39 protein-coding genes are annotated in these 44,223 nt (G+C 61.4%); 32 read left to right on the forward strand and 7 right to left on the reverse strand.

Annotated elements, in window-relative coordinates; translation table 11 throughout:
• Positions 1–155 precede the first annotated feature (155 nt).
• Complete coding sequence (locus tag AC1VS5_RS03690; protein ID WP_481217726.1) at positions 156–1,850, forward strand: phospho-sugar mutase; 1,695 nt, start codon at positions 156–158, stop codon at positions 1,848–1,850.
• Between the two features lie 446 nt (positions 1,851–2,296).
• Here AC1VS5_RS03690 and AC1VS5_RS03695 read toward each other — a convergent pair whose 3' ends face one another.
• The gene (locus AC1VS5_RS03695; RefSeq protein ID WP_481217727.1) at positions 2,297–2,881 is read right to left on the reverse strand and encodes a hypothetical protein; all 585 of its coding nucleotides are present in this window, start codon (positions 2,879–2,881) and stop codon (positions 2,297–2,299) included.
• A 323-nt stretch (positions 2,882–3,204) separates the two neighbouring features.
• On the opposite strand from AC1VS5_RS03695, the gene AC1VS5_RS03700 reads away from it, so the two are divergent.
• Positions 3,205–3,627, forward strand: a complete 423-nt coding sequence (locus AC1VS5_RS03700; protein WP_022349772.1) for an Hsp20/alpha crystallin family protein — start codon at positions 3,205–3,207, stop codon at positions 3,625–3,627.
• A gap of 460 nt (positions 3,628–4,087) precedes the next feature.
• On the opposite strand, the gene AC1VS5_RS03705 is transcribed toward AC1VS5_RS03700, so the two are convergent.
• Positions 4,088–4,903, reverse strand: a complete 816-nt coding sequence (locus AC1VS5_RS03705) for an MBL fold metallo-hydrolase (RefSeq protein WP_481217728.1) — start codon at positions 4,901–4,903, stop codon at positions 4,088–4,090.
• 189 nt (positions 4,904–5,092) lie between these two features.
• Between AC1VS5_RS03705 and tilS the strand changes: the two genes are divergently transcribed.
• The 6 genes from tilS to AC1VS5_RS03735 all read left to right on the forward strand — a co-directional run bounded on the left by tilS (position 5,093) and on the right by AC1VS5_RS03735 (position 13,741).
• The gene (gene tilS, locus AC1VS5_RS03710; RefSeq protein ID WP_481217729.1) at positions 5,093–6,643 is read left to right on the forward strand and encodes a tRNA lysidine(34) synthetase TilS; all 1,551 of its coding nucleotides are present in this window, start codon (positions 5,093–5,095) and stop codon (positions 6,641–6,643) included.
• A 55-nt stretch (positions 6,644–6,698) separates the two neighbouring features.
• Entirely contained in the window at positions 6,699–7,256 is a 558-nt protein-coding gene (hpt, locus tag AC1VS5_RS03715; RefSeq protein ID WP_022349777.1) for a hypoxanthine phosphoribosyltransferase, read from the forward strand.
• Between the two features lies 1 nt (position 7,257).
• On the forward strand, positions 7,258–9,480 hold the full coding sequence (ftsH, locus tag AC1VS5_RS03720) for an ATP-dependent zinc metalloprotease FtsH (RefSeq protein WP_481217730.1): 2,223 nt from the start codon (positions 7,258–7,260) through the stop codon (positions 9,478–9,480).
• Between the two features lie 716 nt (positions 9,481–10,196).
• Complete coding sequence (locus AC1VS5_RS03725) at positions 10,197–11,396, forward strand: pyridoxal phosphate-dependent aminotransferase (protein ID WP_481217731.1); 1,200 nt, start codon at positions 10,197–10,199, stop codon at positions 11,394–11,396.
• 122 nt (positions 11,397–11,518) lie between these two features.
• Positions 11,519–12,349 carry a PHP domain-containing protein gene (locus AC1VS5_RS03730; protein WP_481217732.1) on the forward strand — a complete coding sequence of 277 codons (831 nt, stop codon included), beginning with the start codon at positions 11,519–11,521 and terminating at the stop codon, positions 12,347–12,349.
• A gap of 3 nt (positions 12,350–12,352) precedes the next feature.
• Complete coding sequence (locus tag AC1VS5_RS03735) at positions 12,353–13,741, forward strand: lipase family protein (protein WP_481217733.1); 1,389 nt, start codon at positions 12,353–12,355, stop codon at positions 13,739–13,741.
• 93 nt (positions 13,742–13,834) lie between these two features.
• Here AC1VS5_RS03735 and rlmD read toward each other — a convergent pair whose 3' ends face one another.
• Positions 13,835–15,136, reverse strand: a complete 1,302-nt coding sequence (gene rlmD, locus AC1VS5_RS03740; protein WP_481217734.1) for a 23S rRNA (uracil(1939)-C(5))-methyltransferase RlmD — start codon at positions 15,134–15,136, stop codon at positions 13,835–13,837.
• Between the two features lie 575 nt (positions 15,137–15,711).
• Between rlmD and AC1VS5_RS03745 the strand changes: the two genes are divergently transcribed.
• Positions 15,712–16,173, forward strand: a complete 462-nt coding sequence (locus AC1VS5_RS03745) for a hypothetical protein (protein ID WP_481217735.1) — start codon at positions 15,712–15,714, stop codon at positions 16,171–16,173.
• Between the two features lie 433 nt (positions 16,174–16,606).
• Here the strand turns inward: AC1VS5_RS03745 and AC1VS5_RS03750 are convergent, their stop codons facing one another.
• Together AC1VS5_RS03750 and AC1VS5_RS03755 are read right to left on the reverse strand one after the other, a co-directional pair.
• Positions 16,607–17,971, reverse strand: a complete 1,365-nt coding sequence (locus AC1VS5_RS03750) for a glycoside hydrolase family 1 protein (RefSeq protein ID WP_346680961.1) — start codon at positions 17,969–17,971, stop codon at positions 16,607–16,609.
• Positions 17,972–18,133: 162 nt separating this feature from the next.
• Positions 18,134–19,456 carry a PTS sugar transporter subunit IIC gene (locus AC1VS5_RS03755; RefSeq protein WP_481217736.1) on the reverse strand — a complete coding sequence of 441 codons (1,323 nt, stop codon included), beginning with the start codon at positions 19,454–19,456 and terminating at the stop codon, positions 18,134–18,136.
• Positions 19,457–19,710: 254 nt separating this feature from the next.
• On the opposite strand from AC1VS5_RS03755, the gene AC1VS5_RS03760 reads away from it, so the two are divergent.
• The 7 genes from AC1VS5_RS03760 (at position 19,711) to glpK (ending at position 26,841) form a co-directional block, all read left to right on the forward strand.
• Positions 19,711–20,466: a GntR family transcriptional regulator gene (locus AC1VS5_RS03760; RefSeq protein WP_481217737.1), complete on the forward strand. Its 756-nt coding sequence runs from the start codon at positions 19,711–19,713 to the stop codon at positions 20,464–20,466.
• A gap of 93 nt (positions 20,467–20,559) precedes the next feature.
• Positions 20,560–20,934, forward strand: a complete 375-nt coding sequence (locus tag AC1VS5_RS03765) for a PTS sugar transporter subunit IIB (protein ID WP_481217738.1) — start codon at positions 20,560–20,562, stop codon at positions 20,932–20,934.
• A 35-nt stretch (positions 20,935–20,969) separates the two neighbouring features.
• Positions 20,970–21,302: a PTS sugar transporter subunit IIA gene (locus AC1VS5_RS03770; protein ID WP_346680957.1), complete on the forward strand. Its 333-nt coding sequence runs from the start codon at positions 20,970–20,972 to the stop codon at positions 21,300–21,302.
• A 294-nt stretch (positions 21,303–21,596) separates the two neighbouring features.
• The gene (prfA, locus tag AC1VS5_RS03775) at positions 21,597–22,664 is read left to right on the forward strand and encodes a peptide chain release factor 1 (RefSeq protein WP_346680956.1); all 1,068 of its coding nucleotides are present in this window, start codon (positions 21,597–21,599) and stop codon (positions 22,662–22,664) included.
• 382 nt (positions 22,665–23,046) lie between these two features.
• Positions 23,047–24,228 carry a N5-glutamine methyltransferase family protein gene (locus AC1VS5_RS03780; protein ID WP_481217739.1) on the forward strand — a complete coding sequence of 394 codons (1,182 nt, stop codon included), beginning with the start codon at positions 23,047–23,049 and terminating at the stop codon, positions 24,226–24,228.
• 275 nt (positions 24,229–24,503) lie between these two features.
• Positions 24,504–25,292 carry an L-threonylcarbamoyladenylate synthase gene (locus AC1VS5_RS03785; protein WP_481217740.1) on the forward strand — a complete coding sequence of 263 codons (789 nt, stop codon included), beginning with the start codon at positions 24,504–24,506 and terminating at the stop codon, positions 25,290–25,292.
• Positions 25,293–25,299: 7 nt separating this feature from the next.
• Positions 25,300–26,841 carry a glycerol kinase GlpK gene (gene glpK / locus AC1VS5_RS03790; protein ID WP_481217741.1) on the forward strand — a complete coding sequence of 514 codons (1,542 nt, stop codon included), beginning with the start codon at positions 25,300–25,302 and terminating at the stop codon, positions 26,839–26,841.
• Positions 26,842–26,984: 143 nt separating this feature from the next.
• Here glpK and AC1VS5_RS03795 read toward each other — a convergent pair whose 3' ends face one another.
• Complete coding sequence (locus AC1VS5_RS03795; RefSeq protein ID WP_481217742.1) at positions 26,985–28,268, reverse strand: ATP-binding protein; 1,284 nt, start codon at positions 28,266–28,268, stop codon at positions 26,985–26,987.
• Between the two features lie 403 nt (positions 28,269–28,671).
• On the opposite strand from AC1VS5_RS03795, the gene rpiB reads away from it, so the two are divergent.
• From rpiB to AC1VS5_RS03860, 13 genes are all read left to right on the forward strand, one after another.
• Positions 28,672–29,121 carry a ribose 5-phosphate isomerase B gene (gene rpiB / locus AC1VS5_RS03800; RefSeq protein WP_481217743.1) on the forward strand — a complete coding sequence of 150 codons (450 nt, stop codon included), beginning with the start codon at positions 28,672–28,674 and terminating at the stop codon, positions 29,119–29,121.
• Between the two features lie 2 nt (positions 29,122–29,123).
• Positions 29,124–29,771: a uracil phosphoribosyltransferase gene (gene upp, locus AC1VS5_RS03805; RefSeq protein ID WP_303213692.1), complete on the forward strand. Its 648-nt coding sequence runs from the start codon at positions 29,124–29,126 to the stop codon at positions 29,769–29,771.
• Between the two features lie 335 nt (positions 29,772–30,106).
• Entirely contained in the window at positions 30,107–30,406 is a 300-nt protein-coding gene (locus tag AC1VS5_RS03810; RefSeq protein ID WP_417057345.1) for a hypothetical protein, read from the forward strand.
• 45 nt (positions 30,407–30,451) lie between these two features.
• Positions 30,452–31,249 (forward strand): F0F1 ATP synthase subunit A, encoded by a 798-nt coding sequence (gene atpB / locus AC1VS5_RS03815; RefSeq protein ID WP_417057346.1) that lies wholly within the window; start codon positions 30,452–30,454, stop codon positions 31,247–31,249.
• Between the two features lie 98 nt (positions 31,250–31,347).
• Positions 31,348–31,539, forward strand: coding sequence for an ATP synthase F0 subunit C (locus AC1VS5_RS03820; protein WP_019127352.1), 192 nt, complete (start codon positions 31,348–31,350; stop codon positions 31,537–31,539).
• Positions 31,540–31,572: 33 nt separating this feature from the next.
• On the forward strand, positions 31,573–32,172 hold the full coding sequence (gene atpF, locus AC1VS5_RS03825) for a F0F1 ATP synthase subunit B (RefSeq protein WP_087186978.1): 600 nt from the start codon (positions 31,573–31,575) through the stop codon (positions 32,170–32,172).
• Positions 32,173–32,182: 10 nt separating this feature from the next.
• The gene (gene atpH, locus AC1VS5_RS03830) at positions 32,183–32,662 is read left to right on the forward strand and encodes an ATP synthase F1 subunit delta (RefSeq protein WP_019127350.1); all 480 of its coding nucleotides are present in this window, start codon (positions 32,183–32,185) and stop codon (positions 32,660–32,662) included.
• A complete protein-coding gene (gene atpA / locus AC1VS5_RS03835) occupies positions 32,655–34,265 on the forward strand; it encodes a F0F1 ATP synthase subunit alpha (RefSeq protein ID WP_019127349.1) in 1,611 nt (536 codons plus the stop codon). Before atpH ends, atpA begins: the two co-directional genes overlap by 8 nt.
• A gap of 4 nt (positions 34,266–34,269) precedes the next feature.
• The gene (gene atpG / locus AC1VS5_RS03840; protein WP_481217744.1) at positions 34,270–35,178 is read left to right on the forward strand and encodes an ATP synthase F1 subunit gamma; all 909 of its coding nucleotides are present in this window, start codon (positions 34,270–34,272) and stop codon (positions 35,176–35,178) included.
• Positions 35,175–36,632: a F0F1 ATP synthase subunit beta gene (gene atpD, locus AC1VS5_RS03845; RefSeq protein ID WP_481217745.1), complete on the forward strand. Its 1,458-nt coding sequence runs from the start codon at positions 35,175–35,177 to the stop codon at positions 36,630–36,632. The genes atpG and atpD overlap by 4 nt, the downstream gene beginning before the upstream one ends.
• Positions 36,632–37,024, forward strand: coding sequence for an ATP synthase F1 subunit epsilon (atpC, locus tag AC1VS5_RS03850; protein WP_019127346.1), 393 nt, complete (start codon positions 36,632–36,634; stop codon positions 37,022–37,024). The genes atpD and atpC overlap by 1 nt, the downstream gene beginning before the upstream one ends.
• A gap of 85 nt (positions 37,025–37,109) precedes the next feature.
• Positions 37,110–38,393: a UDP-N-acetylglucosamine 1-carboxyvinyltransferase gene (murA, locus tag AC1VS5_RS03855; protein WP_481217746.1), complete on the forward strand. Its 1,284-nt coding sequence runs from the start codon at positions 37,110–37,112 to the stop codon at positions 38,391–38,393.
• A 12-nt stretch (positions 38,394–38,405) separates the two neighbouring features.
• Positions 38,406–39,632: an LCP family protein gene (locus AC1VS5_RS03860; protein ID WP_481217747.1), complete on the forward strand. Its 1,227-nt coding sequence runs from the start codon at positions 38,406–38,408 to the stop codon at positions 39,630–39,632.
• Positions 39,633–39,761: 129 nt separating this feature from the next.
• Here AC1VS5_RS03860 and pepT read toward each other — a convergent pair whose 3' ends face one another.
• Entirely contained in the window at positions 39,762–41,012 is a 1,251-nt protein-coding gene (gene pepT / locus AC1VS5_RS03865) for a peptidase T (RefSeq protein ID WP_481217748.1), read from the reverse strand.
• A gap of 126 nt (positions 41,013–41,138) precedes the next feature.
• Between pepT and AC1VS5_RS03870 the strand changes: the two genes are divergently transcribed.
• From AC1VS5_RS03870 to AC1VS5_RS03880, 3 genes are all read left to right on the forward strand, one after another.
• Positions 41,139–41,561 carry a metal-dependent transcriptional regulator gene (locus AC1VS5_RS03870; protein WP_019127342.1) on the forward strand — a complete coding sequence of 141 codons (423 nt, stop codon included), beginning with the start codon at positions 41,139–41,141 and terminating at the stop codon, positions 41,559–41,561.
• Positions 41,562–41,564: 3 nt separating this feature from the next.
• Positions 41,565–42,482, forward strand: a complete 918-nt coding sequence (locus AC1VS5_RS03875) for a homocysteine S-methyltransferase family protein (RefSeq protein ID WP_481217749.1) — start codon at positions 41,565–41,567, stop codon at positions 42,480–42,482.
• 136 nt (positions 42,483–42,618) lie between these two features.
• Positions 42,619–44,028 (forward strand): phosphohexomutase domain-containing protein, encoded by a 1,410-nt coding sequence (locus AC1VS5_RS03880; RefSeq protein WP_481217750.1) that lies wholly within the window; start codon positions 42,619–42,621, stop codon positions 44,026–44,028.
• Positions 44,029–44,223: the final 195 nt, after the last annotated feature.

The following is a 44,223-nucleotide window of genomic DNA, read 5'->3' on the forward strand; positions in this document are numbered from 1 at the left end:
CCTTCACCGTCCCCCGTTATAACCGAACGCTTACCGACAGATCGAGTTCGCCCTTCGCAACTTGCCGTATGATTCTCCTATATATGCGCTCCGGCGCACCCTTCCTGCTGCCGAAAACGGGTGGAAGGGGAGTTGCTTCGAAAGGAAGGCTACCTATGGCAGATGTACATGTACTCCTCGATGAGTGGATCGCCAATGTCACGGATGACGAGCTACTCACCGAGCTCAAGGCAATGAAGGAAGCGGGGGACGAAAACTCTATCACCGACGCGTTCTTCCAGGACCTCGAGTTCGGCACGGCAGGCCTGCGCGGCACGCTTGGCGCCGGCACGAACCGCATGAACATCTATACGGTCGGTCGTGCAACCCAGGGCTTTGCGGAGTATCTCGTCAAGAATTTCGAGAACCCCACGGTTGCCATCGCGCGCGACAGCCGCAACAACGGCGAGCTCTTCGTTAAGACCGCGGCCGCCATCTTTGCTGCCAATGGAGTAACCGCCAAGCTCTATCCCAAGATTTCGCCGGTGCCCACGCTCTCTTGGGCTGTGCGCGACCTTGCGTGCTCTGGCGGCGTGTGCGTGACGGCAAGTCACAACCCCGCCCAGTACAACGGCTACAAGGCCTACGGCCCCGATGGATGCCAGATTGCATCCGAGGTCGCCGATGCCATCTCTGCTGCCATCGCTGGTGTGGACATGTGGAACGGCATCAAGTCCATGGACTTTGATGAGGCCGTGGCTGCAGGCAAGATCGAGTGGATCGGCGACGATTGCCTCGAGCGCTACTACGACGCGGTGGTCGATAAGTCCGTTTGCAACCTTACCGAGGAAGAGTCGGCCTCCGCACCGCTCAAGCTCGTGTACACCCCGCTTAACGGCACGGGCCTTATTCCCGTTACGACGGTGCTCAACAAGGTGGGCATCACCGATATCACCGTGGTGCCGGAGCAGAAGGACCCGGATGGCGATTTCCCCACCTGCCCGTATCCCAACCCCGAGATTCGCCAGGCCATGCAGAAGGGCATCGACCTGTGCCAGGAGGTCCACCCCGACCTGCTGCTCGCAACCGACCCGGATGCCGACCGCGTGGGCGTAGCGTGCCAAGACGGCGACGACTACACGCTGCTCACTGGAAACGAGATGGGCGTGCTCCTGCTCGATTACATCTGCAAGATGCGCGCCGCGCGCGGCGAGGACCTTTCCCGCAAGGTTGCGGTGACTACGATCGTGTCTTCCGCCATGGTCGACGCCCTTGCCGATGAGTACGGCTTCGAGCTGCGCCGCTGCCTCACGGGCTTCAAGTACATCGGCGACATCATCACGAGTCTTTCGGATGCGGGCGAGGTCGACCGCTTCATCTTCGGCTTCGAGGAGAGCTACGGCTACCTCTCGGGCGACCATGTGCGCGACAAGGACGCCGTGAACGCCTCCATGCTCATCTGCCAGATGGCGCAGTACTACAAGCTGCAGGGGAAGAACCTCGTCGAGGCCATGCATGATCTCTACGAGAAGTATGGCTATTACCACAACAAGACCGTTTCGCTCTCTTACCCGGGTGCGGATGGCGCTGCCAAGATGGCCGGCATCATGGCCGAGCTCCGTGCCGAGGCTCCCGCCGAGATTGCTGACAGCAAGGTCGAGGCCGTGCTCGATTACAAGGATGGTGTGAACGGCCTCCCCAAGGCGAACGTTATCGAGTTCGATCTTGAGGGCGGCAACAAGGCCATCGTGCGCCCGAGCGGCACCGAGCCGAAGATCAAGCTCTACATCTTTGCCAAGGGCGCGGACGCCCATGCGGCCGACGCGCTTATCGCCGCGATCGAGGAATCGGGCCGCGAGCTGCTTTCGTAGGCACGGCGCATCCGCTTCGAATGTAACGGCACGTTGGTTCGAATGCGGCGCAACAGCGTGATAAGGGCACCTCGCCTTATTTGGCGGGGTGCCCTGTTTTGTGCACGCTTGGGGCGGATTCCTTCAGGTAGCGTTGCGTGTGGCGAGGTGGCGTTGCACGCGGTAAGCTGCCGTTCGTCTTTGCGGGCCTGCTCCCGCTCTTGGTGCGCTCCATGGCTCTAGGAAAACACTGATTATGGGGCACCGAATCAATCCGTCCCGTCAAGGTTTCAACTTTTGGGCGCTTCCTCGCGCAGCGGGCGGGTACAGGCGAGCAAGGCATGGGGAAAAGCCCAGCTCAGAGGGCCGGCACCCTCCCGGCAGCAGCGTGGCTACTCGGACCCTCTGCCCCGAAGTGCCCAAAAGTTGCAATCCCGGTAGCCCTCGAAGACAAATCCAGCGTCTTTCTAGCGGAAGAAGATAAGCCACACGAGAATGGCAACGACCACGATGAGCGCGACGACCAGCACCGCGCGCGTGCGCCTGCGGGCACGGTCTTGCCGCGCCGTGAAAATGGTCTTGCGACCCGATGGAGCCGAGAGGTAGCGGTCTGAATGGAGCACTTGCGGCTCCCCGTCGCCGGGCATCTTGTGGCGTGGATGGGCCGGACCTTGGGGCGCGCCGTTCTGGAGGCCGGTTGGTTGCAGGTACTGCGGGTCGGACGTTGCAACTCCCATATGCTTGCGGCCTGGGGCAGACGTGAAGTTCTGCTGGCGCGCCTCTCCGGCAAAACCAGCCGGCGCCTGGGTACCTTGGCTGCGATAACCTTGCCCCCTTTGGCCAACCGCCTCGTCCAGCCTCGCTCCCCCAGCGGGGTAGGAGCCCGATCGCCGGTACGCCTCGCGCTGGGCGCGCCTTTGGTAGGTTATGCCATCGTCGGTGATGGGGTCTTGGGTGATGTGGGGAACTGTTCGCTGGTAAGGGACGCGGGCGCGCTTCTCGTGGTGCTGATCTGAGGATGGCGCCGATTGGGTGCGGTTGTTCTCGTCCATGTTGTCCCTCGCGTGGCTGTGCGGTGATGGCCCTATTCTATAAGTTCTCTCAGCTAAGAACTGAAATGAGACTAAAAATGGGCGGTGTTTCACGCGAGGTGCAAAATCTGGTGAACTGTTTCGCCGCGATGTCGAGGTGGGCGCTCCGCCAAGGCACTATCCTAGCGACAAATCTAAGTCATATACACTAAGATTTGATGATACTGTGACGCTTAAAAAATCTGATTACGCCTGTTTAGGACCAGGAAGCTCGGGAATAACAAGAGTGTCCAAAGAAGACCCGGAGCAAAGATATCCGGGCAATCACAAAGGAGTGATTGATTATGGCAAGCATGGTTCCGTATCGTTCGGTGTTCGGTATTCGTCCCACGTCGCTCTTCGACGCGCTCGATGACATGATGGATTTCGCCCCGTCTTCCTCCACCCGCGCCTTCCCGATGGATGTCGAGGATAAGGGCGAGGGCTACGAGGTCAAGGCATACCTGGCCGGTGTGAACAAGGATGATATCGACGTCGAGCTCAATGAGGGCCGCCTCTCCATTTCCGTCAAGGTTGAGGAGAAGGAAGAGGACAAGGGTAAGAACTTCCTGCAGAAGGAGTTCACGTCCTTCAGCGCCACGCGTGGCATCTACCTTAAGGACGCCTCGAATGAAGGTCTGTCCGCTCGGTACGCCGACGGCGTGCTGACGGTGACAGTTCCGAAGATCGTTGAGAAGAAGAACGTCACGAAGGTCGCGATCGACTAACGCTTCTGGCGGGGCCGCTCGCTTCTTGATGCTGTTCTCGTCGCTGTGCGGCAGTGGAGAACGGCTTGGAAAATGAGCGGCCCCTTGCGCATGTTGTCGAGATGTAGGTTTTGAGGGTCCCTGGTGGGGAGCTGTTCAGTACGGCTTCCCACCAGGGATTTTTTATACAGACGACAAGCGTTGTCGGGCGACAGGCATTGTCTGGTGAAAGACAGTTATATAGGTGACGGGTGTTTTCGGGCGACATCCGGATGCGCTGGGTGTTTCGGGCAGGTTTTGGACGCTCGCTGCGTCTTCGGGCGACTTTTCGCCGTTTTGGACTGCTGGAGCGTACGAAAGCTGCCCGAAAACGAATGCGGTGTCCCGATTCAGCCCGAGAACGCGGCTGTAACGGCTCCAGCGTCCGGATCCCGCCCGAGAACGCGGCAACGAGCAGCAAGCTTCCGTCTGGCGAGAGTTATCAAATGCTGACCGGTCGGTTCTGGCCGGCGGCGCGGATATGCAGGTTGGGCAACGGGTCTGGCCGCCGCAACGTCGCGGATGATCCGAGCTCGTTGTCGAGTTCCGCGCCGAGTGCTTCAGCAAACGCGCGCACCGCGAGACTCGGTCGGTTGTTCTCCTGCGATATGTGCATGGCAACAAGCTGCTCGGTGTGTGGCCCAATAAGTGAGTGGGCAGCTTCGGCTGCCTGAGCGTTTGAGAGGTGGCCGCGTTCAGAGATGATGCGGTCCTGCAGGTACCGTGGGTAGGAGCCAGTTCTCAACATGGGGACGTCATGGTTGCTCTCAAGTGCCAAAATCCGCACGTCTCCGAGCGCCCGCAGCGCCGCCTCGGTCGCCGTGCCGGTATCGGTCATGATGCCAATGGAATCGTTGCGGCACGAAAAGCGCAGACCGATGGGATTGACCACATCATGCGAGGTAGAAAACGTCTGCACCTCGATCCCCGCTATATCGAGGCATGCTCCCGGCTCGAACAGCGTAAACGGAAGCCCTTCGAGCGTTGCGCGCGCTTGCGGGGTGCCTGAGCTTGCGAACAACGCGCCCGGGAAGCTCTTGCACCAAACGGGAAGGCCCTTCACGTGATCGGAATGCTCGTGCGTGACGATGAGGGCAACCACGCGGGATGCTTCGAGTTCAAGTTCTGCCATGCGCCGCAGGACCTCACGCCGCGAAAACCCGTTGTCGACCATGATGATCCCCTCGGGTCCCTCGATGAGCTCGCAGTTGCCTTTGGAGCCGCTGCCGAGAATATGTAAGCGCAAGGCGTGTGTCATGCTGTCGTCCAATAACCTCAGGTGGTACCCTGAAAACAGGGCTTGTGGTTCGTAGGAGCTGGGTGTTTGTGAGCTATGTGGTTCGTAGACACCGGGTGTTCGTGAACCACGCGAGAGTCTGTAACCCGGTCTAGGGTATCAGGTTTGAGCGACTATTTCTCTGCAGCGTATCGATCGGAGCCATTCTCTATGCCCACGGTATCACAGCGTTTCGTCTCACATCGCGCGGGCGCCGCGTCCGGCCGCGCGCTCGACCCCTCGGCACCCGTCGTGCTCATGGTGTCGGGCGGCGCGGATTCAACGGCGCTTCTGGTCATGGCGTGCACATCGAAGCTCGACATCATGGACGGTCGAGGCCCTGCGCGCATAGCTCGAGAGCGCATCCACGTGCTTCATGTAAACCATCATCTCCGTGGGGAGGCGTCCGACGCAGACGAGGAGCATGTTCGCGGCCTCTGCGAGCGCTATGGGGTTCCCCTCTGTGTGGAACACGCATCGTTCACCGAGCTCAACGGTCAAAATCTCGAAGCCGCCGCACGTGAGGTGCGCTATGCGGCCGCTCGGAGGTACGTCCGCGAGCTCTGCCAAGAGGCGGGGTGCCCTCGCACCGCGGCGCGCGTCGTGACCGCGCACACGGCGAGCGATCGAGCCGAGACGTTCTTCATGAACGCCATCAAGGGCGCGGGCCCCGCGGGGCTCTCGAGCATTCCGCGCCGCAGGAACATCATCGTGCGCCCGCTCATCGACCTCACACATGAGGAGCTTTGCCGGTATCTTGAAGTGGCGGGCATCGCTTGGCGGGAAGACGAGAGCAACCAAGACACATCGTATCTGCGCAATTTTGTACGCCACCGCGTGATTCCCGTGGCGCGCGAACGCAACGAGAGCCTTGCGCGGAACGTGGGGGCGGCGTGCGACATCTTGGGCGACGAAGATGCCTTCATGGCGCATCTCGCCGCTACGGCCCTTCGCTCGTGCACGCGCCGCCAGCAGGAAGGCCTTGTGGTGCTGGATGCCGCGCGCGTGGCCGCGGCAGAGGTTGCCATAGCTCGCCGCATGGTTCGTCTTGCGGTAAAACAGCTCGATGCTGAGGCACGGCTCGAGATGCGCCATGTTGAGAGTATCCTTCGCTGCGTCGCGGCGGGCGAGGGGTCCCTCACGCTGCCGGGCAATATCGACGCGCGCATCGAGTTCGGCACGCTCGCCCTGCGCACGGCATCTGCCCGCGAGCATCTAGTGGCGGGCTGGATCGCGGTGCCCGGCCGGATGCCCCTCGCGAACGGCGCGGTGCTCGAGGCGTCGCTCGAACGCATCCCTGCCGGAACCGACGCCGTCGCCCTCGCGCGCGAGGCGGCGGCCTCCTCGCCAGCTGGTGGTTCCGTGGCCTATGTTGATGCGGCGGCGCTGGGCTACGCTGAGCGCGACCTGGTGCGACTCAAGGAATCGGGAAGCTCCCTTCCGGCGGAGTCCCTCGGCGCGCGCCTCTGGGTCGATGCCCCCGCACCCGGTGATCTTCTCTGCCCGCTGGGCATGCATGGCCGCAGCAAGAAGCTGTCTGACCTTTTGGGTGAGGAACAGGTTCCCGTGGCGGAGCGCCCGCTCGTGCCGGTCGTGCGCACGGCTCCGGGGGGTTCCGTTGTGTGGGTTGGCGGAATTCGCCTCGATGACCGCTTTAAGTGCACGGCCGCCAGTAAAGTGCTGGTAAAATTGGTCATTCACCCCCAGGATCTCGCGTTATGAAAACTGGGTGTTGGGTAAGCTGCGTATCACGGCAACATGTGCAGGAGGTTTTTATATGATCGAGCAGGGCGCTATGCATCCGGATATCGAGCAGGTGCTGTTCACGGAAGAGGATATCGCGGCTATGGTCAAGCGCATGGGCGCAGAGATCTCCCACGACTACCAGGGTAAAGACCTGGTGCTTATCGCCGTCCTGCGTGGCGCCGTCGTCTTCATGGGCGACCTTATGCGCTCTATCGACGTACCGCTCGCCATCGACTTCATGGCCGTCTCAAGCTATGGCGATAAAGCCAAGAGCTCGGGCGTGGTGCGCATCGTTAAAGACCTGGACATGGATATCAAGGGGCGTGACGTGCTCATCGTGGAGGACATCCTGGACTCCGGCCTCACGCTCAAGTACCTCATGAAGAACCTGAGCAGCCGTAACCCCGCGTCCATCGAGGTGGCAACCTTCCTGTGGAAGGACGTGGAGGGCAAGCAGGCTGCAATCAACCCCAAGTACGTGGGCACCCATTGCCCGGATGCGTTCGTGGTGGGGTACGGCCTCGATTTTGCCGAGCGCTATCGCAACCTCCCCTATGTGGGGATTCTCAAGCCGGAGGTTTATTCGTAATATGACCCGTCGTGTTCTAAGCGCAACGATTGAGGATGAGCGAGCCTGCGGGCTCGCTCTCGCTGCTGATGGCGGTGGCTCAGGCAATCGCGATCAGCAGGATGACGCGCCCCGCCCCGAAGCGCCGGATTCGCCCGGCTCGTCGTTTGACGATCCGTTCCAGCTGGGGCTCGGGCGTTCTGGTGGGTCGGGCGACGGATCGGGCCGTCCCGGTGGCGGTCCCGGTAGGCGCGGGCCGTCCCGCGTGTCGTGGCTCTATATCCTGCTTGTGTGCGGTCTTCTCGCCTATGTCATCTTCAGCATGAACGGTGGCTTTGGTGCGCAGAGCCCCACCGACGAGCTCGCTACGAGCGAGTTCGTGACCGCGGTCGAAGAGGGGCGCGTTGCCAACGTGACCTACACCGTGGCCGATGGCAGCCTGGCCGGTGAGTACTGGACGCGTTCTGAGGACATTGGCAAGAACGCGGCGCTTAAGCACTTTACCTCTACCTACGTGGGCTCCGATGCGCTTGCCGACCTCATGGCCGGCCGCCCGAGCACCGTCTACATCGTCAACACCAACGATCCCAACGCGATCATGGACTTTCTCATCAGCGTGGTCCCAACGGTGATCTTGGTGCTCATCATGCTGTACTTCATGCGCCAGATGATGGGCGCCAACAGCAAGACCATGCAGTTTGGCAAGACGAACGCCAAGATGAACGAGGCTACTCGCCCCAAGGTCAAGTTCGCCGATGTGGCGGGTATCGACGAGGCGGTCGAGGAGCTCGAGGAGGTCCGCGACTTCCTGGCAGATCCCGAGCGCTACCGTAAGCTTGGCGCGAAGATCCCGCGCGGCGTCCTGCTCGTGGGCCCCCCGGGTACGGGCAAGACGTTGCTGGCCAAGGCCGTTGCCGGCGAGGCCGGGGTACCGTTCTTCAGCATCAGCGGTTCCGATTTCGTTGAGATGTTCGTTGGCGTGGGCGCAAGCCGCGTGCGCGACCTCTTCTCCAAGGCGAAGGAACAGGCTCCGAGCATCATCTTCATTGACGAGATCGATGCCGTTGGACGCCAGCGCGGAGCAGGCCTGGGCGGCGGGCATGACGAGCGCGAGCAAACGTTGAACCAGCTGCTCGTGGAGATGGACGGCTTCGAGGAGAACGAGAGCGTGATCCTCATCGCTGCGACCAACCGCCCGGATATTCTTGACCCGGCGTTGCTGCGCCCCGGCCGCTTCGATCGGCAGATTACCGTGGACCGCCCGGACGTGAAGGGCCGCGAGCAGATTCTTCGGGTGCACTCCGCCAACAAGCCGCTTGCAGACGACGTGCGCTTCGATAAGCTCGCCCAGCTCACCGTGGGATTCACCGGCGCCGACCTTGCGAACCTCATGAACGAGGCCGCGCTGCTTACCGCCCGCCGCCACCGCGGGCGCATCAGCATGGACGAGGTCGAGGAGTCTATGGAGCGCGTGATCGCTGGTCCCGAGCGCAAGGCCCGGGTCATGACCGAGACCGAGCGCACGACCATCGCGTTCCACGAGAGCGGCCATGCCCTTGTGGGGCACGTGCTCGAGCACTCCGACCCGGTCCACAAGATTACGATCATCCCGCGTGGCCAGGCACTTGGCTACACCATGCAGCTACCCACTGAGGACCATTTCCTCAAGACCAAGAACGAGATGCTTGACGAGCTCGCGGTGTTCCTGGGCGGTCGTGTGGCCGAAGAGCTCATGTGCGACGACATCACCTCCGGTGCGTCGAACGACCTCGAGCGCGCAACCAAGATGGCACGCGAGATGGTCACGCGCTTGGGTATGAGCGAGGCGCTCGGAACGCAGGTCTTTGGCGAAGCGCAGCATCAGGTCTTCCTGGGGCGCGATTACGCCGACCACCAGGATTACTCTGAGGAGACCGCGCGCCGTATCGATACCGAGGTGCAGCGCATCATGCGTGAGGCGCACGAGCGTGCGGAGAAGATTCTGCGCGAGCGCTCCGACCAGCTCAAGCTCATGGCCAACGTGCTCCTGGAGCGCGAGACCGTTGAGGGCGACGCCGTTGAGGCGCTGCTTGATAACACCTGGTATGAATTCCTGGCCAAGGAGCAGGCTGGCGGTAAGGATGACTCCAAGCCCGGCGATCGCCGCAAGCCGCGCATGAGCGATGAGGAGCTTGCGGAAGACGCCGCTCGCTTCGCCGCAGAGGCCGTCGCTGCCGATTCCCACTCGGAGGGGGATCAAGACTAAGCGATTTCCGCCCGATCAAGACGGATTTGACGGTAGATTGAATGGCATAAGACGCCCGCGCTCGACTCCGAGTGCGGGCGTTTTTCGTAAAGAGATTGATTTCTGGCTAACTTTGTCGATTTATTGCGCTCAGGCGCCTGGGCTTTCTGGCGGAGGGGCGCTGGGTCCTACATTTAGCTATAAAAACATGCGAAAAGAGTGAGTAACGGAGCGCGGATATGACCAACGAGGTCGCCTAGACGCAGAACAGTCGAAGCTCATCGCCAGAAATCGACAAAGTTAGCCAGAAACCCGGCATTCGTTGCGAAAACGCTTTCACCGTGCGGGCCGGCGCGGCTATTCCATCGAGTTGGTGAGCGAATATGCCGAGCGTTTGCACGGAGCACGGTGTTGAGCGAATATGTCGAGCGAATGCGCTGAGCGTTTGCGCGAACGGTTCCGCTGGGCGATTGCAAGGAGCGCTGCGCCGAGCGTTTGTGCGTAACGATTGCATGGAGCGTCTGCGCCCGCCGCGTCTTTGCCGTGTGCAACGCTCCATGGCTGTTGCACGAAGCTGCCCCGCACCATCTACCGGCGCCATCTGCCAGCAGCATTTGGCTGCTCGCATTGATCGGCACCGCGCTCTGGAGCGTTCTGGCTCCGAGGGCCGTGCATCTTGCCGTATCATGGACCACAAGACGGTGCGCGGCATGGCTGCGCCGATATGAGGAGCAATCATGATTAACGATACGATGTATGCTCGCGGTGCCGAGAGCTCGGTGATTCGCGAGATTTTCACGTACGCCAACGAGCGCAAGGCACAGATTGGCGCTGAGAATGTGTTCGATTTCAGCCTGGGTAACCCCAGCGTGCCCGCCCCCGACGAGGTGAGGCAGAGCATCGAGCGTTCGCTCAAGCTCTCGCCCGAGCAGGTGCACGGGTACACGCCCGCGCCGGGCGCACCCGAGGTTCGCACCGCCGTGGCGGAATCGCTCAACCGTCGTTTTGGGACGAACTACACCATGGCCGATGTGTTCATGACGGTCGGCGCCGCCGCCTCGGTGTCCTGCACGCTTGGAGCGGTCACGTGCCCCGGCGATGAGGTTATCGTCATCGCGCCGTATTTCCCGGAATACCGCGTGTGGATCGAAACGGCTGGTGCCGTCTGCATCGAGGTCTTAGCCGATCAGGAAACGTTCCAGGTCGACCCCGAGGCGGTCGCCGCCGCCATCACCGACCGTACCGCGGCGGTTATCATCGACTCACCCAATAACCCAACGGGCGCGGTCTATACCAGGGAGAACCTGGAGAAACTCGCGGATGTCCTCGAGCGCGCGAACGCGGAGCGCGAGGCACGCCTGGGCCATCCTCAGCCCATCGTACTCATTTCAGACGAGCCCTACCGCGAGATCACCTATGGCGCCGAGGTTCCCTGGGTGCCGTCGCTCTACGAGCACACGGTTGTGTGCTATTCGTACAGCAAATCGCTCTCGCTTCCTGGAGAGCGCGTGGGCTGGGTGCTCGTGCCGCAGGTGAGCGAGGGCGCGCGCCGGGTCATGACGGCCGTTGCCGGAACGGCCCGGTCGCTCGGGTTCGTATGCGCGCCGTCGCTCTTCCAGCGCGTGGTCATGGATTGTGTGGACGTTCCGTCGGATGTTGCGGCATACGCTCGCAATCGTGACCTGCTCACCCAGGCGCTCTCGCAGATGGGGTATACCTATGTGGAGCCAGGCGGTGCCTTCTACCTGTGGGTCCGTGCCCTTGAGCCCGATGCCGAGGCGTTCTGCGAACGCGCTCGGGCCTACGAGCTCTTGCCGGTGCCCTCCAACAGCTTCGGCGTTGAGGGATGGGTGCGCGTGGGGTATTGCGTGGCGCCCGAGGTTATCGAGCGTTCGCTTCCCGCATGGAAGCGTCTTGCTGAAGACTACGGCCTGTAGGCTTCGTCTTCGGCTGAGCGCATTGCCGCCGCGCGGCCCTGCGCCGGGCTTCTCGGTGTTCAACGGCTGCGGCGCGCCGGAATCGCGCTTGTTGCAGATGGTTCGCATTTAAGGAGCATCTCATGACATACGAGATCAAATCGGATATTCATACCCATACGATGTTCTCTCGGCATGCATATTCGACCATTGCGGAGAACGTCGCGGCGGCGCGCGCCGCAGGGCTCGAGCTCTTGGGGTCTGCCGATCATTTCAGCTGCATGCTCTTTCCCGAGCAGCATATCCGCAACTTCCAATACTTCGTGAATCAGACCGTGTGGCCGCGCATTTGGGACGGGGTCATGCTCCTACGCGCTGCGGAGGTCGATATCGTCTCGCTTGAGGGCGGGCTGTTCGGGCAAGATATCGCCTGTCCGGCAAGCATCACCGGCAGGCCGTACAAGCAGGACAAGAGCCTGTTCGAGCGTGTAACGAGCAATCTCGATTATCTCGTGGCGAGCGTTCACGATACGCGGTTCACCGAAGATGTCTCCGGGGCACAGACGACTGGCATGTACATTCGAGCGCTTGAGCAGCCGAAGGTGCTGGTACTGGGGCATACGGGGCGTTCCGGCGTGCCGTTCGATGTTGATGAGGTGCTCACCGTTGCGAAGGAGCGCCATAAGCTCATCGAGGTCAACGAGCACAGCCTCGAGGGCGATCACAAGGGCGACACGCACGATGCCTGCCGCCGCATAGCCGAGCGCTGCGCGGAGCTCGGCGTGGGCATATCGGTTTCCAGCGATGCTCACATCGCCTCGGATATCGGCAAATATCCCCAGGTGAGCGCCATGCTCGAGGAGATTCATTTCCCGAGGGAGCTCATCATGAACCGCGATCGCGCCTCGATGCTTACCGCACTTGCCGATGCGGGCATCTGCGACCTGCGGAATCTTCTTGCTCGCGAAGGGTAGATCATGGCGCTCGGGCGGTGTCATATGGTGTCTGCGGTACGGGCGGGGTTGAGCCGCCTACCGTTCGTGGTGCTGCTCGTGCTCGCCATCATGGCTCTGAGCTTTGTGTTCATGATGCTCTGTCGCTACGAGCAGAACCGCCGCAACGCCGGGGGAGCGGGTTCGCCGCAAAGCTCCGCGGTTGCCTATGGCGAGGAGCTTCCCGCGACGGGGCGCTTTACCAAGAGCATCACCTATACCTGCATCGACGCGCCCGGCCGCGAGACGGTGTCGCCCGTTGTCTGGGATGACAGCTGGTTCTTCGGCGACATGCGCACCTACAACCACGACCTCGCAAGGGCCTCGTCGGTTCTCGCTGCTCTGGCGTATTCCGAATCTTCTCATTACCAAGAAAGCTATCAAACGCCGCCATATATGGAGAATGCCCTGGCCGAGCTGGGCTTCGACGAGGTTTCCACAGCCTCGTACGAGTATCGTAGCGAGGTAATGGACCAGATGCTCAATCTGGTGACGCAGCGAGAGGATACCGTCGCCTACACTCTGGCGCGCAAGCGCGTAACGGGAGCCGATGGGTCCACCCGCTCGGTCATCCTTGTCTCGGTGCGTGGCAGCTATGGATCGGAATGGCTGAGCAACCTAAAAATCGAGGGCGTTTCTCCCGAAGGCGAGGCGGCCCTTTCCGAGGATCAAGAAACGCGGTACGACCACTCCGGGTATGTAGAGGCGGCGAGCGAGGTGAGCCAGGCGGTCGCTCCCTGGGTGCGCGAAAGCCATAGGCGCGGAGACCAGGTGACCCTGTTGCTCGTTGGGCACAGTCGCGGCGGGGCGATCGCGAACCTCGTTGCCGCCCAAGCGGACGACGAGCTTGCTGCGCTGGCAGAGGGCGCCCAGCCCCGGGATGGGCTCGAGCTGGCGGCGGGCGATGCGGTTGCAGGGTACACCTTCGCGTCGCCCGGATGTACCACGAGCGCCCACGCCCACGCCGCGCGCTACGGCAACATCTTCAATATCGCGAACCCGGCGGACCTTATGCCCGCGCTCCCTCTGGCGTCTTGGGGGTATGCACGCTACGGGGTCGACATGAACTTGCCTTCGATGGGCGAGGAGGGGTTCGATACCCAGTTTTCATCGATGAGCAGCGCCTACACCGAGCTTACCGGCGGGGAGGACCCCTATGACCCCGAGGCGGCTCAGGCCGTGCGGTCGGTGGTGAGCGAGGTTGGCGCCGAGGTTGGTTCGGTCGACGAGCTGGTTACCCCGGGAGGGATTGCCTCTGTTGCCCAGGCGTGCGCACGGCATATCGATCCCACGCGCATCTTGTGCGGACACTATCCGAGCGTCTACATCAGCTGGATGTATACCATCGAGGCGGACGATCTGACTTTAAGCTAAGCGGTCTACCTGCGCGGATGGGGCACCCGTTTAGGTGAGACGATTTATTGGTGATCCGTTTGAGCTTCTCGCCCCTCTTGGTCGCAAAGCGCGCTAGGAGCGTTCGAGAACCGCGACGGTTTCCGTGTGCTCGGTGTGCGGGAACATGTCGACCGGCGTAAGGCGGGTAAGGCGATAGCCCGCCGCGCCAAGCACTTCTAGGTCACGTACCTGGGTGATGGGGTTGCAGCTGATGTATATGATACGCCGAGGCCCCAAGGCGGCTGCCGCCTGCAAAAAGGCGAGAGTTGACCCTGCACGTGGCGGATCGAGCACCAGCACGTCAACATGTTCGTGTTCGCTCGCGGCACGGCGCAGGTACGCCGTGGCATCCTCGGCAATAAACGTCGAGGTGTCTGCAAGGCCATTGCGCTCAGCGTTGCGCTGCGCGTCGGCAATGCCCGCCGCATTGCGCTCCACGCCCACCAGGTGCACCGTTTTCCCTGCGTCGGCTGCTGCGCGCGCCGCGCACAGGCCAATGGTGCCGCTTCCGCAGTAGGCATCAAGCAGCACATCGCCCGTGGTAAGGTTCATGCCGTCAATGGCAAGCTGGTAGAGCACCTCGGTCTGCTGCGGATTAGTCTGGTAAAACGCAGTGGGCGAGATTTCAAACGTGCAGCTCAACAGCTTGTCCTGCATGTGGTCCGCGCCCCAGAGCGTGTGGGTCTCGGTGCCCAGCATGGCGTTGCCGGGTCGTCCGTTGATGTTTTGCGCCACGCCCACAATGCGTTGATCAAGCTGGGCGAGCTCCTGCGCGACCTCTTCAAGGTGGGGGATGTTGCGCTGGGCGGTAACGATGGTGAGCAGCGCCTCACGGGTGCGCCAGCCCATGCGCAACACGGCGTAGCGCAAAAGTCCCTGACGGGCATCTTCGTCGTAGGCACTGATGCCGTGGCGTTCGGCCACCCGTGCTGCGCCGTTGAGGATGTCGCGTGCGCCGTGCGCCTCGACTGCGCATGCGGCTGCAGCCACGATGCGGTGGGTGCCGCGTGCATAAAAGCCGCAGCGTACCGACCCGTGTGGGCCGGGAGCAAAGGGCGTTGCAGCCTTATAGCGAAACGCGCGCGGCGCGGGAGCTTTGCCGGTCTCGCCCGCGATGGCGCCCATACCGCGTACGGGGTCAACGCCGCAATCCCATCCCATGCGGTCAAAGAGGGGAGCAAAGAACTCTTCCATAGCCGCTTGCTTTCGTACCAGCTGCTTGCGGTAGGGCATGCCGAGCCACGCGCACCCGCCGCATGCATGCATGATGGGGCATGGTCCGGCAGCGGCTTTCTTGGCGCGCCGCGCCTGCGTGTTGCTTTGCTGCGATGGCGAGGTGTTGTTGCGATGTGCTGTTGAGCGCATGCGTGCCATGTCTCCTCCTCTGTTGATGCTGCGCTAAGTATAGGCGAGCGGGCAAAGCCGGGAAATGTTGCAATTGCGAGCTTCCCGCGTCGCGGGGTAAGAGGTAGATAAGGTGCTCGGGTGCGTGTCGGCTGGGAACGGCGTGTGCCCGGCCGCCGCTCGATGGCGGATGCCGCTCGGCGAAACGATGGGTGCTGTCTAAAAATCGTCGTTTCGCGCTTCTGTTTCCTGCGCGCGACTTACTATGTATGCAGGGGAAGGAGTGCCAAGCATGCCATTTGCGATCAATATGACACAAACGTGGACATCATTGCCGCGCGTTCGCAAATGCTTGCGGGGGGGGGGGACTCATAATTTCCCATTGAGCCGCAACGGCTTGGGGACGGTGTGGACACGGGGAGCCGTGCGTCGCAATTGTCCCAAAATAATTGCATTGTGTATGAGAACGTTGCTACTGTGCCGGCAGGTGCAGTTGCATGATGGCGCACTTGCGAGCGTCTATGGGGCCTTTCTGCAGATAAACGAATGTAAGAGCAGGAATGCTTGTGACAACGCATTAATTTACTCCTGAGGAACGCGCCTGCTTGGAATCGTTGCCGGCGGTCGCGGCGGTGCGATTTATTACGCGCCCGCATTTCGCGACCAGTGCATGGAACGGTATTATGCCGGCGAGTCGCCCGCAGCTATTTTTTCGCGAGGCAGGGCTCGATCCGTCCCTCATTGGCTATAAGCGCATCGAGCGGTCTATTGCGCGCTGGCGTCATCCTGGAAACTCCGCACCCGCGGGGGTGGAATCCTCGCATGTAGCGGCGGATCATCGCGCCGTGCGGCAGGAAAACCGTGTGCTCCGCAGTAAGGTGGCCGCGCTTGAAGGACTGGTGAAGCTCGCCAATGCGCGCAGCAACGCAGTGGTGCGCAAGGGCCGCCGGTTTGAGCTCATCGAGCGCGTGCGCGAAAGCGTGCCGGACTTTTCGGTTTCCGTTGCATGCAAAACGCTTGGCGTTTCAGAAGGTGGCTACTACCGTTGGCGCTCAACAAAAGAGTAGGCGAGCGGCCGCTCCAGCCTGTCCTTGCCACCATGCGCGCCGTGCCGGCGTCGTTCGTCTTGAGCGCCCTGGTTCCGTTTAGGGCCCCGCATATCCAAGTTCGGGCAGATTTCACGTTTATAACGCCTCGTCAGGGTGCTTATATACGTGAAATCTGCCCGAACGTTCAAGTCAAGCGATTGTGCGCACGTGAATTCCGCTCAAGCTTGCATGGCCGGTGGTGTCGCGAGAATGAAATTCGGTTGCGGGTGCGGTGTCAGCGGCATCTCGGACGTTCGATGCGGCTTGGGCTGGAGCCCCCGCATCGTAAGCGGCTCCAGCCCGTTTAACTTATCTGCACCGGTGCTAAATCATCTGAACATCAACCGACAAGCCATTCAAAAAACGATGATTGGCCGGTAGATGGGGATGGGCCCTCGCATCCCCATCTTATTCAGAGCTCCTCACCGTTGCTCTCAAACGCACGCTTGATCCACGCGTAGCTCTTCTTGGGATATCGCGCCAGGTGCTTCTCGCCCGCGCCGGCGTAGTCTACAAACACGTTGCCGTAGCGTTTTTCGGTGTCGCCGCTCGAGCTGGGGATATCAATCAGCCCCCAGCCCAGGTATCCAAGCACGTCAACGCCATCAAACGCCACGGCGTCTTTCATGGCTCGAATGTGGGCGCGGTGGTAGTCAATGCGGTAGTCGTCCTGAATCTCGGAGCCGTCGGCGGGCAGGCTCTCGCGCCAGCCAATGCCGTTTTCTAGTGAGAATACCGGCAGGCCCGTACGTTGGTGGATCTCTGTCAGCGAATAGCGAAAGCCCAGCGGGTCAATTTCCCAGTTCCACTCATTGGCCTTAAGGTGCTCGTTCCTAACCCCTCCCGCTTCGATGATTTTGGTTACCGGCACATTGCCCGCCTGTGCGCCCGAAACGCTTTGCGAGCGATAGTAGCTTAGCGAGGCAAAGTCATAGCGGGCGTTCGCAAGGTCGGCAAGCTCCTGTTCGGTCATATCAACGGACAGGTTATGCGCAGAAACGTAGCTCTTAAAATAGGCCGGATACGCGCCGTGCGTGCACACGTCGTAATACAGCCAATCGCTAAAGCGTTCGGCCTCGTGCGCGGCGTGAACGTCAACGGGGTCATTGGAGGCGGGGTAGACGGGGGTAAAGGCCGCCATGCAGCCAACCTTGCTCTCGGGATAGTGTTCGTGCAGGTAGCGTTCAACGCGCGCAAGGGCTACGAGCGAGTTGTGCAGAACCTGGAATATCTCGTTCTCGTCGTCTGCCGCCTCGGGGCGCAGGTCGCCGGCAATGAGCGGCCCCAATGTGGAGCCAAATGCGTTCTGCTCGTTAAAGGGAACCCACCACTTCACGCGCGGCGCCAGCGTATCGATAACCACCTTTGCATATTCTACAAAGGCATCTACAACCTCTTTGGAAGCAAAACCATGGTATTTTTCGGCAAGCTCAAGCGGCATGTCAAAGTGGTAGAGGCATACCATGGGCTCGATGCCCTGCGCCAACAGCTCGTCAACGGTGTCGCTGTAGTACTTGAGCCCCTCTTCGTTGATCTCGCCCACGCCGTGCGGCATAACACGCGACCATGAGGTCTGAAAGCGGTAGCAGTTCATACCCATGTCTTTCATCAGGGCGATGTCCTCGCGATAGCGATGGTAGCCGTCAACGGCTTCTTCCCACGCGCCATCAAAGTGCTCGTATACGCTGGGGCCCTTGCCGCCTTCGTGCTGGGCGCCGTCATACTGCATGCTCGATGTTGAGTTGCCCCACATAAAATCATCGCGAAGCGTTGCCATACGGCCTCCTTTCCGCCTGCTTGCAAGTGATGCAAGCGCGGCGCTGGTTCATAAGATATATAAAGGGGCGGGTGCCGCACCAATGGTTCGGCGCCCGCCGGGTGGGGTAGCGGGGTGGGGAGAGCTCCGCCGCTTAGGTGCGCATGTGCGCGTTGCCCGGGCTTATGCGTTCTCGCTTTGCTGCTCAAGCTCAAGCGCTTGGGCACGCTCAGAGATGCGTACAAACGGAATGTACAGCAGCGTGCCAATGACCACGATCACAACCTGCAGGATGACCGAGCGAACATCGCCGCCGGTGCTCAGGAAACCCGACACAAAGATCGGCGTATTCCAGGGGATATACACGGTGCAGTTCGATACCAGGCCAAGCACCTGGCACACGTAGTGCAGGGCAATGCCAATGGTCGGGGTAAGCAGGAATGGGATGAGCATCGGCAGGTTGTAGACGATGGGGTAGCCAAAGATCATGGGCTCGTTGATGTTAAAGATACCCGGCAGAGCCGACATAGAGCACACGGCCTTGCTCGCCTTGCTGCGGCCCACGATGTAGGTGGCCAGAATCAGGCAGAGGGTGCTGCCCGTACCGCCAACCATGCCAAAGAAGTTGAGGTCATCGATGGTGATGAGGTTGGGGATGGCAGTGCCGGCTGCGGCGGCCGCCATGTTTTCAGTAATGGCAACGGTCAGGATCGGCTCAAGCAACACGCCGTTGATGGTGGACTGGTGAATGCCAAAGAAGAACAGGAGGTTGCCCATGGCGTAAATAAAGAGCACCGCAGGCAGGCTCGTGCCCAGGTTGGCCAGCGGGCGCTGGACCAACATGGTGATAAGCGCGATCAGGCTGGTGTTGAACACCTGGGTAAGAATGGAGGCAACCACAGCAAAAACGGTGGCGGTGATAAGCATGGGAATCAGCACGCTAAACGACTTGCCAACCGCCGGCGGGATACCTTCGCCCAGGTTAACCTGCAACTTCTTAACGTTTGACAGGCGAATAAAGAGCTCGGTTGAAAGCATTCCGATAATGATGCCTGCAAAGAGGCCCTTCACACCCAGGTTGTCAAAAATCAGCGCGCTGGTAACTTCCGCCGTGTCGCCCGAGCCGTCGGCCAGGGCGGCGGTCACGCTCGCGGGCATCATGATGATGAGCGACGACAGCGCGATGACCACGCACGCGATGGGGTTGTCAAAGCGGCGGTTGTTGGCCAAGAAGTAGCCGGCAAGGCCGCAGATAATGACACCGCTGAAGTTGAGGGTACCGTTGCTAATGACCGACGACCAGAACGTAACCGCATCGAGCGCCGACCCGCTCAAAATAAGCGGTGCAACCGAGCTGCTGATCAGCGTTGCGATGCCCGCAAGAATGTAGAGCGGAACCATCGTGGCGAACGAATCGCGGAGGGTCCTCAAATGGATCTGGTTGCCGACCTTGGCTGAAACCATCGAAAACTTCTCAAGGAAGCTCGATGCCTTTGATTCGGCCATGCTCATCTCCTATCTCTTGTGTGGACAGCCATCGCAGGGCGTGTGCCTGTCCGGGCGCGCTGCTCCCCATCAGCGATGCTCTGCGATAGTTAAAAAAGACATGTCTAATTTTGTATAAAAACATGTTAAGAGCGCGCGCCATTCGCTCTTTTTCTGCAAACGGTCTGAATTTGCTGGTAAACGGCAGGGGTCTTGTAATTATGAAAAAGCGTTGTTGAGAAAACCGGACTGCTGCGCCACTATGTTTCTAGCAAATGGCGCAAGAAAAGCCCGTGTTGCAGGAGGGTGACATGCTGAAATACCAGGAGATCGTTGCCGATATTTGCCGGCGGATTGACGCGGGCGAATATGAAAACGACAGCAAGATACCCTCGGTCGCGGAGCTCTGCGCGCACTACGGAGTGAGTAAGATCACCGTTAACAAAGCATTGAATGATCTGGTGCAGATGGGTATTGTGACCAGGCGCCGTGGAGCGGGCACCTTTGTAAAGGCGGGTTCGCTGGGGCCGTCTGCCTACGCGTGGAGCGAGGCAACGCGCATTGACGGCACTACGGCGCATTATGCCGGGCAGGGCAAAACCGTAAACAGCCGCGTCATTGATTTTTCCGTCGTGGACTCCAATGCCGAGGTGCGTACGGGTCTGGGAATCGACGGGGGCTTTGTGTATCACATCTGCCGCGTGCGCCTGATTGACCATAAGCCGGTGGTGGTCGAATACACCTACATGCCGGTGGCGCTGTTCCCGGACATGACGCGCGAAGTGGTCGAGGGGTCCATTTACCATTACATTGAGAATACGCTGGGCATGCAAATCAACAGTGCTCACTCGGCAATTAGCGCGGTGCGCCCAACGGAGAACGAGCAGGAGTGGCTTGCCGTAGGGCCAGATGAACCGCTGCTTGAGGTTAAGCAGGTGGCGTATTTAAGCGATGGTCGTGCATTTGAGTATTCCACGGCGCGCCATACCGCGGACTTCGGGCCGGTGAATGCTGTGCGCTTCCGCCGGTAGCGTTTGTTGTTTACCGCCCACCGGCAATAAAGCACCGTTTAAATTAAACATGTCTAATAATTTAACTAGACATATAACATAAGGGAGACTCATATGAACTCTACCGTGGCCATGATGGCCGAGCGGCGAAACAATGAGGGTGCCCTCAGAAAGGATGGATCCATCATGAAGAAGATTATGCTGTGCTGCAACGCGGGTATGCCGACCAGCTTGCTCGTCCAGAAAATGCAGAAAGAGGCGGCAAGCCGTGGTGACGATATTGAGATCGAGGCTCGTCCTATGAACGAGGCTATGGAGCATGTGGCCGAGGCGAACATCATTTTGCTGGGCCCCCAGATTGGCTACGCCAAGGATGACTTTGTGAAGGCCGTGGACGGTAAGGTGCCCGTTGAGGTTATCCCCATGATGGATTATGGCCGCATGAACGCTGCCAAAATTCTTGACGATGCCGCCAAGCTCATGGCGTAGTGGCATAACGCGTGGGTATGGAGGGAGGATCGGCCGTGGATGACCTGAACGAGCTCCAGGGTATTTGCTTTGAGATTATCAGCTATGTGGGCACGGCAAAATCGTGCTATATCAACGCGGTGGCCAAAGCCAAAGAGGGCGATTTTGACGCTGCAGCCGATTTGATTGCCCAGGGTGACACCGCCTATAGCGGAGGCCACGGCGTGCACATGAAGTTGCTGCAGGCCGAGGCGGCAGGCGAGCGCGCTAGCGAAGCAGCGCCGCTCATTCTACTGCATGCCGAGGACCAGATGGCAGGGGCCGAGATGGCCAAGCTTATGGCCCAGAACTTCATTGACGTGTATCGCGAGCTGCGCGCGCTCAAATAAGGACGCCCGATCGGGCGGCGAGTGCTAAGCCGAAGCCCCTTCAAAATCCAGCCGGGCGGGAGGTTCCCGAGTGCGGGAGCATCCTGCCCGGCTGGGTTTTTGCGTTTCGGGTTTTGCAGGTTGCGTGTTCGGGCCTTGCTCGGGGCCGTGTGCCGGGTATGATATAGGGCCGGAGAAAGGATGCGCATGTATTTAAAGTTTGACATGTTCTAGCTGGCTTAACGCCCCGTCGCACCGCGGCACCACCATTCATGTCAAATGGGTGCCCCTCCGCCCACCCGCGAAAGGAACATCATGCGCGATAAGCTCGAAAAACTCATTGCCGCCTACGAAGAGCTCGAGAAGAAGCTCGCCGACCCTTCCGTTGCCTCCGACATCAAGGAGTACACGCGTCTCAACAAGGAATACGCGCATCAGACGCCCCTGGTAAACGCGGCGCGCGAGTACCTCTCGGCTCTCGATGACATCGAGGCCGCCAAGGAAATGCTGCATGACACCTCGGATGCGGACGAAAAGGCCATGTTGCAGGAGGACATCGCTGCCAACGAGGCCAAGCTTCCGCAGCTTGAGGAAGACATCAAGTTCATGCTCATCCCGGGCGACCCGAACGACGAGAAGAACACCATCGTGGAGATCCGCTCCGCTGCCGGCGGTGACGAGGCGGCCATTTTTGCGGGCGACCTCTTCAAGATGTACCAGCGCTTCTGCGAGTCGCAGGGCTGGAAGCTCGAGGTGCTCGATTCGAGCCCGAGCGACGCGGGCGGCTTCAAGTCGATCGAGTTCAAGGTTTCGGGCGATAAGGTCTACTCCGTCATGAAGTACGAGAGCGGCGTGCACCGCGTGCAGCGCGTTCCCAAGACCGAGAGCCAGGGCCGCATCCAGACTTCGACGGCGACGGTCGCGGTGCTTCCCGAGGCGGACGAGATCGACATCCATATCGACCAGTCCGACCTGCGCATCGATACGTATTGCGCGTCCGGCCCCGGCGGCCAGTGCGTGAATACCACGTATTCGGCCGTGCGCATCACCCACCTGCCCACCAATACCGTGGTGCAGTCGCAGGAGCAGCGCTCGCAGATTCAGAACCGCGAGGTCTGCATGCAGATGCTTCGCGCCCGCCTGTACGAGATGGAGCTCGAGAAGCAGCAGGCCGAGCTGGGTGCCGAGCGCCAGAGCCAGATTGGCCACGGCAACCGCTCGGAGAAGATCCGCACCTATAACCAGCCCCAGGACCGCGTGACCGATCACCGCATCGGCTTTAACAGCACCTACAACGCAGTGTTGCTGGGAGACGGGCTTTCCGGTGTGATCGAGGCGCTCGCCGCCGCCGATCGTGCGGAGAAGCTCGCCGAGGCGGTCTAATTCGTTTGATAGCGGGCTCGTCAGGGTATGGCGGGCCCGTTTTTCATGCCGGGGCATTCCCTTGCGCGGTGCGCCATGGTCGATGTGCTCCGGGCACACACGGCATGTTGCAGATTGAGGCTGTGGAGTTGTCGTGTTGAGCGACGGGGTTTGCGCGACGGAGCATTGCGCGCGTGGTGCATGATTCGCCTGCCAGAGCAGGGGCGTTTTTGCGGCGTTAAGGTTCAGCGGGTTTTAAGCCGGATTGTTACCGGCTTCTTGCAGGATGCGCGACAGACCCTCCCGATAGTCTTAGGGCATCGGGTCGCGGACCGCTCGATACCCGTGCGGGGGGGCGGCTTTGACGGATGTGCGTGCAAAGAGACGAGGATGGGAGCGAGCTATGCCTGAAGTGGAAGAGAAGGTCTGGACGGTCAGGGATTGCCTCGATTGGACCATGGGCTACCTCAAGCGGAGGGGACAGGATCATCCGAGGCTCTCGGCTGAATGGCTGCTATGTGCCGCGACGGGCTTGGAGCGCATCGATCTGTACACGCATTTCGACAGGCCGCTTTCCCCCGAAGAGCGAACGATTATGCGTACGGGGGTAAAGCGCCGCGCCGATGGCGAGCCGCTGCAGTACATCACCGGAGAGACGTCGTTTCGGGGCCACAGCATACTCTGCGCTCCCGAGGTGCTCATCCCGCGCCCGGAAACGGAGTTCTTGGTCGATCTGGTTTTGACCCACCTTGACGAGCGAGTGATTGGCCACCAGGAAATCGAGCGGCACCGCGTCGAGCTTCCCTGGAATGCATCTGTTGAGGCTGCCCGCCAGGCTGAGGTTGCTCGCCAGGGGGAAGCTGCCGCCGCGCGGGAGGCGGAGCGTGCAGGTGAAACGCTGTCCCAGTATGGCGATGGGCGCGAGACCGTCGCGGCGGTTGATGCCGGTGAGGCGGCTACGGGCAGCGCGGTTGCGGGAGAGGGCCCCGATTCTTCTGATGATTCTGCTTGCGAGGCGCATGAGGTTCAGGAGGGTGCAGAGCCTCCGGTCAGCGCGCGCGTGCTCGAAGTCGGGTGCGGAACGGGATGCGTCTCGCTCTCGCTCGCCCTGGAGCGCCGCGGGCGCGTTGCATGCGTGGCGACGGATATCAGCCGGCCGGCCATCGACCTTGCGCTCCGGAACCGGGAACGTTGCGGGCTCGCTCCGGATGCGGTGGATATTCGTTTCGGCGACCTGATTTACCCGGTTGAGGAATCCGAGCGCGGCACCTTCGACGTGCTCGTGTCGAACCCCCCGTACATTCCAACTGCTGTGATGGGCGGCCTTCCGCACGAGGTGAAAGACTACGAGCCGCATCTTGCACTCGATGGTGGGCCTGACGGCCTTGCCATATTCCGGAGGCTTCTCGATGCGGCGCCGTTTGTGCTCAAGCCGGGCGGATTGTTCGCCTGCGAGCTCTTTGAGGGCGCTGTGGAGGACGCCGCCGCATTGTGCCGTGGCGCGGGAATGGTTAACGTTCGTGCGATTGAAGACCTCACGCGCCGGCCGCGCTTCGTATTTGCGGAGATGCCGCCTCGTCTCTAGGGACAAGCGCAATACCGTGCGCCTGCGCCCGGTACCGTGGGAGGGATGCTGCTTCGCCCGTAGGAGCGAACGGCTTGGGTTGTAACATGTGGGGCCCCTGCCAGACTGCCCGGCGTGCCACACAGAGCCGACACACTTTGTTCCTTCTGTCGACCGGATTGCCCCGTTTGCGACCTTCTGGCGCGCTGCCGCCGTGATGTTCGCAAGGCCATGAGAGAATACAACGACGCCGCGCACGCGGAGGCCAATCCATCGGGGGAGACGTAGTCGAGGGCATGCAGAGGGTATTGAAGGTGTCGGGTACAACGCCGGAGCAGCATGATGAGGGCATCGTGCGCGCGGCACAGGTGCTGCGGGAGGGCGGGCTCGCGCTCATCCCTACCGAGACCGTGTACGGTCTTGGAGTGGCCGTAGCGCCGCTTGCCCAGGATTTAGTCGATGCCCTGAATGAACATGACGCATGCCGGAACGGCCAGGAAGGCCTCCCTTCGGAAGAGGACGAGCGACCGAGCGTGAACGGCGCTCCGGTTCCGCCGTCTGGCAGTGGGTATCGTCGCATCTTTTCCGTTAAGCACCGTGAGCTTACGCAAACGGTTCCCTGGCTCGTGGGCGGAGTTGATGCGCTCGATCGGTACGGCTATGGGGTCGATTCCATAACCCGATCGCTTGCGGAGGCCTTCTGGCCCGGGGCGCTCACCCTCATCGTGCATGCCCGTGAAAACGTGCCGGTATACATGCAGGCGGCGGATGGCACGGTCGCCCTGCGCTGTTCGGCGTCTCCTGTCGTCGCAGCCCTTATCAAGGCGTGCGGCTGTCCCCTTGCCACGACGAGCGCGAACACGCATGGTGCCCCTGCTCCCGTTACCTTCGGCGACGTGGAGCCATCGGTGCTCGATGGCGTTGATGTCGCGCTCGATGCGGGCGAGACGCCCTGCCGCGATGCATCGACCATCGTCTCCTGCATCGGCGGCGAGCCCGTCATCATTCGGCAGGGAGCCATCTCAAAGGAAGCCATCGCGCGCGTCGCTTCGGCCGCTCGGGCTTATAGCGCGCAAGAGAAGTAGGTTCATCATGGCGCTTTCACTCAAAGACCTCGGTCTTGTTGATCGGCAGTATTCAACAGGCAGCTCATACATCATGGCGATCGACAGCGGCACGACATCGGTGCGTGCCATGATCGTCGACGCATACGGGTGCATCGTGGCCCAAGCGTCTCGTTCGATTAAAACGACGTACCCGCATCCGGGATGGGTGGAGCAAGACCCAACCGAGATCCTTGCCTCGCAGATCGCCGTCATGATGGAAGTGCAGTTCAAGAGCGGCATCCACTCGGATGGCATCGAGGCGATCGGCATCACCAACCAGCGCGAAACCACGGTGGTCTGGGACCGGGATAGCGGACAGCCCATCTACAACGCCATCGGTTGGCAGTGCCGCCGCACCGCACCGCTCGCTCAGCGCCTCGTTGACGAAGGATACGAGGATATGATTCGCGCCAAGACCGGGCTCACCCCAGACGCCTACTTCTCGGCCACCAAGGTCGCGTGGATTCTGGACAACGTGAGCGGGGCACGAGAGCTTGCCGAATCCGGGCAGCTGCTCTTCGGCACCATCGACTCGTGGCTCATTTTCAACCTCACGGGCGGATTGGTGTTCGCGACGGATTACACGAACGCAAGCCGCACGATGCTCTTCAATATCCACACGCTCGATTGGGACGACGAGCTGCTCGAGCTCCTGAACATCCCGCGCCGCATGCTGCCCGAGGTTCGCTGGAGCTCGGGGGAGTTCGGTCGCGTCTCGACCGATATCATGACGCACCGGCCTCGCATTATGGGTGTCGCGGGCGACCAGCAGGCTTCGCTTTTCGGGCACTGCTGCTTCGAGCCGGGGCAGGCTAAGAACACCTACGGGACCGGGTGCTTCATGCTCATGAACACGGGCGACACCGTGGTGGAGTCTAAGAACGGGCTCGTGGCAACCATCGGCATCGCAGAGCAGGGCAAGGTGAGCTATGCCCTCGAAGGATCGATCTTCCATGCGGGTTCGGTAATCCAATGGCTGCGTGACAAGCTGCAGATCATCGGGAGTGCAAAGGAGACCGAGGGGATTGCGCTCTCGCGTCCCGATAACGGCGGCTGCTATCTGGTTCCTGCGTTCAGCGGCCTTGGTGCTCCCTGGTGGGACGCGGGTGCACGCGGGCTCATCTGCGGGCTCACCGGAGCCTCGGACCGTTCGTCGCTCGTTCGCGCCGCGTGCGAGTCCATGGCATACCAGAGCCACGATGTGCTTCGCGCCATGGAGGCCGATGCCGGCTCGCGCCTCGACAGCCTTTCGGTCGACGGCGGCGCTTCGCGGAACGAGTTCATCATGCAGTTCCAGGCGGACTTGCTGGGAATCCCCGTCGACCAAACGGAGTCGGTCGAGACGACCGCTCTCGGCGCTGCCTATCTTGCCGGCTTGGCGGTTGGTTACTGGGAGGATCACGAGGAACTGCGCCAGAACCACGACTACGCAAAGCGCTTCATGCCCCAGATGAACGAGGAAGACCGCGCCCGCAATCTTGCTGGCTGGCACGATGCCGTTGCCCGCGCCCGCAGCATGCGCGCGTAATAGAATCTAGCGCATAGATATCGCCGCGCTCGAAGGGTGGACTCCAAATCGTGCAATAGCTATTGCACGATTCCATAGGGCATATCATGAAGTTGTTCGATAAACGGAGCCAGGGCCCGAGTGAGTTGTGCCCGGTGCGCGCGTCATCGTCTGTTCTGGTGGGCACCCGTTAGCCAGGATGCGGCATGAACGATGCGTATTCCTTCCGGCGTGGTTTCCTCCGTGTAGTGGTCGAGGGTAATGAGCAGCCTGGGGAATGAATCGGTGAGCCTCTTAAGAGGTCGGAGCTCTCGCTCCCTTGTATGTTCATCGCCGATGTTGGCGCTTACCTGGATGTAGAGCCTTTCCGATGTGCTCGGATCTAACGCTATGAAGTCGATTTCGCTTGTCGGCCCGGTGCCCACAGAAATGCGGTATCCCCGCCGTAGGAGTTCGAGTGCCACCGCACATTCAAGGCGCTCACCAAGGTTTCTGCCAGAGAACGCGCTTGCAAGCCCAAGAAATCCCAAATCAACCGGGTAGTATTTACGCTGCGGGCGTAGAACATCCTTACCCTGAATGCCTGCCTGTTCTGCAGGGTAGACAAGAAACGCCTGCTCAAGAGCCTTAAGCATATTTGCTACTGCGGTCTCTGATGCGGAGTGACCGGCGCTTTTAAGCGCATTGGCAACGCTGCGAATCGAAAAAAGCGATCCCGCGTTCAGGAACGTGAATCGCGCGAGCCGGTCGAGACCCTCAAGGTCGCGAATGGAAAAACGCTGTGCAACATCTTTATACAGGATTGATTGATAGATACCGCGCAGCTCGCTTTCGACGGTGCGTGGATTGCGTTCGGCAAGGCTGAAGATGCCGGGCATGCCTCCAAAGAGCAGGTAGTCTGCTAGATGCTCATCGAGGCTTTTGGGCTGTTCTTCGGTCATGTTGCTTTGCGTGTCGTATGCTCGGGCAAACGCGCGATAATCGTTCAATGAGAGCGGAAACGCGTTAATCTCAACGTATCTACCGGTTAGGTATGTTGAAAGGTCGCTCGAGAGCAGGCGAGCATTGGACCCGGTCAGGTAGACGTCGGTGTTTGGGCGCGTATGGAGGCGTCGAACGACCTGCTCCCAACCATTAACATCTTGTATCTCGTCGAGGAGCACATACCAGTAAGAGCCGCTATCCAGTTCTTGGGAAGCCGTCGTGAGCTCTGAAAAGAGGTCTTCTGCCCGGTAATCAAGCGGAATATCGAATGCGTCGAAGCGTTTGTAGAAGATGTTGGCGCTTGGAACCCCCTGACGGCGCAGCTCGTCGGCAAACATGGCCATTGCCGTTGACTTGCCGCAGCGGCGTACACCGGTGATTACCTTTATATCGGGGGTGTTCTGATGCTCTGTTATTGCGTGGAGGAGCTGGGGCCGTTCGATATAGGTGCCTTGCTGCTGCATATCAAACCTCCAAACGCTTGGTATAACATGGATTTTAGCAAATAGTATCTAAAATACATGTTATAAAGCTCGTCTTATATGTATTGCCTATTCATATGTAGTGCCTATAGAGGGAAATGGACGTAGCGCTTTTAGGCTTCGAATCAGTACCTTTTTCGCGAGGAGCTGGGCTGAGAGTGCCTGCGCTGCAAGGAAGCCGCAGGTCACGCAAAGTTGGGTGCGCCGGTTCTTATGCAATCCGAGCATAAGGTACTGATTCGGGACGCGCGTTGCGGAAGGTGCGCGCAGGCTGCGTGAGGTGGTTATGGCTGTTGCGGGGCGCGCGCAGGTTGCAACGGGGCGAATGTAGTAAAGTGGTTGGGGCGCGAACACATCGCGCGAAACCATTGCGAAAGGAGCAGCAATGCGCGTAGCGATTGCATCCGACCACGGCGGCTTCGATCAGAAGGGCGCGCTCGCGGACTTCATGGTAACCGAGCTGTCCTGTGATGTTGTGGATTTCGGCCCCGATACGGGCGATTCCGTCGATTACCCGGACTATGCCGTTAAGGTTGCCCAGGCGGTCTCGTCGGGCGATGCAGATTTCGGCGTGCTCATTTGCGGCACGGGCATCGGCATGGCCGTCGCTGCAGATAAGGTGTCCGGCGTGCGCGCGTCGTCGATCACCTCCCCGGCGTTCGCCGAGCTCTTCCGCCAGCACAACAACGGCAACGTGGTGTGCCTCTCGGGACGGTTCGTTGATCTTGAGGTCAACAAGCAGATCGTGAAGACCTTCCTTACCACGGAGTTCGAAGGCGGACGCCATGAGCGCCGCGTCGAGAAGATCATGGCGCTCGACACCGAGGAGGCGTAACGATGTCCGTTTCCTACGACCCCGCGCGCGTCACCGTTGTCGATCATCCGCTCGTGCAGCACAAGCTCTCAATTCTTCGCGACGAGAAGACCGGCACCAAGCAGTTCCGCGACCTTGTCTCGGAGCTTGCCGTCTTCGAGGGCTATGAAGCCACGCGCGACCTTCCGCTCGAGGACGTGCAGGTAGCAACTCCCATTCGCGAGGCCACCTGCAAGCAGCTCGCGGGCCGCAAGCTCGCCATCGTGCCCATCCTGCGCGCTGGCCTCGGCATGGTCGATGGCCTGCTCGAGCTCATTCCCGCCGCGCGCGTGGGCCACATCGGCATGTATCGCGACGAGGTCACGCACGAGCCGCATGAGTACTACTGCAAGCTTCCCCAGGATGTTGACGAGCGCATCTGCCTGCTCGTCGACCCCATGCTCGCCACGGGCGGCTCGGCCACGGCGGCGCTCGAGTACCTGCGCAAGCAGGGCGTGAGCGACATCCGCCTGCTCTGCATCGTCGCTGCGCCCGAGGGCATCAAGGCGGTCCAGGATGCCGATCCGAACGTAAAGATCTTCGCCTGCGCCGTCGACGAGGGCCTCAACGAAAACGCCTACATCGTGCCCGGTTTGGGCGATGCCGGCGACCGCATCTTCGGCACGCTGTAGCATGCGGGCCTCCTCAAATCCAACGAGTGGTTGAGGGATGTTTGGGCAAGGGCGCTGCAGGCGGTGGGTCGTCTGCAGCGCCTTCGTCTTCAATTGATAAGATTCTTGCCGGCCAGACGCGCATGCGGCCGGCAACGGCTAGGAACACCGTGCGTAAAATGGTACTCTGAACAGGTGCGTTATCCGTTTTTCTAAGAGTTCGGCCGGGTGTATGTACCGGGACACCAAACCGCCACACTTCGCTTGAATTCTAGATGCGGGTATCTATAATAATCGCTCAACGCTCGTGCAACCGGCGCGCGCTTAGAGCGCAGTTGGTTGCAGGGAGGAGCGCGATGCTCGAGTTTGATTTTGCACATCATATCCCGAGCATTCTGGTAGGGGTGGTCGTGGGCCTTCTGGCGTTCGCTCCCCTGCTCGTCGCGCTCGTCCCGGTGCTGCGCAGGAAGCGCGAGGCGAACATGACCGTGGGGTTCATGGGAGTCTTCGCGTCGTTCCTCGTGCTGTTCCTGGGCGTTATCGTGACGTACCTTTTGGCACGTCCGGTGCTCGTCGGGTTCGCAGCCGGCGAGATTATCGGGTTCTTTTTGTGCTGGCTCGCGGTGGCCATCGCGCTGATGCTCAAGAAGGATTGATGCGGAATCCGGCCGTGGGGCCGGTAGATAGGGAAGGTGACATCCTTGGATGCGTTTTCCAAGCTGCCCGAGGCGATCAACGAACTCGTCTCAGAGTTCTCCTCGGCCCCTGTCGTCGGCGATCTAGGTGCGGGCATAACGCAATATTCGTTCTGGCTTCTCGTCTCGGCCATCGTGCTTCTGGTCGTGGTCTTCACGTTCGTGAAGAAGCAGACGCTTGTTCCCAAGGGCCTGTTCGTCAACGGCGTCGAGTATTTAGTTGAATATGTTGAAAACGATGTCGCCAAGGGCGTCGTGGGAAACGAATGGCGCAAGCACTTCCCGTTCCTTGCCACGATCTTCTTCTTCATCCTCATCAACAATTTCATCGGCCTCATCCCTGGCATGAAGCCGGGCACGGGCGCAATCGGCTGCACGGCGGCCCTCGCCCTCGTGACCTTTATCTACTTCGTGTATTTCGGCTGCAAGAAGCATGGTGTGATCGGGTATCTCAAGAGCCTTGCTCCGGCGGGAGTGGCCTTCCCCATGAACGTGTTCGTGTGGGTCATCGAGGTCTTCTCGCTGCTGCTCCGCCCCATCACGCTTGCCATTCGTCTGTTCTGCAATATGTTCGCCGGGCACATCGTCATGGGATCTTTTGCCATCATGGCGTCGCTCTTTGCCCAGCCGTTGCTCGAGCAGGTGAGCGCCATGAACGCGCTCGGCGCGCTTCCGAGCCTGGCCTGGGTTGCCATCTTGCTCATCATCTACGCGGTCGAGCTCATCGTTGCGTTCGTTCAGGCATATGTCTTTACCGTGCTCGCCGCCGTGTACATTCAGATCGCCGAGGCCGAGGGGCACTAGCTCTCGCGGCGTCGCATCAAGGTGACTCGGGCGGTCTTCGCCCTGTCAAGATAGTTTGGGTATCCTGCGCCGAGAAGGCGCACGTCAAAGGAGGAATCGTGGGAGTTATCGGTTACGGTCTCGGTGTTATCGGTGCTGGCCTGGCCATTGGCCTTGCAGCGTTCGGTGCGACGAGCGCCATGGCGCGCCAGCCCGAGGTCCAGGGTCGCGCGTTCACCGTCTTCATCCTGGCATCCGCGTTCACCGAGGCGCTTGGCCTCATCGGCTTCGTCGTCACGCTCATCTCCTAGGGGAGCCTCGTCGTGTTCCGTAAGGAGTCGATTATGAAATTGTTCAACCGATGCGCCGGTTCGGCGGCCGTAGTGGCGCTTGCCGCCCTCGTGGCTCCTGCCTCGGCGTTTGCTGAAGAGGCGGGCGGTGCCGACATCCTCATCCCCAAGATGGCGGAATTCGTGCCGGCGCTCATCGCCTTCATCATCATCTGGATCGCGCTCGCCAAGGTGGCGTGGCCCAAGGTTCTCGGCATGATGGACGAGCGTTCTCGCCGTATCGAGGAGAGCCTCGATGAGGCCGAGAAAACCAAGCAGAAGGCCCTTGAGGACCGCAAGGCCTCCGACGACTTGCTTACCGACGCCCGCCGCCAGGCAGCCGACATCGTGCTTGCTGCACGCCAGGATGCCGAGGCCGAGCGCCAGCGCATCATCGCTGCGGCCCACAAGGAGGCCGAGGGCATCATCGCCAAGGCGCACCGTACGGCCGAGGACGAGCGCCACGCGCTCTACGCCGAGGCTGCTGCCTCGATCGCGGACCTCTCGGTTTCCGTGGCGTCCAAGATCGTTGAGAAGGCCCTCGACGAGGATGGCGAGCAGCGTCGCCTCATCGAGAGCTACATCAAGGAAGCGGGTAGCCTGAATGCCAACTAGCCGCAGGGAGATGAAGGTCCTCGAGACGTATGCTCGGTCCCTGCTCGAAGCGGGCAAGACCGAGGGACGCGTCTTCGAGAACCTGCGCGATCTCGAGGTGCTTAGCTCGGCGAGCCCTGAGGTACTGGCCGTGTTGAGCGCGCTCGTGGAGCGCGGGCAGCTCGACCTGCTGCCCCAGGTGGCCGAGGCCTATCACGCCATGACCGAAGAGGATGATGACATCGTGGGCGTTACGGTGACGACGGCGGTGCCGCTCGACGACGACCTGCGCGCCCAGATCCGCGAGCGCCTGCAGCGCGATTTCGGCCAGGAGGTCTTCCTTATCGAGCAGGTGGACCCGTCGATCATCGGCGGTATCGTGCTCGAGGCGCGCGGCCAGCGCCGCGACATCTCGGTCAAGACGCAGCTCCGTGCCGCGCACGAGACGCTCTCGACCGTTCACACCGCACACGGACACACAACGCATGGAGGTGAAACCGCACATGTCTGAGACCATCGACGCGCAGAGCATCGCGCGCATCCTGGCGGGAAGGCTCGACACCCTGAGCGCCGTCGTGGATACCCAGGAGGTCTCCCAGGTTGACGAGGTGGGCGATGGTATCGCTCGCGTCTCGGGCCTGCGAAACGCCATGGCGGGCGAGCTCCTGGAATTCAAGAGCTCCGATACGGGGGAGACGGTTTACGGTCTCGCCCAGAACCTCGACCGCGACGAGGTCGGCGCCGTGCTCTTCGGCGAGACCGCACTCATCGTCGAGGGCGACGAATGCCGCACGACCGGCCGCGTCATGGACATTCCCGTTGGCCGCAGCATGCTGGGGCGCGTAGTCAACCCGCTCGGCGAGCCCATCGACGGCTTGGGCGACATCCGCACCACGCATCGGCGCCCCATCGAGTTCAAGGCCCCGGGCGTTATCGACCGCACGCCGGTGTGCGAGCCGCTGCAAACGGGTCTCCTTGCCGTGGACTCCATGATTCCGATCGGCCGCGGCCAGCGCGAGCTCATCATCGGCGACCGCAAGACGGGCAAGACCGCCATCGCCATCGATGCCATCCTGAACCAGCGCGGCAAGGGCGTTATCTGCATCTACGTCGCGATCGGCCAGAAGGCTTCCACGGTTGCCAACATCCGCGAGACCCTTTCGCGCCGTCATGCGCTCGATTACACGGTGATCGTTTCCGCTACGGCGGCCGATTCTGCGCCGTTGCAGTACATCGCACCCATGGCGGGCGCCGCCATCGGCGAGTTCTTTATGTACAACGGCAAGGACGGCAAGCCGGCATCTGCCGAGAACCCCGGCGGCCACGTGCTCGTGATCTACGACGACCTTTCCAAGCAGGCCGTCGCCTACCGTCAGATGTCGCTCACGCTTCGCCGTCCGCCGGGACGCGAGGCCTACCCCGGCGACATCTTCTACCTGCATTCTCGCCTGTTGGAGCGTGCCTGCAAGCTTTCGAGCGAGCACGGCTCTGGCTCCATGACGGCCCTCCCGATCATCGAGACGCAGGACGGCGACGTTTCCGCCTACATTCCCACCAACGTGATCTCCATCACCGATGGCCAGATCTACCTGCAGAGCGACCTGTTCTTCCAGGGACAGCGCCCGGCAGTGGACGTGGGCATCTCGGTGAGCCGCGTGGGCGGCGCCGCCCAAACCAAGGCGATGAAGCAGGTTGCGGGCAACCTGCGCCTGGACCTGGCCTCCTACCAGGAGCTCCAGGGATTTGCGCAGTTTGGCAGCGACCTCGATGCGACGACCCAGAAGCAGCTCACGCACGGTTCGCGCATGACGGAGCTTCTCAAGCAGCCGCGCTTCAAGCCGTTCGACGTTGCCGAGCAGATCGTGGCGCTCTACGCCGGTAACGAGGGGTACCTCGACGACCTTCCCCTTTCGCAGGTGCTTCCCTTCCGCGACGAGCTCCTCGAGCAGATGCGCAATTCGTTCGGTCCGCTCATGGCGCGCCTGCGCACACAGAAGATCGAGGGAGACCTCAAGGACCGGCTCGATCAGACGCTGCGCGACTTCAAGGCGCAGTACACCTCGAAGCACGCCGCCGACGCGCCCGCTGCGGACGTCGCGGCAGAGGAGTCGTAACCTCATGGCAAACCTACGCGACATCAGGAAGCGCATCTCGTCGGTGCAGAGCACCGAGCAGATCACGCGCACGATGGAGATGGTCTCTACGGCCAAGATCCGTCGCGCGCTCGATCGCGCGATGCAGGCCGAGCCCTACAAGGCCGCGCTTACCGACGTGATGCTCACCGTTGCGCAAGATGCCGAGGTCGCGGGTAACAACCCCATGCTCAAACGGCGCGATGAGGTGCAGCGGGGCCTGGTGATCGTGATCTCGTCCGACCGCGGTCTGGCCGGCGGCTTCAACGTGGGCGCAGCCCGCGCCGCCGAGAAGATCATGGGGGGCTGGGAGCGCGCGGGCGCCAAGGCGGAGGTCATCACCTGCGGCCGCAAAGCGACCGAGTACTTCCATCACCATGACAACTTGGTGATGCACTTCGAGGGCAACTCGGCGGAGCCGAACCTCGAGGACGCGCGCATGATCTCGAGCTATGTTTGCCGCGCGTATGCGGCGGGAGAGCTCGATCGCGTGGATCTCGTGTACCACCATGCGCGCAATCGCGTTGACCAAGACCTGCGCGTGGAGCACCTGCTGCCGCTCGACCCCGAGGCCGTCGCCATGGCGCACGGTCCGCGCAAGAACGATACCGAGGGCCCGAGCCGCGTGTCCTCTTCGTTCAAGTTCGTGCCGTCGGCCGAGCACGTTCTCGGTGAGCTCGTTCCGAGCTACATCTTGACGGTCATCCACCAGGCGCTCATCGATTCGGCCGCTGCCGAGCAGGGTGCGCGCCGCAAGGCCATGCACTCTGCCACGGAGAACGCAACCGCCATCGTGGCGACGTTGACGCGCACGTACAACCGCGTGCGCCAGGCATCCATCACCACCGAGATCAACGAGATCGTGGGCGGTGCCTCAGCATTGGAGGAGCAATGATAGATACCAGCGTGAAGTCGGCCATCGAGGAGGCCGGACGCGTTCATTCAGCGGGTGAGGGGCGCATCGTGCGCATCATCGGCGCTGTCGTGGACGTTCAGTTCCCCGTCCAGGTGCCCGGCATCTACAACGCACTTACCGTCGAGGCCACGACGCCCATGGGGCACGTGAGCACGATTCTCGAGGTGGAGAGCCAGCTTCCCGGCGGCGTTGCCCGCTGTGTTGCCATGACCTCGACCGACGGTTTGCAGCGCGGCCTTATCGCCCACGACACCGGTGAGCCCATGAAGATGCCCGTCGGTCCGCAGACGCTCGGCCGTGTGTGGAACGTGCTGGGCCAGCCGGTGGACGGCAAGCCCATGCCCGAGGTGGAGGATTACTATCCCATCCATCACCCCGCGCCGCACTTCGACGAGCTCACCACCCAAACGGAGATCTTCGAAACCGGCATCAAGGCGGTCGACCTGCTCGAGCCCTACATCCGAGGCGGCAAAACGGGCCTCTTCGGTGGCGCCGGCGTGGGCAAAACGGTTCTCATCCAGGAGCTCATCAACAACCTTGCGCAGGAGCACAACGGTACGTCCGTGTTCACGGGCGTGGGCGAGCGCACGCGTGAGGGTACGGACCTCTACCTCGAGATGACCGAATCGGGTGTTATCGACAAGACGTGCCTCGTGTACGGCCAGATGAACGAGCCCCCGGGAGCCCGCTTGCGCGTGGGCCTCGCTGGCCTTACCGCAGCCGAGTACTTCCGCGATCGCGGGCAGGACGTGCTGCTGTTCATCGACAACATCTTCCGTTTCTCCCAGGCGGGTTCCGAGGTTTCGGCCTTGCTCGGCCGCATGCCCTCTGCCGTGGGCTACCAGCCTACGCTCGCAACCGAGATGGGAGACCTTCAGGAGCGCATCACCTCGACCAAGACCGGCTCCATCACCTCGGTGCAGGCGGTCTACGTGCCCGCCGACGACCTTACCGACCCGGCGCCCGCAACGACCTTCACGCACCTCGACGCGCAGACGGTTCTCTCGCGTAACATCGCTTCACTCGGCCTCTACCCGGCCATCGATCCCTTGGCGTCCTCTTCCGACGCGCTCGATCCGAGCATCGTGGGCGAGGAGCACTATCGTGTTGCGGTAAAGGTGCAGGAGATCTTGCAGGAGTACTCCGACCTCCAGGACATCATCGCCATCCTCGGTATGGATGAGCTTTCGGAGGAGCAGCGCCTCACCGTCGACCGCGCTCGCAAGCTGCAGCAGTTCCTCTCGCAATCGTTCCACGTTGCCGAGAAGTTCACCGGCAATCCCGGTGTGTACATTCGTGTCGAGGACACCGTGCGCAGCTTTGCCTCCATCGTTGATGGCGAGTGCGACGACCTTCCCGAGCAGGCGTTCCGCTATGCCGGAACGATTGACGACGTGCGTGAGCGCGCCGAGAAGATGAAGGCGAGCGCGTAATGCACGTCCGTATTGTGTGCCCCGAGCATAGCGCTTACGAAGGCGAGGCGGCCTTTGTCGCCCTGCCTTCGACCGATGGTGAGCTGGGCATCCTCCCGCGCCATGCGAGCGAGATCTGCACGATCAAGTCTGGGTACGTGCGCGTGTGCGACCAGAGGATGGGTGAGGTGAGCCGCACGTTCGCGGTGGATGGGGGCTATGCGCAGATTGCCGACGACGAGGTGATCGTGCTGGCAGAACGCGCCGAGGATCTGGCTTCGATCAACAAGGATGAAGTTCAAGCTCAACTTCAAGGTTTTGAAGAACAATTGAGCATCTTGTCAGAAGATGATGCACGCCGTGCCTATCTCTATAATGAAATCGCATGGTGCAAGCTCTTGCTTTCACAATAGAGCACATCGCACCGCTTTGTGATATCGATTGCATCATGCCCGAGGCGAACGTATCGCTTCGGGCATGGTCGTGAAGGAGTGGCACGTGAATATCATTCGCGTTCATGGCGGACACGCCATCGAAGGTGACGTGCATGTCTCGGGTGCTAAAAACTCAGCGCTCAAACTTATGGCTGCAACGCTTTTGGCGCCGGGCACCACGACGCTCACCAACGTGCCCAACATCTCTGATGTTCATGTGATGGGTAAGGTGCTCAAGGGGTTGGGCGCCACCATCGAGGTCGCGGACGAGCACACCCTCATCATCGACACATCGGCGGTCGATAGCTGGGAGGCCCCGTACGAGCTCGTCGCCAAGATGCGCGCCTCGACGGCGGTCATGGGCCCGCTTCTCGGGCGCTTCAACCGCGCGAAGATCGCCATGCCCGGCGGCTGCAATCTCGGTGCGCGCAAGATCGACATGCACATCCTCGGCCTCGAAGCGCTCGGCGTGCAGTTTGACACCGATCACGGCTACATTCATGCCAATGCGCCCGAGGGCCTTACCGGAACCATGGTCTCGCTCGAGTTCGCGAGCGTTGGCGCAACGGAAAACCTCATCATGGCGGCGGTGCGCGCCCAGGGCACCACGACGATCGATAACGCTGCTCGCGAGCCCGAGATCGTCGATCTCGCCAACATGCTTAACGAGATGGGCGCCAAGGTGAGCGGCGCCGGTACGCCGGTTGTCACGGTCGAGGGCGTCGAGGAGCTCCATCCCGTCGTGCACCAGGTGATCGGCGACCGCATCGAGGCGGGCACGTTCATCGTGGCCGGCGCGCTGGCGGCGGGCGACCGCGGCGTTGCCGTTACCGGCTTCAACCCGCAGCACCTCGGTATGGTGCTTAAAAAGCTCGAGCTCATGGGTGTGAGCTACGAGCGCGTGAACGGTGGCATTCGGGTGTGGCGAGCCGAGCATCTGCGCCCCGTCGATATCCAGACGCTGCCCTTCCCGGGATTCCCGACCGATATGCAGGCCCAGGTCATGGTGCTTTCTGCGCTTGCCGATGGCAACTCCATCATCACGGAGAACATTTTCGAAAACCGCTTCATGTTCGCATCCGAGTTGGTGCGCATGGGTGCCAATATTCGCATCGAGAGCCATCACGCCATCATCCATGGCGTGGAGCGCCTTTCGGGAGCGCAGGTGGTTTCACCCGACCTTCGCGGCGGCGCGGCGCTTGTGCTCGCTGGTCTTGTGGCGGAGGGCGAGACCGATGTTTCGGCCATCCACCACATCAACCGCGGCTATGAGCGGTTCGTTGATAAGCTGACGGGACTGGGGGCGCAGGTTGAACGTGCTTCTATACCCGACCCGATCGAGGATTAGGCAGGTAGTTGCATGGGTTTGCGTCGAAAGAAAGCCGTTCAGCAGTCAAGGCGAACATCGTCGAGCACGGCGAGCCGCATCTATAGCCGCGAGAACGTTGGCCGTTATTCCGAGCGCGCTCGCAAGCGCCGTCGCGGCCGCATCATCCGCCGCAGCATCGTGTGCAGCCTGCTCGTCATGCTGATCACGGCGGGTACGGCCACGGCGATCTGGTTCAACAGCATCGTCTCGCGCCTGAACGACGCCGGCATCATCACCGACGAGCTGCGCGCCGTTCTGGCGGATTCCGACGTTGCCCGCGAGCCGTTCTACATGCTCTTGCTCGGTACCGACGGGCGCCCCGGCGAGACCGCGTACCGTACCGACTCGATTATCCTGGCGCGCATCGACCCCACGGGCAAGCAGGTTACGCTCATCTCGGTGCCGCGCGACACCAAGGTTGAGTACAAGGGCTCCACCATGAAGATCAACGCGGTCTTCACCTACGGCGCCGCCGATGACGGCAGTGGTGCCGAAGAGATGGTTCAGGCCGTCAACGAGCTCTGCGGCGTCGAGATCTCGCAATATGCCGAGATTAACTTCGATGGCATGAAGGCGCTCGTGGATGCCGTGGGCGGTATCGATATCTACGTGCCCGAGGGCGACGAGGTCGACGACCCCGAGGCCGGACCGGTGACCATCGAGGCGGGGCAGCAGCACATGGACGGCGAGGCCGCGCTCACCTTCTGCCGCGCGCGCCATCAGTTCGCCGACGGCGACTACACCCGTATGCGCCACCAGCGCATGGTCTTGGGCGCGCTCGCCGACAAGATTTTGAACAACCTCGATATCGCGACGATCCCCTCGCTCGTCGAGTCACTCGCCGACATGGTTCATACGTCGCTTTCGGTTTCTGACATTATCTCGCTCGTGAACGCGATGCGCGGTATGGACGTCAACGATATGTACTCTGCGAACATTCCGTCTTGGGCAGGCGAGGATACCTACATCAATGGCCAGAGCTACGTGTTCGTATACGAGGACGCCCTCGAAGAGATGATGGCCCGTGTGGATGCCGGCGAGGATCCCGAGGGGCCGCAGACCATGGGCTCGGGCGGCGATGAGTCCGCGACCATTGGCGACCTGTATAACAACAGCAACACCGACTGGGCGCGAGGCACCGCGACGACAAGTGGCGGATCGGGCGACGACGAGAGCTCGGGCGAGTCGTCGGGCTCGAGTTCTTCGAGTTCTGAATAACGCCTTATGCAAGCGGGCGGGTGGAAGATCGTTCCACCCGCCCGCAATCGTTTGAGGCGTTTATGTTGTTGCGCTCACGCGCCGCCGCTCATGCCGCGGGTCCGTCAAGGGTGGATCGCCGGCGTTTCCCTAGGCAAAGCGTTTTACCAGCGCCTCGAGCACATCGACCATTTTCTCGAGCGACGAGACGGGGATGAACTCGTTGACCCCGTGGAAGGCGTAGCCGCCGGTGGATAGATTGGGGCAGGGGAGCCCGCGGAACGAGAGCTGCGCGCCGTCGGTGCCGCCTCGAATGGGAAGCACCCGCGGCTCAACGCCCGCTGCGGCGAAGGCTTCCTGGGCGGTCTCGATAAGCTCGGGGTACGCTGAGACGATTTCTGCCATGTTGCGGTATTCCTGCTTGATGTCGATGGACACGCGCTCTTCGTCGAGCTCGGCATTGATGAAATCGACCGCGCGCTGCATCAGCGCGAGTTTTTGCTCGAACAGGCTCCGGTCGTGGTCACGCACGATGTACCGGGCAGTTGCATGCTCGCACGTGGAAGAGACGCCCAGCAAGTGGATGAAGCCCTCGTAGCCCTCGGTGTGCTCGGGGCGCATATGCGCGGGCAGCATGTCGTGGAACATGACGAATAGGTTCGAGGCGTTGATCATGCGGTCCTTGGCGTCGCCAGGGTGGATTGAATATCCGTTGAACGTGACGGTGGCCTCGGCAGCATTGAAGCACTCCCATTCGAGCTCGCCGATCGGGCCGCCATCGACGGTATAGGCATAGGTGCAACCGAAGCCCTCGATGTCGAGGAGCGCGGCGCCATGGCCAATCTCTTCGTCGGGGCAGAAGCAGATGCCGAGCGCCGGGTGCGGCAGCTCGGGGTGGGCGCTCAGACGTGCGACGAGCGCCATGATTTCGGCAACGCCCGCCTTGTCGTCGGCTCCGAGCAACGTCGAACCGTCGGAGCAGACGAGGTCCTGACCAACCAGGCTGTTGAGTGCCGGGAGCTTATCGGGGCCAATCGTCACGGGGACGCCGTCAACGACTCCGCTCACAAGGTTGCCGCCTTCATAGTGCACGATGTGCGGCTTTACGCCAAAGCCCGAGACGACCTCCGTCGTGTCGAGATGGGCGATAAGGCCGAGGGCCGGCCGTCCTTCCGCTCCGGCGCTGGCGGGGATCCGGGCGGTCACATAGGCGTTCTCGCTCACGGCAACCTGCTCGGCCCCTAGCCCGCGGAGCTCATCGGCGAGCAGGCGGGCAAGATCGAACTGAATGGTGCTCGAGGGCACCTGGTCGGCATGTTCGTCGCTCGACTGCGTGTCAACCTGCACATAGCGCAGGAAGCGCTCGAGAACGTCTGAGGATGCGCGTTCGGATTCTTCCATGATGCCTCCTTGTTATAAGGGTAATCTCCGTTCTTCTACTCTAGCAGCTTAGGCAGCAGCGGCGGGTGCCCGTACGCTACGGGTTGGGGTAGAATCGCCAGTAACACAACAAGATGGGAGCAAGATATGGATACCACCGAGCGCTCGCGCGAGCTGCACCTGACGATGGCGAACGAGGATTATCTGGAATGCCTGGTTCGCATCGAGCAGGAAGAGGGAGCCGAAGACGGCGTGCGGTCCGTTGACGTTGCCAAGCGCCTCAACGTTTCCAAAGCATCGGTGAACAAGGCGGTTGCCGCCCTCAAGGCGCAGGGGCTTGTCGATCAGTCCCACTACGGCAAAGTCATCCTTACCGACCAGGGCCGTGAGGTTGGCACGGCTGTATGGTATCGCCATCGGCTTATCCGCACGTTCCTCGTGAGGGAGCTGGGGGTTGATTTCGAGCGCGCTGATTCCGAAGCCTGCATGATGGAGCACGCGCTTTCCGAGGACACCATGTCTCGATGGCTCGCATATCTCGAGCAACAGGGCGTTACGGTGGAGAGCTAGCCCATGCAGAGCCGGGACGCCGCCAACGATTCTGCCGAGTACTACAATCGCGCAGGCGCTGCCGAACTCATGCGGCGCCTGTCGGACGAGACTCTTCTCATGCAGGGTCCGATGGGCAGCATGCTCATGAGCGAACCCGGCGCCGAGGATATCCCACCGGCGTTCTGGAACCTTGCAGAACCGCAGGCAGTTCGGCGCATCCACCAACTCTATGAGGCGGCGGGCGCCCAGGTGCTGCTTACCAACACCTTTCAAGCGAGCGCGCCCGCGCTCGAACGAGATGGTATCGCGCCGTCTGCGGCGGAGGTCAATCGCGCTGCCGTGGATAATGCGCGCGCCGCGCATGGAGAGGTGGTCGTTGGGTCGATCGGCCCCTGCGGCATCGAATGGATGCGCGAGGATTCCCCGGAGTTCCGGGCGGCGCGCGCGGCCTATCGAGAGCAGGCCACCGCTCTGTTGACCGCCGGCGTGGACGCGGTGATGCTCGAGACGTTTTGTTCCATTCGCGACCTTCAGCCGGCACTTGCCGGCGCCGTGGACGCTGCTTGGGGCATGCCCATCATGGTGAGCTTTGCCATCAACGAGGATGGGAAGCTCTTGGGGGACGGCCTCACCATAGAAGGGGCGGTTGTGTTCGCCGAAAAACACGGGGCTCATGCGGTGGGCGTCAACTGTTGCTCCATTGCCGCCGCCGATGCGGCGGTGCCCCGTCTGGTTCGGGCGGCGCGCACGCCCGTCATGGTTCGGCCGAATGCAGGTCTCCCGCTGCGGGCTGAGGACGGCTCGCTTGCATGGCATGAAGAGCCCCTGAGCTTTGCGAACGCCTGCATACGTTGGCGCGAGGCGGGCGCGCATCTGGTTGGCGCCTGCTGCGGGGCCACGCCGCGCACGACGGCGGCCATGTCCGACGCGCTTCTATGAAACCCATGAGCTTGCAGAAATAGCGCATTGCCGAGAGCCGTTTGCTGGGTATACATGAGTTCGTGCGTGCGCGGGAACGTTACCCGCCTGCATTGCCGGAACGACTCGACCCACAGCCGTAGGGAGTGCGTGCGCCATGAGCGCGATCATACATATAGAGAGCGATGGATGGAAATCGCGTCTCGACGAGGATTTCACCGAGGAGAATGTCGTACGTATAGCCGATGCGGCCGCGCGCGTCTGGTCGCGCACCGCTCCGGGGGCTATTGTGTATGTTGCGTACGATGCCCGCCCGGAAGCGGAGCGCTTCGCCTGCCTTGTCGGCCGTGTGCTCGCGGGGTACGGTCTTGCCGCGATGGTTTCCGATCGGTTTGCGCCAACTCCGGCGCTCGCGTGGACGGTCGCCCACGATAACCGCGCGTGCGGCGGTATCATGGTTACGGGCTCGCATAATCCTTATGACTACCTCGGCATCAAGCTCTATATGGATGACGGAGGCATCGCGTCCGCAGAATTTGCCGAGGAAATCGAGGCGAGCATCGAGGGCGAGCCCAGCGATGTGCGCGGTCCCATCGAGCGCCGCGACATCGTGCTGCCGTATCTCGACGACCTCTGCACGCTTGTGGATGGCGACGCCATCTCCCGTGCACGCCTCACCGTGGTGGTCGATCCGCTCTACGGTTCGACTCGAACCTATCTTCCGGCCGTTATGGGTGCCTTAGGCATCAATGTGGTTGAGATCCACGCCGAGATGGACGAGGGCGCAGAGGACATGCACCCTGAGCCCGTCGAGCCTTGGGTCGACGACTGCGAACAGGCCGTGGTCGAGGTGGGGGCCGATGCTGGGCTGGTAAACGATGGAGACGGCATCTGCATGGCGGCAGTCGATGGTGCAGGACGGTTCATTACGCCGCACCAGATCATCGCGCTTCTTCTCGAGCACTTGCTCGTTAATCGTAGCGAGCGTGGTCGCGTGGTGCTTGGCATCTCCTCGTCGGTGCTGGCGCGGCGTGTCGCTAAGAGCTACGACTGCCGCGTTGTGGTCAAGCCGGTTGGCTTCCGACATATATATAAGGAGATGTGCAAGGGCGACATTCTTCTGGGCGCAGAAGAGGCGGGTGGCATCGCGCTCGGTTCGCACATGCTCGAGCGCGACGGGCTTCTGGCCGCGCTCCTTATATGTGAGCTCATGGCGAAATCGGGCAAGACGCTCGAGCAGTTGGCGGACGATCTTAGCAAGACATACGGGAAGACCTGCTATGCGCGGCGCGACCTTCGCGTAGAAGCGGAAGTCATTGATGTGTTCCGCACGATGCTCCCGGGACTCAATCCAAAGACAGTAGCCGGACGGGAGCCAGTGCAGGTAAGCCATATGGATGGCCTGAGGCTGGAGTTCTCGGATGAATCGTGGGTGCTGCTCAGGCCGAGCCGCACAAAGCCTGTTGTTCGCGTCTATGCGGAAGCGCCGAGCATCCAAGAGCGCGATGAGCTGCTAGAGGCGGCATGCGATATCGCACGTGGGGAGGCCGGTATTAGCGGTTTTTGATTTTTCGGACAGGTCACGTTCGGCAAACGGTCGGTTCTAGTAGGCAGGCGGCGCCAAACCACTATATATAGTAGGAAAAGTCCTCTAGAGATCGCCAATTATGTAGGAAATGTGAACCCCCGATTCCCCCTTGCGCGGGGGCCGGGAGGCTGGCATTATATCTCCTTGCCGCGCGGGCCGGAGCGCCCGCAGGCA

The organism is Enorma sp., assembly GCF_982429025.1.

Excerpts from the sequence above, each read along its gene's own strand:
- AC1VS5_RS03760 (WP_481217737.1), top strand. The coding sequence starts at position 19,711 with ATGGCGCAAGAAAAGCCCGTGTTGCAGGAGGGTGACATGCTGAAATAC.
- AC1VS5_RS03870 (WP_019127342.1), top strand. The coding sequence starts at position 41,139 with ATGGATACCACCGAGCGCTCGCGCGAGCTGCACCTGACGATGGCGAAC.
- AC1VS5_RS03730 (WP_481217732.1), top strand. The coding sequence starts at position 11,519 with ATGACATACGAGATCAAATCGGATATTCATACCCATACGATGTTCTCT.
- AC1VS5_RS03810 (WP_417057345.1), top strand. The coding sequence starts at position 30,107 with ATGCTCGAGTTTGATTTTGCACATCATATCCCGAGCATTCTGGTAGGG.
- atpH (WP_019127350.1), top strand. The coding sequence starts at position 32,183 with ATGAAGGTCCTCGAGACGTATGCTCGGTCCCTGCTCGAAGCGGGCAAG.
- hpt (WP_022349777.1), top strand. The coding sequence starts at position 6,699 with ATGATCGAGCAGGGCGCTATGCATCCGGATATCGAGCAGGTGCTGTTC.
- AC1VS5_RS03755 (WP_481217736.1), bottom strand. The coding sequence starts at position 19,456 with ATGGCCGAATCAAAGGCATCGAGCTTCCTTGAGAAGTTTTCGATGGTT.
- atpD (WP_481217745.1), top strand. The coding sequence starts at position 35,175 with ATGATAGATACCAGCGTGAAGTCGGCCATCGAGGAGGCCGGACGCGTT.
- upp (WP_303213692.1), top strand. The coding sequence starts at position 29,124 with ATGTCCGTTTCCTACGACCCCGCGCGCGTCACCGTTGTCGATCATCCG.
- atpA (WP_019127349.1), top strand. The coding sequence starts at position 32,655 with ATGTCTGAGACCATCGACGCGCAGAGCATCGCGCGCATCCTGGCGGGA.
- AC1VS5_RS03795 (WP_481217742.1), bottom strand. The coding sequence starts at position 28,268 with ATGCAGCAGCAAGGCACCTATATCGAACGGCCCCAGCTCCTCCACGCA.
- AC1VS5_RS03700 (WP_022349772.1), top strand. The coding sequence starts at position 3,205 with ATGGCAAGCATGGTTCCGTATCGTTCGGTGTTCGGTATTCGTCCCACG.
- AC1VS5_RS03750 (WP_346680961.1), bottom strand. The coding sequence starts at position 17,971 with ATGGCAACGCTTCGCGATGATTTTATGTGGGGCAACTCAACATCGAGC.
- atpF (WP_087186978.1), top strand. The coding sequence starts at position 31,573 with ATGAAATTGTTCAACCGATGCGCCGGTTCGGCGGCCGTAGTGGCGCTT.
- rlmD (WP_481217734.1), bottom strand. The coding sequence starts at position 15,136 with ATGGCACGCATGCGCTCAACAGCACATCGCAACAACACCTCGCCATCG.
- AC1VS5_RS03690 (WP_481217726.1), top strand. The coding sequence starts at position 156 with ATGGCAGATGTACATGTACTCCTCGATGAGTGGATCGCCAATGTCACG.
- glpK (WP_481217741.1), top strand. The coding sequence starts at position 25,300 with ATGGCGCTTTCACTCAAAGACCTCGGTCTTGTTGATCGGCAGTATTCA.
- AC1VS5_RS03695 (WP_481217727.1), bottom strand. The coding sequence starts at position 2,881 with ATGGACGAGAACAACCGCACCCAATCGGCGCCATCCTCAGATCAGCAC.
- AC1VS5_RS03765 (WP_481217738.1), top strand. The coding sequence starts at position 20,560 with ATGAACTCTACCGTGGCCATGATGGCCGAGCGGCGAAACAATGAGGGT.
- AC1VS5_RS03735 (WP_481217733.1), top strand. The coding sequence starts at position 12,353 with ATGGCGCTCGGGCGGTGTCATATGGTGTCTGCGGTACGGGCGGGGTTG.
- AC1VS5_RS03785 (WP_481217740.1), top strand. The coding sequence starts at position 24,504 with ATGCAGAGGGTATTGAAGGTGTCGGGTACAACGCCGGAGCAGCATGAT.
- tilS (WP_481217729.1), top strand. The coding sequence starts at position 5,093 with ATGCCCACGGTATCACAGCGTTTCGTCTCACATCGCGCGGGCGCCGCG.
- atpG (WP_481217744.1), top strand. The coding sequence starts at position 34,270 with ATGGCAAACCTACGCGACATCAGGAAGCGCATCTCGTCGGTGCAGAGC.
- rpiB (WP_481217743.1), top strand. The coding sequence starts at position 28,672 with ATGCGCGTAGCGATTGCATCCGACCACGGCGGCTTCGATCAGAAGGGC.
- AC1VS5_RS03725 (WP_481217731.1), top strand. The coding sequence starts at position 10,197 with ATGATTAACGATACGATGTATGCTCGCGGTGCCGAGAGCTCGGTGATT.
- AC1VS5_RS03780 (WP_481217739.1), top strand. The coding sequence starts at position 23,047 with ATGCCTGAAGTGGAAGAGAAGGTCTGGACGGTCAGGGATTGCCTCGAT.
- ftsH (WP_481217730.1), top strand. The coding sequence starts at position 7,258 with ATGACCCGTCGTGTTCTAAGCGCAACGATTGAGGATGAGCGAGCCTGC.
- prfA (WP_346680956.1), top strand. The coding sequence starts at position 21,597 with ATGCGCGATAAGCTCGAAAAACTCATTGCCGCCTACGAAGAGCTCGAG.
- AC1VS5_RS03705 (WP_481217728.1), bottom strand. The coding sequence starts at position 4,903 with ATGACACACGCCTTGCGCTTACATATTCTCGGCAGCGGCTCCAAAGGC.
- AC1VS5_RS03860 (WP_481217747.1), top strand. The coding sequence starts at position 38,406 with ATGGGTTTGCGTCGAAAGAAAGCCGTTCAGCAGTCAAGGCGAACATCG.
- AC1VS5_RS03880 (WP_481217750.1), top strand. The coding sequence starts at position 42,619 with ATGAGCGCGATCATACATATAGAGAGCGATGGATGGAAATCGCGTCTC.
- pepT (WP_481217748.1), bottom strand. The coding sequence starts at position 41,012 with ATGGAAGAATCCGAACGCGCATCCTCAGACGTTCTCGAGCGCTTCCTG.
- AC1VS5_RS03875 (WP_481217749.1), top strand. The coding sequence starts at position 41,565 with ATGCAGAGCCGGGACGCCGCCAACGATTCTGCCGAGTACTACAATCGC.
- atpC (WP_019127346.1), top strand. The coding sequence starts at position 36,632 with ATGCACGTCCGTATTGTGTGCCCCGAGCATAGCGCTTACGAAGGCGAG.